18 protein-coding genes and 1 pseudogene are annotated in these 44,307 nt (G+C 75.5%); 10 read left to right on the top strand and 9 right to left on the bottom strand.

Annotation, left to right across the window (positions count from 1 at the left end; genetic code table 11):
- The 3 genes and pseudogenes from GCL84_RS23380 to GCL84_RS30860 all read left to right on the top strand — a co-directional run.
- Window positions 1-8,311: type I polyketide synthase (locus GCL84_RS23380; protein WP_156757694.1), on the top strand; the 8,311-nt coding region annotated here is incomplete at its 5' end.
- Between the two features lie 41 nt (window positions 8,312-8,352).
- Window positions 8,353-17,538, top strand: coding sequence for a type I polyketide synthase (locus GCL84_RS23375; RefSeq protein WP_156757693.1), 9,186 nt, complete (start codon window positions 8,353-8,355; stop codon window positions 17,536-17,538).
- Window positions 17,539-17,556: 18 nt separating this feature from the next.
- Window positions 17,557-22,704 (top strand): annotated as a pseudogene (locus tag GCL84_RS30860) (alpha/beta fold hydrolase); the annotation flags it as partial.
- 103 nt (window positions 22,705-22,807) lie between these two features.
- Here GCL84_RS30860 and GCL84_RS23355 read toward each other — a convergent pair.
- Both GCL84_RS23355 and GCL84_RS23350 read right to left on the bottom strand, forming a co-directional pair.
- A complete protein-coding gene (locus tag GCL84_RS23355) occupies window positions 22,808-23,737 on the bottom strand; it encodes an aminoglycoside phosphotransferase/kinase family protein (RefSeq protein WP_156757692.1) in 930 nt (309 codons plus the stop codon).
- Between the two features lie 66 nt (window positions 23,738-23,803).
- Window positions 23,804-24,820: a winged helix DNA-binding domain-containing protein gene (locus tag GCL84_RS23350; protein ID WP_197523468.1), complete on the bottom strand. Its 1,017-nt coding sequence runs from the start codon at window positions 24,818-24,820 to the stop codon at window positions 23,804-23,806.
- A 308-nt stretch (window positions 24,821-25,128) separates the two neighbouring features.
- Here GCL84_RS23350 and GCL84_RS23345 point away from each other — a divergent pair, with 308 nt between their 5' ends.
- From GCL84_RS23345 to GCL84_RS23335, 3 genes are all read left to right on the top strand, one after another.
- Window positions 25,129-25,896 (top strand): ABC transporter ATP-binding protein, encoded by a 768-nt coding sequence (locus tag GCL84_RS23345; protein ID WP_156757690.1) that lies wholly within the window; start codon window positions 25,129-25,131, stop codon window positions 25,894-25,896.
- Entirely contained in the window at window positions 25,881-27,782 is a 1,902-nt protein-coding gene (locus GCL84_RS23340) for a hypothetical protein (protein WP_156757689.1), read from the top strand. The genes GCL84_RS23345 and GCL84_RS23340 overlap by 16 nt, the downstream gene beginning before the upstream one ends.
- 457 nt (window positions 27,783-28,239) lie before the next feature.
- The gene (locus GCL84_RS23335) at window positions 28,240-30,993 is read left to right on the top strand and encodes an AAA family ATPase (RefSeq protein WP_156757688.1); all 2,754 of its coding nucleotides are present in this window, start codon (window positions 28,240-28,242) and stop codon (window positions 30,991-30,993) included.
- Between the two features lie 58 nt (window positions 30,994-31,051).
- On the opposite strand, the gene GCL84_RS23330 is transcribed toward GCL84_RS23335, so the two are convergent.
- The 3 genes from GCL84_RS23330 to GCL84_RS23320 form a co-directional block, all read right to left on the bottom strand.
- Complete coding sequence (locus tag GCL84_RS23330) at window positions 31,052-31,252, bottom strand: hypothetical protein (RefSeq protein WP_156757687.1); 201 nt, start codon at window positions 31,250-31,252, stop codon at window positions 31,052-31,054.
- Window positions 31,253-31,509: 257 nt separating this feature from the next.
- Complete coding sequence (locus tag GCL84_RS23325; protein ID WP_156757686.1) at window positions 31,510-32,433, bottom strand: EamA family transporter; 924 nt, start codon at window positions 32,431-32,433, stop codon at window positions 31,510-31,512.
- Between the two features lie 104 nt (window positions 32,434-32,537).
- Complete coding sequence (locus tag GCL84_RS23320; RefSeq protein WP_156757685.1) at window positions 32,538-33,152, bottom strand: NAD(P)H-binding protein; 615 nt, start codon at window positions 33,150-33,152, stop codon at window positions 32,538-32,540.
- 776 nt (window positions 33,153-33,928) lie between these two features.
- Between GCL84_RS23320 and GCL84_RS23310 the strand changes: the two genes are divergently transcribed.
- Window positions 33,929-34,729 (top strand): FAD binding domain-containing protein, encoded by an 801-nt coding sequence (locus tag GCL84_RS23310; RefSeq protein ID WP_156757684.1) that lies wholly within the window; start codon window positions 33,929-33,931, stop codon window positions 34,727-34,729.
- Window positions 34,726-37,362, top strand: coding sequence for a molybdopterin-dependent oxidoreductase (locus GCL84_RS23305; protein ID WP_156757683.1), 2,637 nt, complete (start codon window positions 34,726-34,728; stop codon window positions 37,360-37,362). Before GCL84_RS23310 ends, GCL84_RS23305 begins: the two co-directional genes overlap by 4 nt.
- On the opposite strand, the gene GCL84_RS23300 is transcribed toward GCL84_RS23305, so the two are convergent.
- Both GCL84_RS23300 and GCL84_RS23295 read right to left on the bottom strand, forming a co-directional pair.
- The gene (locus tag GCL84_RS23300) at window positions 37,363-39,330 is read right to left on the bottom strand and encodes an acetoacetate--CoA ligase (protein ID WP_156757682.1); all 1,968 of its coding nucleotides are present in this window, start codon (window positions 39,328-39,330) and stop codon (window positions 37,363-37,365) included.
- A gap of 87 nt (window positions 39,331-39,417) precedes the next feature.
- Window positions 39,418-39,909, bottom strand: coding sequence for a GNAT family N-acetyltransferase (locus tag GCL84_RS23295; protein ID WP_156757681.1), 492 nt, complete (start codon window positions 39,907-39,909; stop codon window positions 39,418-39,420).
- 111 nt (window positions 39,910-40,020) lie between these two features.
- On the opposite strand from GCL84_RS23295, the gene GCL84_RS23290 reads away from it, so the two are divergent.
- Window positions 40,021-40,833, top strand: a complete 813-nt coding sequence (locus GCL84_RS23290) for an endonuclease/exonuclease/phosphatase family protein (RefSeq protein WP_156757680.1) — start codon at window positions 40,021-40,023, stop codon at window positions 40,831-40,833.
- A 13-nt stretch (window positions 40,834-40,846) separates the two neighbouring features.
- On the opposite strand, the gene GCL84_RS23285 is transcribed toward GCL84_RS23290, so the two are convergent.
- Entirely contained in the window at window positions 40,847-41,965 is a 1,119-nt protein-coding gene (locus GCL84_RS23285; RefSeq protein ID WP_235926635.1) for an NADH:flavin oxidoreductase, read from the bottom strand.
- A 222-nt stretch (window positions 41,966-42,187) separates the two neighbouring features.
- On the opposite strand from GCL84_RS23285, the gene GCL84_RS23280 reads away from it, so the two are divergent.
- Window positions 42,188-43,306, top strand: coding sequence for a serine hydrolase domain-containing protein (locus GCL84_RS23280; RefSeq protein WP_197523467.1), 1,119 nt, complete (start codon window positions 42,188-42,190; stop codon window positions 43,304-43,306).
- A 545-nt stretch (window positions 43,307-43,851) separates the two neighbouring features.
- On the opposite strand, the gene GCL84_RS29475 is transcribed toward GCL84_RS23280, so the two are convergent.
- Window positions 43,852-44,307 (bottom strand): hypothetical protein (locus tag GCL84_RS29475; RefSeq protein WP_197523466.1); only part of this gene is annotated, 456 nt, incomplete at its 5' end.

Genomic DNA, 44,307 nt, shown 5'->3' with positions numbered 1-44,307 from the left:
CGGCGCGTCCAACGGCCTGACCGCGCCGAACGGGCCGTCGCAGCAGCGGGTCATCCGCGCCGCCCTCGCCGACGCTGGTCTGTCCACACTGGACGTCGACGCGGTCGAGGGGCACGGCACCGGGACCACCCTGGGCGACCCGATCGAGGCCCAGGCGCTGCTGGCCACCTACGGGCAGGACCGGACCGAGCCGCTGTGGCTGGGCTCGCTCAAGTCCAACGTCGGCCACACCCAGGCCGCCGCGGGCGTCGGCGGGATCATCAAGATGGTCCAGGCGCTGCGCCACGGCGTCCTCCCGCCGACCCTGCACGTCGACGAGCCCAGCACCCAGGTGGACTGGGAGTCCGGCGCGGTCGCCCTGCTCAGCGAGCGCCGCGACTGGCCCGCCGTCGACCGCCCGCGCCGCGCCGCCGTGTCGTCGTTCGGCGTCTCCGGCACCAACGCGCACGCCATCATCGAGGCCGCGCCCGCCTTGGACAGCTCCACCGCCGCCGAGGCCACCGCGGGCCCGGTGCCGCTGGTGATCACCGCCCGCACCCCGACCGCCGTGCGCGCCCAGGCCGCCCGCCTGCGCGCGCTGCTGGCCGACGAGTCCGTGCGCCCGGCCGACGTGGCGTGGTCGCTGCTGACCACCCGCCCCCGCTGGGAGCACCGGGTCACGGTCGTGGGGGAGCGGGCCGACCTGCTCGCCGCCCTCGACGCCGTCCCCGAGCCGGAGACCGCCGTCGCCGGCCCGCTCACCGCGTTCTTCCCCGGCGAGGGCGCCCGCCGCGCCGGGATGGGCCGCGACCTGCACGCCCGCTTCCCCGTGTTCGCCGCCGCGTTCGACCGGGCCGCCGAGGCGCTCGCGGACCACCTGGACAAGCCGCTGGCCGCCATCGTCTTCGCCGAGGAGGGCACGCCGGAGGCCAACCTGCTCGACCGGCCCGCCTACGCCCGCGCCGGGCTGTTCGCGGTCGAGGTCGCGTTGTTCCGCCTCTTGGAGACCTGGGGTCTGACCGCCGACAACGTCGTCGGGACCGGCGTGGGCGCCATCGCCGCCGCTCACGCCGCAGGCTCCTGCACCCTGGAGGAAGCCGCCCGGGCCTTGGCGGACGAGGTCCCCGCCCCGGCCCCGGACCTGGGGGACGCGGCGAAGGTCGTCGTGGTCGGGCCGACCTCGCCGCTGCTCGCCCCGGTGACCGAGGCCTGGCACGTCGACCTGCTGCCCGCCCGCGTCCCGGAGGTCGCGGCCGTCCTCACCGCCGCGGGCCGCCTGCACGGGGCGGGTGCCGACATCGCGTGGCCCTCGATCGTGACCGGCGACCGGGTCGAGCTGCCCACCTACGCCTTCGACCACGAGCGGTTCTGGCCCGACGCCCCGGTCCTGGCCGGGGACGCGGGCGGCCTCGGCCTCACCGCAGCCGGGCACCCGCTGCTCGGCGCCGCGCTCACCCTGGCCGAGGACGACTCGGTCCTGCTGACCGGCCGCCTGTCCACCCGCACCCACCCGTGGCTGGCCGACCACGCCGTGCTCGGCACGGTCGTCCTGCCCGGCACCGCCTTCGTCGAACTCGCCCTGCACGCCGCCGCCCGCGCCGGACTCGACACCCTGGAGGAGCTGACCCTCCAGGCCCCGCTCGTGCTCACCGGGTCCACCGCCGTGCAGGTCGTGCTCGGCGCGCCCGACACCGACGGCCGCCGCCCGGTCGCCGTCCACTCCCGCGCCGACGACGCCGACCCGTGGACCCGGCACGCCACCGGCGCGGTCGCGGCCGCGACCACCGCGCTGGACTTCGACCTGGCCCAGTGGCCGCCCGCCGGGGCCGAGCCCGTGGCCGTGTCCTACCAGGGCATGGCCGAGGCCGGGTTGGAGTACGGGCCGGCCTTCCAGGGGCTGCGCGCGGTCTGGCGGCGCGGCGGGGACGTGTTCGCCGAGGTCGCCCTCGACGAGTCCCAGCGCCCCGCCGCCGAGTCCTTCGCCCTGCACCCCGCGCTGGCCGACGCCGCCCTGCACGCCATCGTCGTCGGCGGCCTGGCGGGCGAGCAGGACGGCCCCGGGATGCCGTTCTCCTTCACCGACGTGACCGTGGCCGCTGTCGGCGCCGATGCCCTGCGCGTCCGCGTCACCCCGGTCGACGGCGGGCAGCGCGTCGAGCTGGCCGACGGGACCGGCGCCCCGGTGGCGCTGCTCGGCGGCATCGCGTCGCGGCCCGTCGCCGCCGACCAGCTCGCCGGTCCGACCTCGGATGGCGGCGCCCTCTACCGCCTCGACTGGGTCGAGGTCGCCGCCGCGGTCGAGGCCCCGCCGTTCGAGGTCGTCCCGGTCGCCGACGCGCACCGGGCGCTGGAACGCGTGCGCGACTGGCTGGCCGACCCGGCGAAGGCGGACGCGCACCTCGTCCTGGCCACCCGGGGCGCGGCGCCGGGCACGCCCGCCGACCTCGCCGCCGCGGGCGCCTGGGGACTGGTCCGCTCCGCCCAGTCCGAGCACCCGGGCCGCTTCACCCTGCTCGACACCGACGTCCCGCCCACCGCGGAGCACGCCGCCGCCGCCCTGGCCACCGGCGAGCCGCAGGTGGCCGTGCGCGACGGCAAGACCCTGGCCCCCCGCCTCGCCCCCGCCCCGGCCACCGGCGAGCGCTGGGACTTCGGCCACACGGTGCTGGTCACCGGTGGCACCGGCGCGCTCGGCTCGGCCGTCGCCGAGCACCTCGCGGCCGTGCACGGCGTGCGCACCCTGGTGCTGACCAGCCGCAGTGGCCCGGCGGCGGCCGGGGCCGCCGAGCTGGTCGACCGGCTCGCCGCGCACGGCGCGACCGCGCACGTGGCCGCCTGCGACGCCGCCGACCGCGACGCGCTGGCCGCCTTGCTCGCCGAGCACACCGTCACCGGCGTCGTGCACGCCGCGGGTGTGCTGGCCGACGGCGTCGTGGAGTCCATGACCGCCGAGCGGCTCGACACCGCGCTGCGGCCCAAGGTCGACGCCGCCCTGGCCCTGCACGAGCTGACCGCGGACCACCCGGTCACCGCGTTCGTCCTGTTCTCCTCGGGCGCGGCCGCCCTGGGCGCGCCCGGCCAGGCCAACTACGCCGCCGCCAACGCCGTCCTCGACCGGCTCGCCGAGCACCGCCGCGACCAGGGGCTGCCCGGCACGGCGCTGGCCTGGGGCCTGTGGGCGCGCAGCTCGGGCATGACCGGCCACCTCGACAGCGCCGACCTGGACCGGATCGCCCGCACCGGCGTCGCCGCGCTGGCCACCGAAGCCGCGCTGGCCCTGTTCGACCAGGCCGCGGGCGCCACCTCAGTGCTGCCGCTGCGGCTGTCGCTGCCCGCCCTGCGCGCCCGCGCCGCCGAACTGCCCGCCCTGTTCCGCGCCTTGGTGCCCGCCCCCGCCCGCCGGGCCACGGCGCGGGCGGGCGTCACCTCCTTCGCCGGGATGGGGGCCGCCGAGCGGTCCCGGGCCCTGCTCGACCTCGTCCGCTCCGCCGCCGCCGCCGTGCTCGGGCACGCCGCCGCCGACGCCATCGCGCCGACCCGGCCGTTCCGCGAGCTGGGCATCGACTCGCTGTCGGCGGTGCAGTTGCGCAACCGGCTCAAGGCCGCCACCGGGGTCAAGCTGCCCGCGCCGGTGGTGTTCGACTACCCGACCTCCGCCGCGCTGGCCGGTTTCCTCGACGACAAGCTCGCCGACTCCCTGCCCGCCGCGGCCAAGACCGAGGTCGCCGCCGTGGACCCGGCCGACCCCGTGGTGGTCGTCGGGATGGCCTGCAAGCTGCCCGGTGGCGTGACCACCCCGGAGCGGCTGTGGGAGCTGCTGTCCACCGGGACCGACGCGATGGGCCCCTTCCCCACCGACCGGGGCTGGCCCGACGCGGTCGGGGCCGCTTTCGGCGCGGGCGGGTTCCTGCACGACGCCGCCCGGTTCGACGCCGCGTTCTTCGGCATCAGCCCGCGCGAGGCCGTGTCGATGGACCCGCAGCAGCGCCTGCTGCTGGAGACGGTGTGGGAGGCCGTGGAGCGGGCGGGCATCGACCCCGCGTCCCTGCGCGGCAGCCAGACCGGTGTGTTCGCCGGGACCGGCGGGCAGGACTACACCAACGTGCCGCGCTCGGTCCCCGAGGAGCTGGCCGGGTACGTCGGCACCGGGGCGACCGGCAGCGTCCTGTCCGGCCGCGTCGCCTACACCCTGGGCCTGGAGGGGCCCGCCGTCACGATCGACACCGCGTGCTCGTCGTCATTGGTGGCCCTGCACCTGGCCGCGCAGGCGCTGCGCGCGGGCGAGTGCGGGCTGGCGCTGGCGGGCGGGGTGGCGGTCATGTCGACGCCGGAGCTGTTCACCGAGTTCGGCAGCCAGGGCGCGACCTCGGCCGACGGCCGCTGCAAGTCCTTCGCCGACGCCGCCGACGGCACCGGGTTCTCCGAGGGCGTGGGCGTGCTGGTGCTCGAGCGCCAGTCCGACGCCGTGCGCAACGGCCACCGGGTCCTCGCCGTGGTGCGGGGCAGCGCGGTCAACTCCGACGGCGCCTCCAACGGCCTCACCGCCCCCAACGGCCCCGCCCAGCAGCGGGTGATCACCCGGGCGCTGGCCGCCGCGGGCCTCACCGCGTCCGATGTGGACGCTGTCGAGGCGCACGGCACCGGCACCACCCTGGGCGATCCGATCGAGGCGGAAGCGCTGCTGGCCACCTATGGGCGCGACCGCGCGACCCCGCTGCTGCTGGGCTCGATCAAGTCCAACATCGGCCACACCCAGGCCGCCGCGGGCGCCGCCGGGGTGATCAAGATGATCCTGGCCATGCGGCACGGCGTGCTGCCCCAGACCCTGCACGTCGACCGGCCCTCCACCAAGGTGGACTGGACCGACGGCATCGAACTGCTGACCGAGCCCCGCGAGTGGCCCCCCGCCGACCGCCCGCGCCGCGCCGGTGTGTCGTCGTTCGGTGTCTCCGGCACCAACGCGCACGTGGTCCTGGAGGCCCCGCCCGCCCCCGAACCCGTGGCGCAGCAGGAGAAGGCGCTCGTGCCGTGGGTGCTGGCGGGCAAGTCCGCCGCCGCGCTGCGCGAGCAGGCCGCCCGCCTGCGGTCCGCGCTCGACGCCGGGGGCAGCCCGACCGCCGTCGCGTCGGCGCTGGCCCGCACCCGCACGCCGTTCGAGCACCGGGCCGTCGTCGTCGGCGCGGACTGGGACGAGCTGCTGGCCGGGGTGTCGGCGGTGGCCTCGGACGCGCCGTCGCCCTCGGTCGTGACCGGCCGCGCCGAGTCCGGCGACCCGGTGTTCGTCTTCCCCGGCCAGGGCGCGCAGTGGGTCGGCATGGGCGCGGAGCTGGTCGGGTCCTCGCCGGTGTTCGCCGCGCGGATGCGCGAGTGCGCCGAGGCGTTGTCGCCGTTTGTCGACTGGGACCTGCTCTCCGTGCTGGGTGACGAGGCCGCGCTGGCCCGCGTCGACGTCGTGCAGCCGGTGTCCTGGGCGGTGATGGTGTCGCTGGCCGCGCTGTGGCGCTCGGCCGGGGTCGAGCCCACGGCTGTCATCGGGCACTCGCAGGGCGAGATCGCCGCCGCCGTCGTCGCGGGCGCGCTGTCCCTTGAGGACGGCGCGCGGGTGGTCGCCCTGCGCAGCAAGCTGATCGGGGAGCGGCTCTCCGGGCTCGGCGGCATGGTGTCCGTTCCGCTGCCGCTGGCCGAGGTCGAGGCCCGCATCGCCGGGTTCGACGGCCGGATCGGGGTCGCGGCGATCAACGGCCCGTCCTCGATCGTGGTCTCCGGCGACGCCGACGCGCTCGAGGAGCTGCTGGCGGAGACGGGCAAGCGCATCCCGGTGGACTACGCGTCGCACTCCAGGCACGTCGAGGCGATCGAGGCGGGCGTCCTCGACGCCCTCGCCCCGGTCACCCCGCGCCGCGCCGACGTCCCGCTGGTCTCCACCGTCACCGGCGAGCCACTGGACACCACCACGATGGACGCGGCCTACTGGTACCGCAGCCTGCGCCAGACGGTGCTGTTCGAGCAGGCCGTCACCACCCGCACCGGCGTGTTCATCGAGGTCAGCCCGCACCCCGTGCTCTCCGGCGCGATCGAGGGCGTCACCGTCGCCACCCTGCGCCGCGACCAGGGCGGCCCGCGCCGCTTCACGCTCGCCCTCGGCGAGGCGTTCGCCAGCGGTGTCGCCGTCGACTGGGCCGCCGTCACCGGCCCCGGGGCGTGGGTCGACCTGCCCACCTACGCCTTCCAGCGCGAGCGCTTCTGGTGGGACCCGCCCGCCGAGGTCCAGCAGGCCAGCCGCGACGACGAGTTCTGGGACCTGGTCCGCTCCGGCGCGCTCGGCCTCGACGCCGACGCCCCGCTCAGCGCGGTGCTGCCCGCCCTCGACGCCTGGCGCGCGGACTCCGCCGCCACCGCCGAGCTCGACGACTGGCGCTACGAGGTCGTCTGGCGGCCCCGGCCCGAGCTGCCCGCGGGCGTCCTGGCCGGCCGCTGGCTGGTCGCCACCGCGCCCGGCAACCCGCTGACCGACGCCGCGACCGCCATGCTCACCCGCCACGGCGGCGAGCCCGTGGTCGTCGAGGTCGACGGCCAGGACCGCGCCGCGCTCGCCGCCGAACTGCCCGCGGGGCCGTTCGCCGGGGTGGTCTCCCTGCTCTCGGTCGACGCGGCCGACAGCCCCGGCCGGCTGGTGCCGACGCTGACCCTGGTGCAGGCCCTCGACGACGCGGACCTGCCCGCGCCCGTCTGGGTACTGAGCCGGGGCGCGGTCTCGACCGGGGACGACGACCCCATGCTCGACCCCGACCAGGCCATGGTCTGGGGCTTCGGCCGCATCGTCGCCCTGGAGACACCCGAGCGCTGGGGCGGCTTGGTCGACCTGCCCGCCGCCCACGACACCACCGCCTGGGACCGCGCCGCCGCCGTCATCGCCCACGGCGACGAGGACCAGGTGGCCATCCGCGGCGGGGGAGCGCTGGTCCGCCGCCTCGCCCGCACCGTCACGAAACCCAGCACCGCCAAGCCCACCACCGACTGGACCCCGACCGGCACCGTCGTCGTCACCGGCGGCACCGGGGCGCTGGGCGCGAAGGTCGCCCGCTGGGCCGCCCGGCTCGGCGCGCCCTCGCTGCTGCTGCTCAGCCGCCGCGGCCCGGCCGCCGTGGGCGCGGACGAGTTGGTGGCCGACATCGAGGCGACCGGGGCCCGCGTCCAGCTCCTGGCCTGCGACATCACCGACCGCGACGCCCTGGCCGCCGCGCTCGCGGGCGTGCCGGACGAGCACCCCGTGCGGTCGGTGTTCCACACCGCCGCCGTGCTCGACGACGGCGTGGTCCCCTCGCTCACCCCGGTCCAGGTCGAGCGGGTCGTGCGCGCCAAGGTCTCCTCGGCCTGGGCGCTGCACGAGCTGACCCGCGACCTGCCGCTGGAGGCGTTCGCGCTGTTCTCCTCCATGGCCGGGGTGTGGGGCGCGTCGGGGCAGGGCAACTACGCCCCCGGCAACGCCTTCCTCGACGCCTTCGCCCAGCACCGCCGCCACCTCGGGCTCCCGGCCACGGCCGTGGCGTGGGGGCCGTGGGCCGAGGGCGGCATGGCCGCCTCCGGCATCGGCGAGATCGCCCGCCGCCACGGCGTGCCGGAGATGGCCCCGGACAAGGCGCTGCGGTCGCTGCACGAGGTGATCCGGCGCGGCGACCCCGCGACCGTGGTCGCCGACATCGACTGGCCGCGCTTCCTGGTCGCCTACACCGCGTCCCGGCCCAGCCCGTTCCTCGGCGACCTGGCCGAGGTCCGCGCGCTGGCCCCGGCCGTCGAGGACGGCCCCGCCACCGAGGGCCTGCCCGCCCGGCTGGCGGCGCTGCCCGCCGCGGAGCAGGTGGACGCGGTGCTCGGCGTGGTCCGCGCGCAGGTCGCCGCCGTCCTGGGCCACGCCTCCGGCGACGACGTGGAGGAGCGCAAGGCGTTCAAGGACCTCGGGTTCGACTCGGTGACCGCGGTGCAGCTGCGCAACGCGCTGGCCCGCGCCACCGGCCTGACCCTGCCCGCCACGCTCGTCTTCGACTACCCCACGGCGGCCTCGCTGGCCGAGCACCTGCTGCCCCAGCTCGCGGGCGGCCAGGCGCCCGCCACCGCGACCGACGTCTACGCCGAGCTGGACCGGGTCGCCGCCGCGCTGGGCGGACTCGACGTCGACGAGCGCGACCGGGTCGGCATCACCGCCCGCCTGACCGAGCTGGTGCGCGCCTGGCAGGGCGGGGCCGGGCAGCAAGCCCAGGGGGAGCGGGAGATCGAGTCCGCCTCCGACGACGAGATCTTCGACCTGCTCGGCGAGGAGTTCGGGATCTCCTGATCCCGCGCCCCGCCAGGACAACCCAGAGAGGACCCACCCCGGTGAGCGACGACGAGAAGCTCCGCTACTTCCTCAAGAAGGTCACCGCCGACCTGCGCGACACGCGCAAGCGGCTGGCCGAGGCCGAGTCGGTGCTGCTCGACCCGATCGCCGTCGTCGGCATGTCGTGCCGCTTCCCCGGCGGCGTCGAGTCCACCGACGACCTGTGGGACCTGCTCGCGGGCGGGCGCGACGGCATGGGTCCGGTCCCCGACGACCGGGGCTGGACGCTGTCGCCGCAGGCGCGGGCGGCGCTCGTCGGCGGGTTCGTCGACTCCGCCGCCGACTTCGACGCGGGGTTCTTCGGCATCTCCCCGCGCGAGGCCGCCGCGATGGACCCGCAGCAGCGCGTCCTGCTGGAGACGAGCTGGGAGGCCGTGGAGAGCGCGGGCATCGCCCCCGACTCGCTGGCCGGGAGCAGGGTCGGGGTGTTCGCCGGGACCAACGGGCAGGACTACACCGCCGCGCTGACCTCCGTGCCGCCGGAGATCGAGGGCTACCTCGCCACCGGCACCTCCGCGGCCGTCCTGTCCGGCCGGGTCTCCTACGCGCTCGGGTTCGAGGGCCCCTCGGTCACCGTCGACACCGCCTGCTCGGCCTCGCTGGTCGCGCTGCACCTGGCCTGCCAGTCGCTGCGCGCGGGCGAGTCCTCGATGGCGCTGGCGGGCGGGGTGTCGATCATGTCGACGCCCACCCTGTTCGGCGAGATGGCCGCCCAGGGCGGGGTGGCAGGCGACGGCCGCTGCAAGTCCTTCGCCGACGCCGCCGACGGCGCCGGGTTCTCCGACGGCGCGGGCGTGCTGGTGCTGGAGAAGCTGTCGGACGCCCAGCGCAACGGACGCCGGGTCCTCGCGGTCATCAAGGGCTCGGCGGTCAACCAGGACGGCGCGTCCAACGGCCTGACCGCGCCGAACGGGCCGTCGCAGCAGCGGGTCATCCGCGCCGCGCTGGCCAACGCGCGCGTCTCCGCCGCCGACATCGATGTCGTTGAGGCGCACGGCACCGGGACCACCCTGGGCGACCCGATCGAGGCCCAGGCGCTGCTGGCCACCTACGGCCAGGACCGCGAGACGCCGCTGTGGCTGGGGTCGGTCAAGTCGAACATCGGCCACACCCAGGCCGCCGCTGGCGTCGCGGGCGTGCTCAAGATGGTGCTCGCCCTGCAGAAGGGCCTCCTGCCCAAGACCCTGCACGTCGACGCCCCGACGTCCCAGGTGGACTGGTCCGGCGGCGCGGTGTCGCTGCTCGACGAGGCCCGGCCCTGGCCGTCGACCGACCGGCCGCGCCGCGCGGGTGTCTCCGCCTTCGGCATCTCCGGCACCAACGCCCACGTCATCCTCGAATCGGCCCCGGAGACCGAGTCCGTGGAGGGGCCCGACGCCCCGGCCGTGGTGCCGTTCGTGCTCAGCGGCAAGACCGAGGCGGCGCTGCGGGCCCAGGCCGCGCGGCTGCTCGACGTCAACGCGCACCCGCTCGACCTCGGTTTCTCACTGGTGACGACGCGGGTGCTGTTCGAGCACCGCGCGGTGGTGACCGACGCCGAGGCGCTGCGGGCGCTGGCCGGGGGCTCGCCGCTGGTGTCGGGGGTCAGCGGGATCGCCGAGTCGGTGGCCAAGGCCGTGTTCGTGTTCCCGGGGCAAGGGGCGCAGTGGGTCGGCATGGGCCGGGAGCTGCTGACGTCGTCCCCGGTGTTCGCGGCGCGGATGGCGCGGTGCGCCGAGGCGTTGCGGGCTTTCGTCGACTGGGACCTGGTGTCGGTGCTGGACGACGCGGTGGTGTTGGAGCGGGTCGATGTGGTGCAGCCCGCGCTGTGGGCGGTCATGGTGTCGCTCGCCGCCGTGTGGGAGGCCAACGGCGTCAAGCCCGCCGCGGTGATCGGGCACTCGCAGGGCGAGATCGCGGCCGCCGTCGTCGCGGGCGCTCTGTCGCTCGAGGACGGTGCCAGGGTCGTCGCGTTGAGGTCCAAGGTGATCGCGGAATCGCTGGCCGGGCACGGTGGCATGGTGTCGATCGCACTGCCGGTCGAGCGGGTGCGCGAGCGCATCGCCGGGCACCCCGGTGTCGGGGTCGCCGCCGTGAACGGGCCGTCGTCGGTGGTCGTCTCCGGCGACAACCCGGGCCTGGACGCGGTCATCGCCGCCTGCGCGGCCGACGAGGTGCGCGTCCGGCGCGTGCCGGTGGACTACGCGTCGCACTCCGCGCAGGTCGAGGCGCTCGAAGCCGACCTGCTGCGGGTGCTCGCCCCGGTCTCGCCGGTCGCGGGCCGGGTGCCGCTGGTGTCCACGGTGACCGGAGCCGTCCTCGACACCACGACGATGGACGCGGCCTACTGGTACCGCAGCCTGCGCCAGACCGTCCTGTTCGACGACGCCGTCGCCGCCTGGCCGCAGGCGGTGTTCGTCGAGGTCAGCCCGCACCCGGTGCTGGCGCCGGGGATGGCCGGGCGCGCGGTCGGCACGCTGCGCCGCGACCAGGGCGGCCTGGACCGGGTCGCGCTGTCGCTGGGCGAGGCGTTCTGCCACGGCGTCGGCGTCGACTGGTCGGCGTGGCTGGCGGGCGGCCGGGTCGTCGACCTGCCCACCTACCCGTTCCAGCGCGACCGCTTCTGGCTGCGCGCCACCGGCGGCTCCGGCGACCCGTCGGACTGGGGCCTGACCCCGGGCACGCACCCGCTGCTCGGCGCGGTCCTCACCCCGGTCTCCGGCAGCGGCGTCGTCCTGACCGGCCGCCTGTCCCGCGCGGACTGGTTCGAGCCGATGGTGCCCACCGCCGCGCTCGTCGAACTCGCCATCCACGCGGGCGACCACGTCGGCCTGCCCACGCTGGCGACCCTGACCCTGACCACCCCGCTCGTGCTCCCCGAGTCCGGCGCGGCCGTCCAGGTCGTCGTCGAGGGCGCGACCGTCACCGTCCACTCGCGACCCGACGGCGAGACCGCCTGGACCCGGCACGCCGAGGGCTCGCTCACCGCCGACACCCCCGTCTGGTCGCCCGTCGGCGAGGCTGTGGAGGTCGTGCTGCCCGCGGGGCTGGACGGGGCGTTCGCCCTGCACCCCGCCCTCCTGGAAGCGGCGGTGGGGGCCACCCCGCTCGACTGGACCGGGGTGACCATCCACGCCACCGGCGCGACCCGCGTCCACGTCCGCACCGACGGCACGCAGTTCTGGCTCACCGACGACGAGGGCGCCCCCGTCGCCCACGTCCAGGGCGTCCGCCACGGCACCCCCGACCTGCCCGCCGCCCAGGACCCCGGCGACAACCACACCCTGCGCTGGAAGCCCGTCCCCGCCACCGCGACCGACGCCCCGCACACCGTCTGGGACGTCCCCGCCGCCACCGACCCGGTCGACGCCGCCACCGCCGCCCTCGCCCGCATCCAGGAGCACGCCCCGGACGCGCCCGTCCTCGTCATCCGCACCCGCGACGCCGTCGCCGCCCTCGACGGCGACCGGGTCGACGGCGTCGCGCAGGCGTCGGTGTGCGGCCTGGTCGCCGCCGCGCAGGCCGAGAACCCCGGCCGGATCGTCCTGGTCGACACCGACGGCACCCCGGCGCCGCTCGACCTCGCGCACCCCCGCCAGGTCGTGCGCGACGGGCAGGTCCTCGTCCCCACCCTGGTCCGCGGCACGCCCGGCACCGGAACGACCTGGGACGGCACGGTCCTGATCACCGGTGGCCTGGGCATGGCGGGCGCCGTGGTCGCCCGGCACGCCGTCGCCCGCGGGGCCCGCGACCTGCTGCTGCTCGGCCGCTCCGGACCGGACTCGCCCGGCGCGGCCGACCTGGTCGCCGAGCTGACCGGGGCCGGGGCGTCGGTCGAGGTCGCCGCCTGCGACGTGGCCGACCGCGACTCGCTCGCCGCCGCCATCGGCGACCGGGACGTCCGCGTGGTCGTGCACGCCGCCGGGGTCGTCGACGACGGCCTGGTCACCGCCCTGACCCCGCAGCGGCTGCGGGCGGTCATGGCCGTCAAGACCGACGCCGCGCGCCACCTCGTCGACCTCGCGGGCGAGGCCGCCTTCCTGTTCTTCTCCTCCGCCGCGGCCACCCTCGGCGCGGCGGGCCAGGCCAACTACGCCGCCGCCAACGCCTACCTCGACGGCCTCGCCGCCCACCTGCGCGCCCGCGGCCGCGCCGCGACCAGCCTCGCCTGGGGCCTGTGGGCCGACGACAGCGCCATGACCGGCGGCCTCACCGCCACCGACCGCGCCCGCATGGCCCGCGGCGGGATGCGCGGCCTCACCGCCACCGCCGCCACCCGTCTGCTCGATAGCGCCATCGGGACAGTGGGCGCGGCGCACGTCCTCCCGCTCGCCCTCGACCTGGCCGCCCTGCGCGCCGCCGACGCGCTGCCGCCGCTGCTCGCGGGCCTCGCCGGGCACCGCCCCGCCGCGACGGTGAAGTCCACCGCGTCGACCCTCGACCCCGCCACCGCCGTGGACCTGGTCCGCGCGCAGGCCGCCGCCGTCCTCGGGCACAGCGACGCCGCCGCCATCTCGGCGGGCAAGCCCTTCCGGGACCTGGGGTTCGACTCGCTGACCGCCGTGGAGCTGCGCAACCGGCTCGCCACCGCGCTGGGCCGTCCGCTGCCCGCCACCGTCGTCTTCGACTACCCGACCGCCGCGGAGCTGGCCGCGTTCCTGATCGGCGCGCAGGACCGCGCCGTCGAGACCACCACCCGCGACACCGAGGACCCGATCGCCGTCGTCGCCATGTCCTGCCGCTTCCCCGGCGCGGACACCCCCGAGCGCCTGTGGGACCTGCTCGTCGACGGCCGCGACGTCGTGCGCGGCTTCCCCGACGACCGGGGCTGGGCCGTGCCTGCCGATCCGGACTTCGCCCCGGTCGGCGGCTTCCTCGACGACGCCGACAAGTTCGACGCCGCGTTCTTCGGCATCTCCCCGCGCGAGGCGCTGGCCATGGACCCGCAGCAGCGGCTGCTGCTGGAGCTGTCCTGGGAGGCGGTGGAGCGCGCGGGCATCGACCCGTCGGCGCTGCGCGGCACCCGGACCGGCGTCTACACCGGCACCAACTACATGGACTACGGCTCGCTGGTCGCCGCCGCCCCGCAGGACGCCGAGGGCTACCTGATCACCTCCACCGCCGCCAGCGTCCTGTCCGGCCGCGTCTCCTACGCCCTGGGCCTGGAGGGCCCGGCCGTCTCCGTCGACACCGCGTGCTCGGCCTCCCTGGTCGCCCTGCACCTGGCCGCGCAGGCGCTGCGGTCGGGGGAGTGCTCGCTGGCGCTGACCGGCGGCGCCACCGTCATGGCCACGCCTGGCATCTTCGTCGGCTTCTCCCAGCAGAACGGCCTCGGCGCGGACGGCCGCTGCAAGGCCTTCGCCGAGGGCGCCGACGGCACCGGCTGGGGCGAGGGCGCGGGCGTGCTCGTCCTCGAACGCCTCTCCGACGCCCGGCGCAACGGCCACCCGGTCCTGGCCGTGCTCGCGGGCTCGGCCGTCAACCAGGACGGCGCCTCCAACGGCCTCACCGCCCCCAACGGCCCCGCGCAGCAGCGCGTCATCCGCCAGGCCCTCGCCGACGCCGGCCTCACCACGTCCGATGTGGACGCTGTGGAGGCGCACGGCACCGGGACGTCGCTGGGCGACCCGATCGAGGCCCAGGCGCTGCTGGCCACCTACGGCCAGGACCGGTCCGAGCCGCTGTGGCTGGGCGCGATCAAGTCCAACATCGGCCACACCCAGGCCGCCGCGGGTGTCGCCGGGGTCATCAAGATGGTGCTCGCCCTGCGGCACGGCGTGCTGCCCAAGACGCTGCACGTCGGCCAGCCGTCATCCACTGTGGACTGGTCGGCCGGCGCGGTCGAGCTGCTGACCGAGCGCCGCGACTGGCCCGCCGTCGACCGCCCGCGCCGCGCCGGTGTGTCCTCCTTCGGCATCTCCGGCACCAACGCCCACGTCATCCTGGAGCAGGCCGAGCCCCAGCCCGCCCCGGCCGCGCTCGTCCGCGAACCGGAGCCGCTGCCCTGGGTGCTCTCCGGCAAGACCCCGCGCGCCCTGCGCGAGCAGGCCGCCGCCCTGCTGCGCCTGGTCGACGAGGGCGCGGACCCGGTCGACGTCGCCTGGTCGCTGGTCTCCACCCGGGCCGCGCACCCGCACCGCGCCGCCGTCCTGGGCCGCGACGGCATCGAGTTCCGCCGGGGCCTCACCGCGCTGGCGGACGGGACCGACACGGGCGTCGTCACCGGGCGCGCGATCGAGGGCCGCACCGCGTTCGTCTTCTCCGGCCAGGGCTCGCAGCGGGTCGGGATGGGCCGCGAGCTCGCCGCCCGCTTCCCCGTCTTCGCCGCCGCCTTCGACGAGGCGCTGTCGCACTTCGACGGCGTCCGGGAGCGGATCGCCACGGAGGACGTGCACCGGACCGAGGTGGCCCAGGCCGGGCTGTTCGCGTTCGAGGTGGCGTTGTTCCGGCTGTTCGAGTCGTGGGGGGTCAAGCCCGATGTCCTGATCGGGCACTCGATCGGCGAGTTGGCCGCCGCGCACTTGGCTGGTGTGTGGTCGCTGGCGGACGCGTGCAAGGTCGTGGAGGCGCGTGGTCGTCTGATGGGCGCCCTGCCCGAGGGCGGGGCGATGGTCGCGATCAAGGCCGCCGAGGGTGAGATCGAGCTGACCCCCGGGGTGTCGATCGCGGCGGTGAACGGGCCGGAGGCCGTGGTGGTCTCCGGCGTCGAGTCGGAGGTCCTGGCCCTCGCCGCCGGATTCGGCAAGACCAAGCGGCTCAGCGTGTCCCACGCGTTCCACTCCGGGCTGATGGACCCGATGCTGGACGAGTTCCGCGCCGTCGTCACCTCGGCGGAGTTCCACGAGCCGACGATCCCGGTCATGGCCGGGGACGTCACCGACCCGGAGTACTGGGTGCGGCACGTGCGCGGGACCGTCCGGTTCGCCGACGGGGTGGCCGCCCTGCGCGAGCGGGGCGCGGCCCGCTGGGTCGAGCTGGGCCCCGACGCCGCCCTGACCCCGGTGCTCGGCGAGAGCGGCCAGGCCTGCGTGCCCGCGCTGCGCCGCGACCGGCCCGAGGTCGCCACCGCGCTCACCGCCCTGGCGACGCTGCACGCCCAGGGCGCCGACGTCGACTGGGCGGCGGTGTTCGCCGGGCTGGAGGTCCGCCGCGTCGACCTGCCCACCTACCCGTTCCAGCGCCAGCGGTTCTGGATCGAGCCGCCCGCCGCCGCCCCGGGCGCCGACCCGGTCGACGACGCGTTCTGGAAGGCCGTCCGCGACAACGACCTGGCCACCCTGGCCACCGACCTCGACGTCCCCGAGGACACCCTCACCGCCGTCGTCCCCGCGCTGCGCAAGCGGCTCGGGCGCTCCACGACGGACTCCTGGCGGTACGAGACCCGCTGGCGGCCGGTCACCGACCTGCCCGCCGCCCGCCTCGACGGCCGCTGGGCCCTGGTCGCCCCCGACCCCGAGCACCCGACCGCGCGCGGCTGCGCCGAGGCGCTCATCCTCGCGGGCGCCGATGTCGAGGTCCACGCCTGGACCCCCGGCGCCGACCTGGCCCTGGCAGGCACCGACGGCGTGGTCTCCCTGCTCGCCGCGCACGACGACCTGACCGAGGCCCTGCTCGGCGCCGCGGCCCTGCTCGCGGCGGACTCCGGGCCGCTCTGGGCCGTCACCAGCGGTGCCGTCCCAGCCGGGACCGAACCGGTCACCAGCCCCGAGCAGGCGGCCGCCTGGGGGCTCGGCCGCGTCGCCGCGCTGGAGCACCCCGCGGACTGGGGCGGGCTCGTCGACGTGTCGGGGGAGTGGGACAGCCGCGCCCGGGAGCGCTTCGCCGCCGTCCTGGCCGGCGCCGAGGACCAGGTCGCCATCCGCCCCTCGGGCGTCTTCGCCGCCCGGCTCGGGCCCGCCCCGGCCGGACCGGGCGAGGACTGGACCCCGCGCGGCACCGTCCTGATCACCGGCGGGACCGGCGGTCTGGGCGCGCGCGTCGCCCGCTGGGCGGTCGGCCACGGGGCGCGCGTCGTGCTCACCAGCCGCCGCGGCCCCGACACCCCCGGCGCCGCCGCCCTGGCCGAGGAGTTGGGCGCCGAGGTCGTGGCCTGCGACGCCGCCGACCGCGACGCGCTCAAGGCCGTGCTCGACCGCGTCGACGACCTCACCGCCGTCGTGCACGCGGCCGGGGTCGCCGTCGACGGCCCGCTCGCCACCCTCGACGGGGACGACCTGGCCGCCACCCTGGGCGGCAAGGTCGCCGGGGCCCGCAACCTCGACGAGCTGACCAGGGACGGCGCGGAGCTGGACGCCTTCGTGGTCTTCTCCTCCATCGCCGGGGTGTGGGGTAGCGGCGGGCAGGCCGGGTACGCCGCCGCGAACGCCTACCTCGACGCCCTCGTGCACGCCCGCCGCGCCGCCGGGAAGGCGGGCACCGCGCTGGCCTGGGGCCCGTGGGCCGGGGGCGGCATGCTCACCGACGAGACCGACGCGGCCCTGCGCCGCCGCGGCCTGACCGCCATGGACCCCGACCTCGCCGTCACCGCCCTGGCCGCCGCCGTCGGCCGCCGGGACCGGGCGGTCGCCGTCGCCGACGTGGACTGGTCGCTGCTGGGCACCGGCCTGACCGCCATGCGCCCCAACGCCCTGCTGGCCGACGTGTTCGCCACCGCCGAGCCGGAGCCGACCGACGCCGCCGACGACCTGCGCGAGAAGCTGCGCGCCGCCCCGGCGGGCGACCGGCAGCGCACGGTCCTGGGCATCGTCCGCGCGCACACCGCCGCCGTCCTGGGCCACCCCGGCCCGGAGGCGGTCGAGCCCACCCAGGCGTTCAAGGAGCTGGGCTTCGACTCGCTGACCGCCGTCGAGCTGCGCAACGGCCTCACCGCCGCGACCGGGCTCACGCTCTCGGCGTCGCTGGTGTTCGACCACCCGACCCCGACCGCGCTCGCCGAGTTCCTGCTCGCCGAGCTGGTCGACGACGCCGACGCGGGCCTGGCCGCGGCGCTGGACGCGCTGGAGCCGCTGACCGCCTCGCTGCTCGGCCTCGCCGAGGACGACACCACCCGGGTGCGCGCCACCCTGCGCTTGCAGACCCTGCTCCACCAGCTCGGCGGCCAGAACTTCCCCGGCGCCGCCACCCCGACCGACCGCACCAGCGCGCTCGAGGACGTGACCGACGACGAGCTGTTCGACCTCGTCGACCGCGATCTGGGCTTGTCTTAAGAGGAGACCCACATGGCCAACGAGGACAAGCTCCGCGACTACCTCAAGCGGGTCATCGCCGAGCTGCACGACACCCGCGACAAGCTGCGCGCCGCCCAGGCCCGCGACACCGAGCCGGTCGCCATCGTCGGCATGGCCTGCCGCTACCCCGGCGACGTCCGCACGCCGGAGGACCTGTGGCGGCTGGTCGCCGACGGCGCCGACGCGATCACCGGCTTCCCGGTCAACCGCGGCTGGGACGTCGAGGCCGCCTACGACCCCGAGCCGGGCAAGCCGGGCAAGATCTACCTGCGCGAGGGCGGGTTCCTGCACGACGCCGACGAGTTCGACCCCGGGTTCTTCGGCATCTCCCCGCGCGAGGCGCTGGCGATGGACCCGCAGCAGCGGCTCGTCCTGGAGGTCGCCTGGGAGGCGCTGGAGCGCGCCAGGATCGACCCGCACTCGCTGCGCGGCACCCGCACCGGCGTCTTCGCGGGCACCAACGCCCAGGACTACGGCGCCCTGCTCGCGGTCTCCCCGCAGGCCGCCGAGGCGATGGCCACCGGCAACAACGCCAGCGTCCTGTCCGGCCGCGTCTCCTACGCCCTGGGCCTGGAGGGCCCGGCGGTCTCCATCGACACCGCGTGCTCGTCGTCGCTGGTCGCGCTGCACCTGGCCGCGCAGGCCGTGCGGGCGGGGGAGTGCACGCTCGCGCTGGCGGGCGGGGTGACCGTGTCGGCGACGATGGCCAGCTTCTTCGGCCTGTCCGCGCAGAAGGCGCTCTCGCCGGACGGGCGCTGCCGCGCGTTCGCCGAATCCGCCGACGGCACCGGGTTCTCCGAGGGCGCGGGCATGGTCGTGCTCGAACGGCTCTCCGACGCCGAGCGCAACGGCCACGAGGTGCTGGCGGTGATCCGCGGCTCCGCGGTCAACCAGGACGGCGCGTCCAACGGCCTGACCGCCCCCAACGGCCCCGCCCAGCAGCGGGTCATCCGGCAGGCGCTGGCCGCCGCCGGGCTCTCCGCCGACCAGGTCGACGCCGTCGAGGCGCACGGCACCGGCACGACGCTGGGCGACCCGATCGAGGCGCAGGCGCTGGTGGCCAGCTACGGCCGCGAGCACACCGCCGAGCAGCCGCTGTGGCTCGGCTCGGCCAAGTCCAACCTCGGCCACAGCCAGGCCGCCGCGGGCGTCGCGGGCGTGATCAAGATGGTGCAGGCCATCCGGCACGGCGTGCTGCCCAAGACCCTGCACGTCGACGCCCCGTCGTCCGAAGTGGACTGGTCGGCCGGGTCGGTGCGGCTGCTGACCGAGGCCCGGCCCTGGCCCGAGGTCGACCGGCCCCGGCGCGCGGGCGTGTCGGCGTTCGGCATCTCCGGCACCAACGCCCACGTCATCGTCGAGCAGCACCTCACCGCCCCGCCCGAGCCCGAGGCCGCCACCCGCAAGCCCGACACCGTGCCGTGGCTGCTGTCCGGCCGCTCCCGCGCCGCCCTGCGCGCCCAGGCCGCCAAGCTGCGCGCGCACGTGCTGGCCCACCCCGAGCACACGCTGCTCGACCTCGGCCGGTCCACCGCGGCCACCCGGTCCCGGTTCGAGCACCGCGCGGTCGTGCTCGGCGAGGACGTGGAGACGCAGTTGCGCGGCCTGGCGGCGCTGGTCGACGGCGAGCCCGCCGCGCACGTCGTCGAGGACACCGCGGGCGTTCCCGCCCGCGCCGTCGAGCCGGTGTTCGTCTTCCCCGGGCAGGGCTCGGACTGGCCGGGCATGGCCCTGGACCTGCTCGACTCGTCGCCGGTGTTCGCCTCGGTCATCGCCGAGTGCGCCGCCGCGCTCGCCCCGCACGTCGACTGGTCGCTGGTCGAGGTGCTGCGCGGGGCCGCGGGCGCGCCCGGGTTCGACCGCGCCGACGTCGCCCAGCCCGCGCTGTGCGCGGTGATGATCGGCCTGGCCAGGGTGTGGGGGGCGCACGGGGTGCGGCCCGGGGCCGTCGTCGGCCACTCCCAGGGCGAGGTCGCCGCCGCGCACTTGGCGGGCGCGCTGTCGCTGGCCGACGCCATGACCGTCATCGCCGTGCGCAGCCGCCTGCAGTCCACCCGCCTCGACGGCCGGGGCGCGCTCGCCGCCGTCGGCCTGCCCGCCGACGAGCTGCGCGCCTGGCTGGCCCCGCACGCGGGCAAGGTCGAGGTCGGCGCGGTCAACAGCCCGGCGTCCTGCGTGGTCACCGGCGAGCTGGCCGCCACCGAGGACCTCGTCGCAGCGCTCACCGCCGAGGGCGTGTGGGCCAGGGTCGTGCCGGGCGCGCGGATCGCCGGGCACTCCTGGATGGTCGCCGAGATCCGCGACGACCTGCTCGCGGGGCTGGCCGGGATCACCCCGACCGCCGCCGAGGTCCCCTTCTTCTCCACTGTGGACGGCGACGCGGTCGACGGCGCGGCGCTCGACGCCGAGTACTGGTACCGCGAGATGCGCCAGGAGGTCCGCTTCCACGACGCCCTGCGCGCGCTGCGCGCCCAGGGGCACAGCGTGTTCATCGAAATCAGCCCGCACCCGGTGCTGGGCGCGGCGATCACCGAGTCGGCCGGGGCCGACGGCGGGGCCACCACCGTCCTGGGCACCCTGCGCCGCGACGACGGCGGCGCCCGCCGGGTGCTGACCTCGCTCGCCGAGGCGCACGTGTGCGGGGTGGCCGTCGACTGGTCCGCCGCGTTCGCCGACACCGGCGCCCGCCTGGTCGACCTGCCCACCTACGCCTTCCAGAAGGCCCGCTACTGGCTGGAGCCCGGCGCGGCCCCGGTCGCGGGCGGGGTCGAGGGTGGAGGCGGCCCGTCCCCGGCCGAGGCGCGGCTGTGGCACAGCGTCGACAGCCACGACCTCGGCGCGGTCGCCGACCTGCTCGGCGTCGAGGCGGACGGCCCGCTCGGCGCGTCGCTGGACGCGGTGCTGCCCGCCCTGGCGGCCTGGCACCGCGGCCACCGCGAGGACGCCGCCGTCGACGGCCTGCGCCACCGCCTCGGCTGGGTGCCCATCGCCGTCGACATCACCCCCGTGCTGCGCGGCACCTGGCTGGTGCGCTCCTGCGACGCGGTCGCGGGCGCCCTCGCCGCGCACGGCGCCACCGTCGTGACCGCGCTCGACGGCCCGGTCGACGGTGTCGTCACCGACGAGGCCCCCGCCGCCGAGGTGCTCGACCTGGGCGTCCCGGTGTGGGTGCTGACCCGGCACGCCGCCACCGCCGCCCCCGGCGAACCGCCCAGCCGACTCGACCAGGTCCGGCTGCGCGCCCTGGCCCCCCGGCTCTCGGTGAGCGGCGGCGGCGCGATCGACCTGCCCGACACCCTCGACGGCCCGGTGCTGGCCAGGCTGGTGGGCGTGCTCGCCTCGGCCGCCGCCGAGGACCGGCTGGTCATCCGCTCCTCCGGGGTGCTCGCCGCCCGGCTGCTGCCCGCCCCCGTCGGCGCCACCCCGCCCGCCAGGACCTGGCGGCCGAGCGGGACCGTGCTCGTCACCGGCTCGGTCACCGAAGAGGCCACCGCCCTGCTGCGCCTGGTCCTCGACCACGGCGCGACCACCCTGGTGCTGCACGAGGCGTCGCTGCCCGACCTCGACGCCGTGACCGCCGCCGGGGACCTCGCCGCCGTGCTGGCCGAGCACTCGCCGTCGCTGGTGCTGCACCTGGAGGACCCGGAGCTGGCGGAACGGCTCGCGGCACTGGTCGAGGGCCCCGACCTGGTGCTGATGTCGGGCGTGCGGTCGATGTGGGACCACGAGCCCCACGCGCACCTGCTCGGCGCCCTGGCCGCCGCCCGCCGCGCCGCCGGACGGCACGCGCTGTGCCTGCTGCCCGGGGCGTGGACCGCCGCGCTGACCCCCGAGCGCCTGTTCACCGCGCTGCGCCAAGCCCTCGACCACGACGACCCGTGGCTGTGCGTCGCCGACTTCACCGACGTCAGCGGCGCGGGCAGCCTGCTCGCCGACCTGGTCCCGGCGCCGCCCCCGGTCGAGGAGACCAACGCCGACGCCGCGGCCGTGCTGCGCGACCGCCTGGCCCCGCTGGACCCCGTCGAGCGCGCGGCGGCCCTGCAAGACCTCGTCCGCACGCACGCCGCGGCCGTCCTGGGCTACTCCGACACCGAGGACGTCCCCGCGGGCCGCCAGTTCCTCGAGCTGGGCTTCGACTCGCTCACCATCGTCGAGCTGCGCCGCAGGCTCTCGGCAGGCACCGGTCTCGACCTGCCCGCCACCGTGTTGTTCGACCACCGCACCCCCGCCCTGCTCGCCACCCACATCACGGGACTGCTGGGCGGCGAACTCACCGAGGCCGCCACGGGCACGACGGCAGGCCAGACCTTCCTGTGCGACGTCTACCAGGACGCCGTCCGAGACGGCCGCGCCGACCAAGCCCTCAAACTGCTAGCCGAGGTCTCCGAACTGCGCCCGTCCTTCAAGGACCTGACAGAGCTGACCGAACGCCCAACCCCCGTCCGCCTCACCGAGGGCGCCGACACCCCCGTCCTCATCTGCGCCAGCGGCTGGGCCCCCATCTGCGGCCCCCACGAGTTCGCCCGCTTCGCCGCGGCCCTGCGCGGCACCCGCGAGATCCACGCCTACCCCCAGATCGGCTACACCACGGGCGAACCCCTCCCCGCCACCCCCGCCGCCGCCCTGGAACTGCAAGCAGCCCTGGTGACCGAGATCGCCGCGGACCGCCCCTTCGTCCTCTTCGGCCACTCCGGCGGCGGCGTGCTGGCCCACATCCTCGCCATGCACCTCAAGGCCAACGGAACCCCCGCCGCAGGCCTGGTCCTGGGCGACGTCTACACCCCGGAGACGATGGCGCAGCTCTCCCCCTGGGAATCAGAACTCTCCGACGGCACCTTCGCCCGCCAGAACACCTACGTCCCCATCGACGACACCCGCCTCACCGCCATGGCGGGCTACCTCCGAGTCCTCCTCTACGGCTGGCACCCGGAGGACGCGCAAACCCCCACCCTCCTCCTCCGCGCCTCGCAACCCATGGCCCCCGTCGCCCCCGGCACCCCCTGGCAATCCACGTGGCCCTTCCCCCACACCGCCCTGGACGCCCCCGGCAACCACTTCGAGATGCTCGAACAACACGCCCGAACAACAGCGATGATGGTCGAGCAATGGATCAGGGAGAACTGCACACCCCCCACCGCGCTGTGACCCTCCCACCCAACAAGCCGGTATCCCTGGGCCTCGTGGAGTCACACACCCCGCGGCCCCACGGGACAGGCCCCACCCAGCCACAGGCAGGCCCCAGTACACCTCAAAGACGCCAAGGCTCCGAAACCCGCCACGCATCGACCTGCCCCGCGAGCCCGTCAACCAACAACGGCAACGCGGGTGCCATCGCCAAACACGCCACCATCTGCAGATCCCGCACCCGCTCCATGGCGGCGAGCACCACCGGCTCCACCGGCCGCAGCCCCAACGGCCCGGCGGCGGCGGCGTAGGCGGCGAGCGCCTCCGCCCCGGTGTGCGCCAGGTCCCACTCCACCGGCGCCACGCCCACGTGCTCGAAATCGGAGTAGTAGGTGGTGTCGACGGTCTCGATGATGTTGAAGAACGGGGCGTCGCCGTGGGTCGGCTGGACCGTCACGCCGGGGAAGGCCTCGCCGAACGCGTCCTCGCTGGCCAGCAGCGGCGACAGCGCGGCCCACTCCGCCCTGGCGCGGGCCAGGTCGGCGGCGGGCAGCAGGTCCTCCCGGCCGTCGACGCTGTCGAACGACGCTTCCATGTAGCCCTCGACGCCGGGGAAGAAGCGCAGCTCGCCCGGGTAGTCGCGCAGGACGGCGTGCAGGCGCGCCACGTCGGGCATCCGGCCGACGACGTCGTAGTCGGTGGGCAGGGTGTCGTCGATGCGCTGCCAGAACGTCATGGCGAACCCGTCGCGGGTCACCGGCTCGGCGGGCACCAGCGGGCTCGGCAGCACCGTGGGCTCCCCGCGCCCGTGCAGCCACGCCGCCACCGCCAGCTCGGTGCGCTGGAAGCGCTCCCGCTGCTCGGGCCCCGACCCCGGCGGGGTCACCACCGGCACCCTGGCCACCACCGGCGCGGGCGCGAGGTCGACGACCACCGAGAACACGTCGTAGACGATCGTCGCCTGGCCCGCGTCGAGCCCCAGGTCGCCCGCGGCGGCCACCGCCGCCCGCAGTGCCCGCTCCGACCGTGCCGCCTGCTCGTCCTCAGTGATCACCGGGCCACTGTATCGAGACCCGCCGACGACCCGCGCACGGTTGCCGATGGCATGTGGACGGACGCGTCAGCCCAGCACGCGCACCTCCGCCGCGGGCAGGTCGTCCCACCACCGGAAGTGTCGGCGCGGCACCGGGTCCGGCCGCTCGCCCACGAACGCCAGCAACGACGCGGCCTCCTCCGCCAGCCCCTCCCACGCGTGCGCGGGCAGCGGGGCGAACGCGGTGGCCTCGACCCCGCCGGCCACCTGCCGCCACACGCCCGCCACCTGCCCGTCGACCAGCAACGCGGGCAGGAAGTCCCCGTTGACCCGGGTCAGGTGTCTGCGGTATCCGGCCGGGACCACGCGCGTGCGGTCCTGGTGGCCGAGCAGCACGTTGTCCCACATCGGCAGCAGCCGCGGCGGCGCGGGCGTGTCCTCGTCCGGCAGCGGCCCGTCCGGCACGTCCAGCAGCGGCGGACCCGACTCCGCGGCGAACTCGACCAGCTCCAGCGACCCCAGCACCGCCCGCACCCGGCCGCGCCGCACGCCGAGGAACTGGGCGATGTCGGCCACCGTCGCGGGCCCGAACGCGGCCAGGTACCGGCGGCTCAGCTCGGCCAGCCCCGCGGCGGCCGCCTCGTCCGTCGTCGGCGACGGGGGAGCGGCCACGAAGCGCGGCCGGTCCGCGAACGACCACGGCGCGTCGGTCGGGGCGTGCCACAGCGGGGCGTACCAGCGCATGCCCCACCACGTGCCCGGCCACCCCCGCTCGGCCAGCCAGGCGTCCAGCTCCGCCCCGGTGCTGGCCGTCGCCGCCCGCGCGGCCAGGGCGGTGGCCAGCGCGTCGGCCTCGTCGAGCGGCGCGGCGAAGCGGTCGTCACCGAGGCGCGGGCGCGACGACGGGTGCAGCGCGGAGCGGGTGGTGGCGTAGTCGTCGGGGTGGACGGTGTGCAGCGTTCCGCGAATGAGGCTCGCCTTCACCAGCGACCGGTCGCGGTAGGCCGCGTCCACGTCGACGGGGCTGAGGCCGTCCAGCCGGTTCCACAGGGCCAAATAGGGGGACCCCGCTTGCTGCGACTGCAACGCCACCAGTCGGCGCACCGCCTCTGGTGCTGTGTGGCGCTCCCGGGACAAGAGCATCTGCCGGTGGAGGGTGCTCCTGTTCAACCTGCGAGGGCTCAGCCGCATGCGCGGAGTATCGCGGCAGCACCCCCCTACGCCGTCGCGCCACCCCCTATTCGGCCCACGCGCCGTAGCGGTCGCACCGCCGTCGGCTAGGGTTCTGACCACTTGATGGAGCCGCCGATCGGGGAGCGCGTGCTCGTCTCGTCGCACCCCGTCCCGGCTCGCGGCCTGCCGCGCTGGACGGAAGGAACCTCGACGATGCGTGACCCCCAGGCGGGTCGGAAGTGACCGCGGCGGCGACACCCGCCCTCGAGCTCAGCGGACTGGTGAAGGTCTTCGGGGGCAAGCGGGCGGTCGACGACGTCGACCTCACCGTCCCCGCGGGCTCCTTCTACGGCCTGGTCGGTCCCAACGGCGCGGGCAAGACCACCTCCATCCTCATGGCCGTCGGGCTGCTGCGCCCCGACGGCGGCAGCTCCCGCGTCTTCGGCGCCGACGTGTGGTCGGACCCGTTGCACGCCAAGGGTTTGGTCGGCCTGCTGCCCGACGGGCTGGCCATGCCCGAGCGGCTCACCGGCCGCGAGTTCCTGACCTACCTCGGCCTGCTGCGCGGCCTCGACGAGGCCACCACCGCCAGCCGGGCCCAGGAGCTGCTGGCCGTCCTGGACCTCGAAGGCGCGGAGAGCACCCTGGTCGTGGACTACTCCACCGGCATGCGCAAGAAGATCGGCCTGGCCGCCGCGCTGCTGCACGGGCCCCGGCTGCTGGTGCTCGACGAGCCGTTCGAGGCCGTCGACCCGGTCTCCGCGGCCACCATCCGCGCCATCCTGGACTCGTTCGTCGCGGGCGGCGGCTCCGTGGTGTTCTCCAGCCACGTGATGGTGCTGGTCGAGCACCTGTGCACGCACGTCGCGATCATCGCCAGGGGCAAGGTCGCCGCGGCGGGCACGCTCGCCGATGTCGCGGGCCCCGAGGGCCTGGAGCACCGCTTCGTGCAGGTCGCGGGCGGTCAGCGCACCGGTGGGGAAGGGTTGTCGTGGTTGGCGTCCTGATCCGGATGCGGGTGTCCCTGCTGCGCAACACGCTCACCGGGATGCAGGCGGTCACCCTCGGGCTCGGCGCGGTGTTCGGCCTCGCGTTCGCGGGCCTGGGCGTCTGGCTCGCCCTGCTCGACCTGGGCGCGGCCACCGGCGACCTGCTGGCGCTGCTGTTCCTGCTGTGGGCGCTGGGCTGGGCGGTCGGGCCGGTGTTCCTCGGCGGGTCCGGTGGCGCGCTGGCCCCGGAGAGCTTCGCCGCGCTGCCGATCCCGCCGCGCACGCTGGCCACCGGGCTGCTGGCCGCCTCGTTCGTCGGGGTCGGGCCGGTGGTCACGCTGGTCGCGTTCGCCGCCGGGGTGGTCTACGCGGTGGGGTCCGGGTCGGTCGCGGTGACCGTGGCCGTGCTGGCGATGCTGCTGCAACTGCTCGTGGTGGTGGTGTTCTCCAAGGTCGTGGTCGACCTGGTCGGCGCGGCCATCACCTCGACGGCGCGCGCGGTGGTCTCGGCGATCCCGTGGGCGCTGCTCGGCGGCGTCGTCGCCCAGTCCTGGCTGCTGCTGCCGCTGGTGTCGCGGGTCGACGGCTTCGACCCCGCCGTGTCGACCGCGCTGCGCGTGCTGCCCTCGGGCTGGGGGCTGCTCGCGGTCGACGCCGCCGCCCGCGGCGACTGGCTGGTCGTCGGGGCGGCGCTCGCCGGGCTGGTGGTGCTGTTCGCGCTGCTGCTGCTCACCTGGTCGCGGCTGATCGTGCGGCGCACCACCCGCGTGGTCACCGTCCGCCCGGCCTCGGCCAGGGGCGGCGGGCGCGCGGGTGTCCGCTCGGGACCGCTGCGGCTGCTGCCCGCGAGCCCGGTCGGCGCGGTGGTCGCCAAGGAGCTGCGCACCACCGTCCGCGACCTCAACCGGGCGCTGCTGCTGTCCTACGCGATCTTCTTCGGCCTGTCGGTGACCCTGGTGCCGCTGCTCGTCGGCGACACCACCTACCTGGCCGCGACCGGCGTCATCGTCGCGCTGCTGGCCACCACCGGGTCCGCGCAGCTCTACAGCAACGACGGCACCGCGCTGTGGCTGACCGTCCTGGCCCCCGGCACCGAGCGCGCCGACGTGCGCGGCCGCCAGCTCGCCTGGCTGCTGCTGGTGGCCCCGCTGTCGGTCGTGCTCACCGCCGTCGGCCTGCCGCTGAGCGGGGCCGACTGGGCCGCGCCGTGGGCGTGGGCGCTGCTGCCCGCCGCGCTCGGCGGCGGCGCGGGCGCGATCGTGCTGGTGTCGGTGTTCGCGCTGGTGCCGATGGCCGACCCGAAGAAGCGGGCCCGCTCGGCCGCGGGCGGTGACGGCTCCACCGGGCTCGTGGCCTGGGCGATGCTGCCGCTGAGCCTGCTCACCGTGCTGCCCGCCGCGGTGTTCCCGCTGGTCGGGATGCTGCTGGACAGCCCGGCGCTGCAGTGGGCGGGTGTCCCGGTCGGCTTGGCCACCGGTGTGCTCAGCCTGGTCCTGGGCGGCGCGCTCGCCCACCGCCGCCTCGCCGACCAGGGCCCGGAGCTGTTCGCCAGGATGCGCAGCGGGCCGCAGTCCACGATCGACTTCACCGGGTGGGCCGCGGGCGGGCGCGCCCCGGCCGCCGCCGCGCCGCAGCGGCCGATGCCGCTGGTGAAGGCGTCGCTGGTGTGGGCGCTCTACCTCGTCGGTTTCGTCACGCTGGTCGCCCAGGTCGGGGTGGCCTCGGTCCTGTCGGCCAACGGCGCCACCGTGCGGGCCTGGTTCCTGGCCCTGTACCTGCCGCAGGGGCAGCGCCCGGCCGTCCTCGCCGCGCTCGCCGCGCTCGCCGTGGCGGCCATCGTCGGGGGCTGGCTGCTCAGCCGCGGCCACGACAAGCCCGCCCGCAAGAAGTTCGGTCTGTTGTAAAGGCAACTTCCGGCCATCGGCTGGCGCCCCGTCCCCGCATCGCTTATGGGGGCGGGGCGCCAGTGTTCTGTACGGTGAAAACAGCCTTTAGTAGGCGTCGGGAGAATCTTGTTAAAGGACGTTGCCCGTTAACGAAACATGAATATCAGGGGCACCCCTATTGGGGTGGTCACGAGGTCTCGACAGCCCGCCAACGGTGGCGCGACACCCCCGGTCAGGGCGTGTCCACCTGCGGGGAAGCCCCGGGTCACCAGCCCCTACGTGCTGTAACGTCCTGACGGGACGGTGGGGCTGGTTCGCGGCACCCCCTACTGAGGCAGGGGTGACATCCTTCCCGGCGTGTTGGTACGTTTCCGACTGAGAGGTGAGACCCGATCCGGGAACTGCTCCCGGTCGGTGGCCGCGGTCACGCGGCCAAACGCAGAGGCATTCTTGCTGTTCGCCGTCGCGCAGGCCGATGAGCGGTGAATTGGGGGCATTTGTGGACTGGATTTCCAGTGGACGGCTGCACGGACGCGGCCCGGAGTTGGCGCGGTTCGACGCGCTGCTGGCCGACTCCCGCTGCGGCCGGGGCAACACGCACCTGGTCAGCGGACCGGTCGGCAGCGGCAAGACCGCGCTGTTGCAGGCCTGTGTGGACCGCGTGGACGACGCGCTGGTGCTGACCGCGACCGCGGCGGCCGACGAGCGCGACGTCGAGGTCGGCGTGCTCGAGCAGTTGTTGCGCAGCGCGCTGTTACCGGAGGAGGCCGACGCGGCGGTGGGCGCGCTGCTCGGCGAGCTGCCCGGCTCCGGGCGCCCGCACGCCCGCCCGCCGGTGGCCGACCTGGTGCAGGGGCTGTGCTCGGCGGTCCTGGAGCTGACCCGCCACCGCCTGGTCGTGCTGGCCGTCGACGACCTGCAGCACGCCGACCCCGCCTCCCTGCAGGCGCTGCTCTACCTGCAGCGCCGGATGCGCTCGCGCCGGATGCTCGTCCTGCTCACCGAGCTGACCCCCACCCCGCCGTCGCTGTCGGTGTTCCACGCGGAGCTGTTCCGCAGGCCCGGCTGCCACCGCGCCAAGCTGCGCCTGCTGTCCGAGGACGAGGCCGCCGCCGTCGTCGGGCCCGAGCTGGCCCCCGCCGCCCTGGCCGCCACCGGCGGCAACCCCCTGCTGCTGGCCGCCCTGGTCGAGGACGGTCACGCCGCGGCCCCCGGGCCCGACGGCCTGGTCGTCGCCGAGTCCTACCGCCACGCCGTCTCCTCCGCCCTGCTGCGCATGGACGCGCGGACCGTCGAGACCGCCACCGGCCTGGCCGTGCTCGGCGGCCCCGCCGACCCGGCCCGCCTCGCCCGCCTGCTGTCGCTGCCCGCCCAGACCGTGGGACAGGCCATCGGCGCGCTCACCGACACCGGTCTGGTCAGCGACGGCGGCTTCCGGCACCCGTCCGCCGCCATGTCCACACTGGACACCCTGTCCCCCGAGGGGCGTGCGGGCCTGCACCTGCGCGCCGCCTGCCTGCTGCACGCCGAGGGCGCTCCGCCGCGCGCGGTCGCCGCCCAGTTGACCACCTCGGGGCAGGCCCCCGAGCCGTGGATGGTGGAGCTGCTGCGCGACGTGGCCGACGAGGCGCTGGCCGCCGACGAGATCGAGCAGGCCGCCGACTGCCTGGAGCTGGCCCTGTTCGCCTGCCAGGACGAGCCGGGCCGGGCCGCGGTGATGGCGCTGCTGGCCCGCATCGAGTGGCGCAACAACCCCTCGGCCGCCGTGCGCTACATGCGCCCGCTGCGGGTGGCGCTGCGCCGCGGCCGCCTCGGCGACCGGGACGCGGGCATGCTCGTGCGCTACCTGCTCTGGGACGGGCGCATCGACCAGGCCGAGGAGACGCTGGCCTGGTGGGCCGAGAGCGTGCCCGGCGGCAGCGAGGAGCTGCGCTTCACCCGCCGCTGGCTGCGGCACTGCTGCCCGGCGCTGCTGTCCCGCCGCGGCGAGGGCGAGGACCGCGTCGAGGTCGGCGCCGCCGACGGGGTCTCCATCGCCGCCAGCTCGGTGGAGGCCGTCGACGCGCTCGCGGCCATGCTCAGCACCGGCCCCAGCCAGGGCATCGTCGACAGCGCCGAGCGGGTGCTGCAGAGCCAGCGCATGGACGACACCAACATCGAGGCGCTGTGCTCGGCGCTGGAGGTGCTGCTGTGCGCGGGCAGCCTCGACGACGCGCAGACCTGGTGCGACCGGCTGCTCGCCGAGGCCACCGACCGCCGGGCCACCACCTGGCAGGCGCTGCTGTCGGGCATCCGGGCCGAGATCGCCCTGCGCAAGACCGACCTGCCCGCCGCCGTGACGCACGCCAGGGCCGCGCTCGACCTGATGCCCACTCAGGACTGGGGCGTGTTCGCCGGCGGCCCGCTCTCCGCCCTCGTGCTCGCGCTGACCATGCTGGTCCGCCACGACGAGGCCGAGCGCGAGCTGCGCCGCCCGGTGCCCAAGGAGCTGTTCGAGACCCGCTACGGCCTGCAGTACCTCTACGCGCGCGGCTGCCACAGCATGGCCGTCGACCGCCCGCACGCCGCCCTGGCCGACTTCGAGAACTGCGGCAGGCTGATGACCGCCTGGCGCATCGACCTGCCCGCCCTGGTCCCGTGGCGCAGCGGCGCCGCCGAGGCCCTGCTCCGGCTGGGCCGCGCCGACCGCGCCCGCGCCCTCGCCGAGGAGCAGCTCCACCGCCCCGGCGTCGAGGGCACCCGCACCCGCGGCATCTCCCTGCGCATCCTCGCCGCCTGCGCCGACCCCGAGGCCCGCGGCCCCCTGCTGGAGGAGGCCGCCGACCTGTTGCAGGCCGACGAGGAGCGCCTCGAGCTGGCCACCGTCCTGGCGGACCTGAGCAACGCCAACCACTCCCTGGGCCACCACCTCGAGGCCCGCACCCTCGCCGACCAGGCGATGCGGGTCGCGCGACTGTCCACCGCCGAGCAGTTCTGGCAGCGCACCCGCCCCCCGGCCCGCCTCACCGCGTTGTCCGACACCGACGGGGCCGCCACCCTGAGCCCCGCCGAGCGCCCGGTCGCCCAACTGGCCGCCGCGGGCCACACCAACCGCGAGATCGGCCGCAAGCTGTTCATCACGGTCAGCACCGTCGAGCAGCACCTGACCCGCGTCTACCGCAAGCTCAACGTCCGCAACCGGGCGGACCTGGCGGGCAGGCTCCACCTCACGATGTCCGAGACGGCCTGAGCCCCGCACAGCACTGAGCCGGCCGCGACGGTGCGCGGCCGGCCCAGGTGGTCGTGCGTCAGTCGTCGTCCTCGTCGCCGAAGACGTCGTTCTCGTCGTTGTCGCAGGTCATGTACGGCAGGCAGAAGAACCTGGGGCTCTCGGCGGAGGACGCCGCGGTCGTCTCGGCGGTGGTTGCCGCGGCGGTGCCCGCGGTGAGCCCGACCAGCGACACGGCGGCTACCGCGGCGGCGACGAGAACCGTCTTCACGAAACGCATGGAATTCTCCTACCACTCAAGCGTTCTTGCTGACGACGACAGGATTGACACCGATCCCGATCTTTATGCGGCCCCGGGCGCAAACCCGCCGAATGAGTACCCCGCAGGCAGTGCGGGCCACCCTCGGTGCACGACGGTTCCGAGCCCCACGCCCCGCCCCCTGCCCGCCCGGGTGATCACTCCCACCATCGTGGCGCCACCATGACGCGATCGTGACCCCAGCGGAGATCCAGAGCCGCCCCAGGACAGCGCACGCCTCATCCGGCCGGGGACACCGCGACCGCGGGTCCGGACACCTGGACCAGCACCGCCCCCACCAGCAAGATCACCGCGCCCGCCAGTTGCGCGGGCCCCAGCGCCTGCCCGAGCAGCAACCAGGCCAGCACAGCGGCGACCAGCGGCTCCACCAGCGCCAGCACGCTGGCCGCGGCCGAGGGGATGTCGCGCAGCGACACCAGGCAGGCCACGTAGGGCAGCACGGTGCCCACGACCGCCAGCACCACCAGCAGCAGCCACACCGGCACGCCGAGCGGGGTGGGGGCGCCGAGCAGGTCGGCGGGCAGCGTCCACGGAGGACTGATCGCCAGCACCACCACCGCCCCCAGTGCCAGCGCGGCTGTCGTCAGCCCCAGGGGGTCGTGCCTGCTGGCGCCGTGCTCGCCGAGCAGGAAGAACCCCGCCGCGCACACCGCCGCGACCAGCCCGGCCGCGACGCCGAGCAGGTCGAGGCGCGCCCCCTGCCCCAGTTCCGCGACCAGGGCCAGACCGGCGAGCGCGAGCGCGATGCCCAGCCACACCCGCCCGCGCAGCCGCGTGCCGCGCACCACCCGCACCCACAGGGCGACCAGCGCGGGCGCGAGGTTGACCAAGACCATCGCCACCCCCACCGGGACCCGGGCCACGGCGACGAAGAAGAACAACTGCACCCCGGCCACGCCCAGCAGGCCGTAGCCGAGCAGCAGCCACAGGTCCCCGCGGCCGAACCGCAGCGCCCACGGCCGCAGCACGGCGATCACCGGCGCGAGCAGCGCCGCGGCGAGCGCGACGCGCACGGCGGTCACCTCGGCCGGTGACCAGCCCGCCGCCATCACCGCCTTGGCCAGCGGCCCGGAACTCGCGAACAGCACCCACGCGGTCAGGCTCAGCCCGGTCGCCCGCGCGGTCTTCCCCAGTACGGCCACGCGCAGAGCGTGCCCGTGCGGTCGCCTTGGTGGCCAGGGGATTTATCACACAGCCAAGCGAGGGGACGCCCGTCGGACCGTGTCGCCGTCCACCGGCTCCGCGATCAGCGGCGTCCGCGGCTGACGGCCTCGGCGATGGGGGTCTCCCCGGGCCCCAGGTCCACCGACGCCCGGTGCGACCACGCGGCCGGGATCAGGGCCGCCAGCACCGCCGCCACGTCCGCGCGCGGGATGCGCGCGGGTGACGGGGACAGTGACACCAGCCCGGTCGGCGGGGTGTCGGCGAGGGGTGCGGCGTGCACGAAGGTCCAGTCCAGGTCGTGGGCGGTGATGGCCTCCTCGGTGGTGGCCCGCGCGGCCAGGTAGCTGGTGCGCTCGGGGGTGTCCGAGTCGCTGTGCGCGGCCGGGTTGGTGGTGAGCACGAGGTAGCGGCGCACGCCGATGGAGTCCAGGGCGGCGGCGTAGGTCAGCTCGCCGGGGCGGTTGCCCGGGCCGCGGGTCGTGCCCGCGGTGTAGACGACCGCGTCGGCGTGCGGGAGCGTCTCGGCGAGGGCGCGGCCGCCGGGGTCGAGGGTGACGGGGTGGGCGCCGGTGGGCCGGACGGCGGCGTGGTGGTGGCCGGTGGGGACCAGGGCGAACACGGTGTGGCCCTGGCTGGTCAACCTGGCCGCCAGGTGCCTGCCGACGGCGCTGTGGCCGCCCGCGATGACGACGCGCATCCGCCGCACAGTAGACCTGCCGCGGGGGCCCGCGAGCGGCCCCCGCGACCGGGGGGCAGGGCTTGGCGGCCTTGTCGCCGTAGCCGAAGGTGGACACCGCGTCGCCCGAGGTGTCGCTCAGCACGGCGTTGTCGCCCTTGTCGTTCCAGATGGGGCGCTTGATGCCGTAGTGAAGCCGCCCCACTCGGGGTGCGGCTCGTTGGTATGGACGCGGATGCGCTGCCCGGGGGCCAGCACGGTGCCCGCGGGGAAGACGAAGTCCTGGCCCGGTCGTCGGCGCCGAGCCTCCAGCCGGAGATGTCGGCCGGGGCGGTGCCGCGGTTGACGATCTCGACGTACTCGTCGGCCTGGCTGCCCTTGACCTCGCCCTTGAACCGGACGTGGTTGATCACCGGGTCGGGCTTGCCGGACACCGCGAAGACGGCACGATTTCGGTGCTGTTGGCCGAGTTCGCCCCCGGTGACGCGGTCGGTGTTCAGGTCCGACAGGTTCGGCGGGGTGACGCTGGTGGCGGGCCAGGTGCCGGAGGTGACAGCCTTGCTCATCGAACACCCCGGGAGTGGCAGAGGGGATGAGGGGGTGACCGGGCCCGGTCGAGGTGGCAGCAGGGCTTTACCAAGATCATCTAGTACCGCCATCCGAGGTACCCTCGCATTGTGGACCGCTTGCCGCGTAGCACATCCGCCCCACCCCGGCCACCCCGTGCGGCGCGGCCACGCGTCACGATCGCGTGGCCGTGGCGCCCGCGCGCCGCCGCGACGTGGCAGCGTGTCGGTATGGACCTGAACACCGTGCTCCAGGTGCGCGACCCGCGCCTGGCCGGGCAGTGGGAGCCAGGCGACGCCTGGCTCGGCGGCGGCACCCACCTGTTCTCCGAGCCGCACCCCGGGGTGCGCAGGCTCGTCGACCTGACCCGCTTCGGCTGGGACCCGGTCGTGACCGGCCCCGAGGGGCTCACCCTGGCCGCGACCTGCACGATCGCCGAGCTGTCCGGGTTCGCCACGGGCAGCGCGCTGCCGATCGCGCCACTGGTGGAGCAGTGCTGCCGGGCGTTCCTGGCCTCCTTCAAGGTCTGGAACACCGCCACCGTCGGCGGCAACCTGTGCCTGGGTCTGCCCGCCGGGCCGGTGATCGCGCTGGCCACCGCGCTCGACGGCGGGTGCCTGCTGCTGGCCCCCGACGGGACTTCGCGCACCGTCGCCACCGCCGACCTCGTCACCGGTCCGGGGCAGACCGTGCTCGCCGAGGGCGAGCTGCTCCGGTCCGTCACGTTCCCCGCCGCCGCGCAGCACCGCCGGAGCGCGTTCCGCCGGGCGTCGCTGCACCCGCACGGCCGCTCGGCCGCGCTGGTCATCGCGACCCTCGGCGACGAGTTCGCCCTCACCATCACCGCCGCCACGCCCCGGCCGGTCCGGCTTCGCTTCCCCGGCGTCCCCGGCCCGGGGCAGCTCGCGGCGGCGATCGAGGACGCGGTCGAGACCTGGTTCGACGACGTGCACGGCCTGCCCGCGTGGCGGCGGCACATGACGCTGCGACTGGCCGAGCAGGCCCGCGCGGAGTTGGGGGAGCCGCGGTGAGCTTCGAGGTCCACATCAACGGCGCCGCCCACGACCGCGAGCCGCGCCCCGGCCAGTGCCTGCGCACCTACCTGCGCGGCGAGGGCTGCTTCGGCGTCAAGAAGGGGTGCGACGCCGGGGACTGCGGCGCGTGCACCGTCCACGTCGACGGCGTGCCCGTGCATAGCTGCCTCTACCCGGCCGTGCGCGTCGACGGTCGGTCGGTCACCACCGTCGAGGGCCTCGCGCGTGACGGTGAGCTGCACGAGGTCCAGCGACGCTTCCTGGACGCGCAGGGGTTCCAGTGCGGCTTCTGCACCGCCGGGTTCCTCATGACCACCGCCGCGCTCGACGACGCGCAGCGCGCCGACCTGCCGCGCGCGCTCAAGGGCAACCTGTGCCGCTGCACCGGCTACCGGGCCATCGCCGACGCCGTCGCCGGGGTCGGCCATGTCGAGGAACCCGCCGCGGGGCGGGCCATCGGCCGCAACCTCGCCGCCCCCGCCGCGCGCGAGGTCGTCACCGGCGCCGCCCGCTACACCTTCGACGTCGAGGTCCCCGGGCTGCTGCACATCGCCCTCGTCCGCTCTCCGCACGCGCACGCGCGCGTGACCGCCGTCGACCCGACCGCCGCGCTGGCCGTGCCCGGGGTCCGGCTGGTGCTCGCGCACGAGGACGCCCCGGACCGGCTGTACTCCTCGGCCCAGCACGAGATCGTCGCCGACGACCCCGCCGACACCCGGGTGTTCGACGACGTCGTGCGGCACGTCGGGCAGCGCGTGGCCGCCGTGGTCGCCGAGACCGAGGCCGCCGCGGAGGCGGGCGCCCGCCTGGTCGAGGTCGCCTACGAACCGCTGCCCGCGGTGCTGACCCCCGAGGCGGCGCTCGCCCCCGGCGCGCCGGTCCTGCACGACAAGGACCCCGCCGACAACGTGTGCGCCGAGCTGCACCAGGAGGTCGGTGACGTCGCCGCCGGGCTGGCCGAGGCCGCCGCCACCGCCACGGGCGTGTTCCGCACCGGCCGGGTGCAGCACGTCAGCCTCGAGACCCACGGGGCGCTGGCGTTCTTCGACGACGACGGGCGGCTGGTCGTGCGGTCGAGCACGCAGACCCCGTTCCTGACCAAGCGCGCGCTGTGCTCGCTGTTCGACCTCGATCCCGCTGGGGTGCGGGTGGTCGCGGGCCGGGTCGGCGGCGGGTTCGGTGGCAAGCAGGAGATGCTGGTGGAGGACGTCGTCGTGCTCGCCGCGCTGCGGCTGCGCGAGCCGGTCCGGCTGGAGCTGACCCGGTCCGAGCAGTTCACCGCGACCACCACCCGCCACCCGTTCACCGTCGAGGTCGAGGTGGGCGCCGCTATCGATGGCACCCTGACCGCGTTGAGCGTGGATGTTGTCACCGACACCGGCGCCTACGGCAATCACGGGCCCGGCGTGCTGTTCCACTCCTGTGGTGAGTCGATGGCTGTCTACCGCTGCCCGAACAAGCGCGCTGACGGGGTGGCGGTGTACACCAACAACGTGCCCTCCGGGGCGTTCCGGGGGTACGGCCTGGGGCAGGTGATCTTCGCTGTGGAGTCCGCGTTGGACGAGTTGGCGGCGAAGTTGGGCATGGACCCGCTGGTCCTGCGCGAGCGCAACATGGTCCGCGACGGCGAGCCACTGGTCACCGCTGCGGGGCCGGAGGAGGACCTGGTCGTCAGCGGCTACGGCCTGGACCACTGCTTGGAGGTCGTGCGCGCCGCGCGGGCCGAGGCGGTGGGGGAGGTGCCCGAGGGGTTCCTGGTCGGCGACGGCGCCGCCGTGGCGATGATCGCCACCACCCCGCCGCGCGGCCACTTCGCCGACGCCCGCCTGGACCTGCGGGCCGACGGGGTGTTCGAGCTGTCGGTGGGCACGGCGGAATTCGGCAACGGCTCGACCACGGTGCACCGCGCCCTTGTCGCGTCGGCGTTGGGGACTGTGGCGGACCGGGTGGTGGTCCGGCAGTCCGACACCGATCTGGTCCCGCACGACACCGGCGCGTTCGGGTCCACCGGTGTGGTGATCGCGGGCCGTGCGGTCCTGCGCGCGGCGGAGGCGATGGCGGCCGAACTGCTCACCCGCGCCGGAGGGGGCCGGTTGGTCGTCGACGGCGTCGAACTGGACGGCTCAGTGGTCCCCCTGACCGCACTGGGTCCTCTGAGGACAACCGGGCACTTCGACGGCACACCGCGTTCAGTCGCCTTCAACGTCCACTGGTTCCGCGTCGCCGTCGACCCCGACACCGGTGAGATCCGCGTCTTGCGCAGCGTCCACGCCGCTGACGCGGGGGTCGTGATGAACCCCATGCAGTGCGTCGGCCAGATCGAGGGTGGCGTCGCGCAGGGCTTGGGGGCCGCTCTGTCCGAGCTGGTCCAAGTGGACAGTGACGGCCGGGTCACCACACCCGCCCTGCGCGCCTACCACATCCCCACCTTCGCCGACGTCCCCCGCACCGAGGTCCACTTCGCGCCGACCAGCGACCCGTTGGGCCCGTTGGGCGCCAAGTCGATGAGCGAGAGCCCGTTCAACCCGGTGGCCCCCGCGCTCGCCAACGCTGTGCGCTCGGCCACCGGGGTCCGCTTCACCGAGCTACCGCTGACGAGAGACCGCGTCTGGCTCGCGCTGCGCGGGTGATCACCCCTGTCCGGCGGCGCCCAACCGCGACCCGTACTCGGCGAACCAGGGCAGCACCTCCGCGTTCGTGACCGCCCCCGGCGAGCTGACCTTCTCCGGCGCGTCGCCCTGCAGGATGCGTTTGACCGGGACCTCGAGCTTCTTGCCGGTGAGCGTGCGTGGGACGGCGGGGACCGCCACCACGTCGTCGGGGACGTGCCGGGGGGACAGCTCCGAGCGGATGGCGGCCTTGATCCCGGCCACCAGGCCGTCGTCGAGCGCGGCGCCCTCGGACAGGACCACGAACAGGGGCATGGCGTAGCCGCCGTCGGCCAGTTCCGCGCCGATGACCAGGCTGTCGGCGATCTCCGGGAAGCGTTCCACCACGGCGTAGATGTCGGCGGAGCCCATGCGCACGCCCTGGCGGTTGAGCGTCGAGTCGGAGCGGCCCGCGACCACCAGCGACGCGTCCTCGTGGACGGTCACCCAGTCGCCGTGGCGCCAGACGCCGGGGAACACGTCGAAGTAGCTGGCGTGGTAGCGCTCGCCGCCGGGGTCGTTGACGAAGCGCAGGGGCATCGACGGCAGCGGCTCGGTCACCACCAGCTCGCCCTGTTCGCCCAGCAGCGGCAGGCCGTCCGGGCCCCACGAGGCCAGGGCCACGCCCAGCGCGGGGGCGGGGATGCGCCCGGTGTAGACCGGCAGGTCGGCCGCGCCGCCCGCCAGGGCCGAGCACACGTCGGTGCCGCCGCAGATCGACTGGAGCCAGATGTGGTCGCCGACGTGGCTGTACACCCACCGCCAGGCCGCGGGGGGCATGGTCGAGCCCGTTTGCAGCACCGACCGCAGCCCGCTCAGGTCGAACCGGGACCCGGGTCGCGCGCCGGACTTCTCCCCGGCCACGACGTAGCCCGCGCCGACCCCCAGCACGGTGGTGCCGGTCAGCTCCGCGACCCGCCAGGCCTGGTCGACGTCGGGGTGGGTGGGGCTGCCGTCGTAGAGCACGATCGTCGACCCGTGCAGCAGGCCGCCGACCAGGTAGTTCCACACCATCCAGGAGGTGGAGGTGACGAAGCCGAACCGGTCGTCCGCGCCGATGTCCGCGCACAGCCCGACCGACTTGAGCAGCTCCAGCACGATCCCGCCGTGGCCCTGCACGATGCCCTTCGGCACGCCGGTCGTGCCCGAGGACCACAGCACCCACAGCGCGTCGTCGAAGGCGGTGTCGGCGAACACCAGCTCCTCGTCCGAGGGCGCGGGCCAGGCGTGCACGGCCAGGCCGTCGCGCGCGGGCCAGTCGCCGCCGGTGACCAGCAGGTGCCGCACCGAGGGCAGCCCGTCGAGCAGCTCGGCGGCGTGCGGGCGCCGGTCGAACGCCTTGCCCCCGTAGACGTAGCCCTCGCCCGCCAGCAGCACTACCGGCGCCACCTGCCGGAACCGGGCCAGCACGCTGGCGGTGCCGAAGTCCGGTGAGCACGCCGTCCACACCGCCCCGACCGCCGCCGTCGCCAGCAGGCCGACCACGGCCTCGCGGACGTTGGGCAGGTAGGCCGCGACGTGGTCGCCGGGACCCACGCCGTGCGCGCGCAGCAGCCCGGCCACCGCCGCCACCTCGCGGCGCAGGTCGGCCCAGGAGGTCTCCAGCGGCTCGCCGCGCTCGTCGAGGCTGACGACCGCGGGCCGGTCCTCGCGCGGGTGCGCCAGGCACCGCTCGGCGAAGTTGATCCGGGCCCCGCTGAACCACCGCGCCCCCGGCATCTCCCGGCGCGGCAGCACCTCCTCGTAGCCGCTGACCCGGTCGAGGCCGAAGTAGTCCCACAACGCGCCCCAGAACTCGGCCGGGTGCTGCCCGCTCCACCGCTGCAACGCCAGGTAGGAGTCGAACTCCAGCCCGCGGTCGGCGGCCAGCCACCGCTGGAAGTCGGCCACCCGGGACCCCGCCACCTGCTCGGCACTCGGCCGCCACAACACCTCTGCGCTGTCGGTCACACCAGCGACCCTAACCGCCGCGCGAGCGGGCGTGGAAGCGCGGAAAGTCGGGTTCCCCGATCCGGGGGCCGGTCCGGGCGCGACTGGCTACAGCCGGGTGAAGGGCTCCGCGTAGGTGAAGGTCCCTCGGGGTACCTCCGCCGCGAGGGCGTGGACCTGGAAGTGCGGCCGCCACTCGGCGACCGGCGGGGCGATGCCCAGCTCGTCGCCGCGGCGGAAGCCGAAGCGCTGGTAGTACTCGGGGTCGCCGAGCAGGGCGACGAGTGGCTCGTCCAAGGCGCTGGCGGCGCCGATGAGGGTGCGCACGAGGGCGGAGCCGACCCGGGCGCGCTGGTGGTCGGGGTGGACGCTGAGCGGGCCGAGGCCCAGCGCGGGGACGCCGTCGACGGCGCCGCGGGTGGCGACGACGTGGCCGATGACCTTGGTGCCCGCCGTGGCCACGAAGGACAGGGCGGGGATCCAGCCGGGGTCGAGGCGGAGCTGGTCGATCAGGTCCGCCTCGACCGGGCGGTCGAAGGCGGCGGTGGTGACCGCGTGGATGGCGGCCTCGTCACCGGGGCGTTCGCGTCGGATGATCACGGGGGGACTCTAGCCGGCCCGGTCGTGGGTGGTTGCCGCGCGGGAGTGGTGATTCGTTCACCGACAGCGGTTAGGTTGAGCGCGTCGTTCACCAGGAGGAAAGGGCGGCCGATGCGCTCGGTGTTGGGTCGTGTGGTGCTCGGGGCGGCCGTCGCCGCCGCGGTGGTGGTCCCGGCGGGGCAGGCGCGGGCGGTGGAGCCGAGGGCGACCACCGTGCTCACCCTGAGCTTCAACATGTGCGGCGGCAAGTGCAACGACGGCAGGCCCGCCGTCGCCGACGAGGTCGCCGCCGCCATCGCCAACCGCGACCCCAAGGCCGCCACCCCGCAGGAGGTCTGCGCGGGCCAGGCCAAGCGGCTGCGCGCCCGCCTCGGCGCCGCGTGGACGGTCGAGCACGTGCCCACCCGCCACCGGTGCGACGACGGCTCCGACTACGGCATCGCCCTGGCCTACCGCGGCGAGTCGGCCTGGCAGAAGGTCTGGCCGCTGCCCAACCCGGGCGGCCACGAGCCGCGCAGGATGGTCTGCGCCAAGCTCTCCGGTCCCGACGTCCTGGCCTGCTCGACCCACATCGACTTCCACGCCGACGGCACCCGGGGCGCCCAGATCCGCGAGGTCGCCAGGATCATGGCGGGCTACGCCACCGCCGGGCACGCGGCCTACGTCGGCGGCGACTTCAACGCCGCCCCCGGCGACGCCCAGCTCAACCCCCTGTACCGCCCCGCCTACGGCCAGGGGGCCGCGGGCAGGCACAACGAGGCGAGCGGCTGCTGCACCCGGGGCGGCACGGCCACCGGCGACGGCGGCCGGAAGATCGACTACGTCTTCGGCCTCGCGGGGAGGTTCACCCCCGGCGGCGTCGAGGTCGTCCCCAGCGGCCTGTCCGACCACCGCGAGGTCTGGGCCAAGCTCGTCCTGGGCTGAGGGCGCCGGGGGCTCAGACCAGTTCCCGCATGTGCTTGCGCTCGTAGGGCACGATCTCGTCCGTGCGGCCGTCCAGCAGCTTGCGGACCCAGTCCGGGTCCGACAGCAGGGTGCGGCCCAGGGCCACGATGTCCCACTCGCCCGCGCCGAACTGCTCGAGCAGGGCGTCGACCCCGGCGAAGCCCGCGGGCTCGCGGCTGGGGGTGCGGCTGACGAAGGGGGCGGACAGGCCCACCGAGCCCACGGTGATGACCGGGAGGCCGGTGATGCGCTTGGTCCAGCCCGCGAGGCTGAGCTCGCCGTCCGCGCCGGGCAGGTCGGGGAAGGCGGGCTCCCAGTACCGGCGCACCGACGGGTGCAGGGCGGTCAGCCCGGCCTCGACCAGCGGCGAGAGGACGGCCTCGAGCTCGGAGGGGTTCTCGGCGATGCGGGCGTCGAAGTCGGCGTCCTTCCACTGCGAGTAGCGGAAGACGATCGGGAAGTCCGGGCCGACCTGCGCGCGCACGGCCGCCACGACCGAGGCCGGGTAGGCGGCGCGCTCCTTGTGCGAGCCGCCGAACAGGTCGGTGCGCTGGTTGGTGCGGTCCCAGAGGAAGCCGTCGAGCAGGTAGCCGTGCGCCCCGTGCAGCTCGATCCCGTCGAAGGCCGACCGGCGCGCGCTCAGCGCGGCCCGCACGTAGGCCTCGCGGGTGGCGTCGAGGTCGGCCTCGGTCATCGCCCGGCCCACCGGCTCGCCGTTGGTGGCCACCCCGGAGGCGCTGACGGTCTCGACGTCGGGGTTGTACTCGGGCGCCTTGCCGCGCGCCGACCCGAGGTGCCAGAGCTGCGGGATGATCACGCCCCCGGCCGCGTGCACCCGGTCCACCACGGCCCGCCACCCGCCCAGCGGGTCCAGGTCGTACAGGCGCGGCACGTCGGTGTCCGGCCCGGTCGCCGGGTCGGGGATGTACACGCCCTCGGTGATGATCAGCCCCACCCCGCCCGCCGCCCGCTTGCGGTAGTACTCCACCACGTCGGGCCCGGGCACACCCCCCGGCGAGTGCTTCCGGGTCATCGGCGCCATGGCGAACCGGTTGCGCACCTGCACCGGGCCGAGGGAGAACGGGGTGTCGAGATCCTTCACGTCGGTCACGACCCCATCCTGATACCGCGGGCCCCCGGCCGACCACAACGGGTGAGGTTGCCGACAGAACCGAGCACCCCCGGAATAACCGACCAGTCCGGCGTGAGCGGGCGGATCACCGCCGCGCGCCCTGCCCGTCCGCCACCGCTGGCAGGTTCTGTCCACTGTCGAATGCGCGCCGCCTGCGCCCGCTATGTTGAGAACATCGTTGTTCGTGGAGGAGGGGGTGGCATGCGCCGTCTACTGGTCGTCGTACTCGCCGGACTGGCGGTGGCCGGGTTCGCCGTGGCGCCCGCGGGCGCCGATCCGGTCCCGGACGTGCTGGGGGAGTACCGCCTGGCGATGGGGTCCCTGGGGGCGGCGCAGGCCGTGCGCGACGGTGACACCGTCGTCGGCGCGGGCAGCGGCAGGACCACGCTGTTCGGCGACACCGCCCTCGACGAGGACACCCGGTTCCGCGTGGGCAGCCAGACCAAGATGACGGTCGCCACGGTCGTCCTGCAGCTCGTCGACGAGGGCGAGCTGACCCTCGACGACACCGTGGCCCAGCACCTGCCCGGGGTGCTCAGCGGCGACGGCGTCGACCCCGCCGCCATCACCGTGCGGCACCTGCTGACCCACCGCTCCGGCGTCCCCGACTACCTCGGCTACCTCGGCGGCGACTACCTGCAGATCGCCCAGGTGCTGTTCAACCCCGTCTGGCAGATCTCGCCGCCCAGCCCGCAGCAGCTCATCGACTCCGCGACGCCCAAGGGCGCAGACTTCGCGGCGGGCACGGACGGCGCGTACTCCAACACCGGCTACACGCTGCTCGGCATGATCGTGGAGCAGGTCACCGGCCGGTCGATCGGCACCGAGGTCACCGAGCGGGTCATCACCCCCGCGGGCATGAGCTCGAGCTTCTACGCCGAGGCGGGCCAGAAGGCCCTGCCCGCCCCCTTCGCGCGCGGCTACATCGCCTACGCCGGCTACCCGCTGGCCGACTACACCGGCTTCGAGCCCGCCATCTGGGGAGCGGCCGCCGCCCTGGTGTCCACCGGCGAGGACATGACCCGCTTCCTCACCGCCCTGCTGACCGGCGAACTGCTCTCCCCGGCCCGCCTGGCCGACATGCGCGACGTCCAGCCGCTGCCGGGCATCGGCGACTACGGCCTGGGCCTCAAGCGGTTCGACACCGCCTGCGGCACCGCCTGGGGCCACTCCGGCCACGTCGCCGGGTACAGCACCTTCACCGTCGGCCGCGGCGACAAGGCGGTGGCGCTCAACGTCAACGTCTCCGCTGTCGGCGTGGACACGGTCAGCGCGGGCGCGGCCCGGCAGACGATCATCGACGCCGCGCTCTGCGGCTGACGAACGGCGCACGGGGGCCTGTCTGGTGTTGGCGGGCCCCCGTCCCCGCTTGACGTCGATCCCCTCGGAGAGGGGATCGGGCGCGGGGGTGGCAGCGGCCGTGGCCTGGCCCGGGTGCGGGCGACCGATCCGGCCCAGCGCCGGGGCGTCCTGGTCGGCACCCCGGAGGTGTCCGGCGCCCGCCGACAGGTTCGTCCGCGCCGCCGCGGCACAATGCCCCCACCTCCGAACCTGGGCGGGCTCCCCGGCCGTCCGCGGCCTGGGTCCCGACGCCCACTCCGTCCTCGCCCCAGCCGACCGCAGCACCCAGGCCGCCACGCGCCGCCCACCCGGCGTCGAAGGTGCACAGTGGACGGTCGTGTCCTTCCTGCTGTTCGCAGGCCTCGACGAGGACACCGCCGAGGCCCAAGCCGACCTGGCCACAACCACCGACTCCGCTGTCCGGTCCAGGTGAAGATGGTGGAGGACCATGCTGCTGACCTGCGGTCCGCCAAGTAGGTCCGGACCTACTTGGCGGATTCGGTGCCGCTACGCGGTGACGGGGCTCAGTCCACCGGGTCGAGGGGCGTCACCGGGGGCTTTCCCACATAGGGCCCGGAGCAGACGCTGTCGTAGCGGTAGCAGGTGAAGTATTCGAGGCCGTCGTAGGGATCTGCGCTGGTCATCCAGACGTTAACCCGGGTGGACCCGCCTTCGACGTCTGCGTCGAGGGGAAGGGATGCGGGCCCGGACCTGTCGGTCCAGGTGCTGGAACTGTTCCAGTCCAGCCAGGTCCTGCCTGACCACGCCTGCGCGTAGATCCGCCGTTCCCCGACGGCCTTGAACGCCCCGTCGACGCCGACCGACCGGTTGTACCAGGTGACCGTGCCTTTGTAGTAGCTCGCTCCGACCTCGATCGAGAAGGTGCTGGTGGGGTAGGCGGTGGTGGTGGCGGTGGCGGGCGCCGCCGCGAGAACCATCCCGGCAACCGACGCGACCGCGGCCACGGCCACGCCGACCTT

Origin of the sequence: Actinokineospora pegani (assembly GCF_009745975.1) — a bacterium.
Taxonomy (GTDB): Bacteria; Actinomycetota; Actinomycetes; order Mycobacteriales; family Pseudonocardiaceae; genus Actinokineospora; species Actinokineospora pegani.
The sequence above is the reverse complement of the archived record's forward strand: the minus strand, read 5'-3'. Positions and strand labels throughout refer to the sequence as shown.

Excerpts from the sequence above, each read along its gene's own strand:
- GCL84_RS23310 (WP_156757684.1), top strand. The coding sequence starts at position 33,929 with ATGGACCTGAACACCGTGCTCCAGGTGCGCGACCCGCGCCTGGCCGGG.
- GCL84_RS23330 (WP_156757687.1), bottom strand. The coding sequence starts at position 31,252 with ATGCGTTTCGTGAAGACGGTTCTCGTCGCCGCCGCGGTAGCCGCCGTG.
- GCL84_RS23280 (WP_197523467.1), top strand. The coding sequence starts at position 42,188 with ATGCGCCGTCTACTGGTCGTCGTACTCGCCGGACTGGCGGTGGCCGGG.
- GCL84_RS23335 (WP_156757688.1), top strand. The coding sequence starts at position 28,240 with ATGAGCGGTGAATTGGGGGCATTTGTGGACTGGATTTCCAGTGGACGG.
- GCL84_RS23320 (WP_156757685.1), bottom strand. The coding sequence starts at position 33,152 with ATGCGCGTCGTCATCGCGGGCGGCCACAGCGCCGTCGGCAGGCACCTG.
- GCL84_RS23290 (WP_156757680.1), top strand. The coding sequence starts at position 40,021 with ATGCGCTCGGTGTTGGGTCGTGTGGTGCTCGGGGCGGCCGTCGCCGCC.